Here is a 55414-nt window from a genome sequence, read left to right on the forward strand (position 1 = left end):
CCTCCAGCGGGTCCTCGCCCCGGTCCCGGGCCAGCGCGCCGCGGAGCACCCGGACACGGTCCTCGGTATCCTGGAGCCCGGCGACGGTCGCCTGGAGGTCGAACCGGTCGCGGAACTGCGGGCGCAGGTCCCCCTCCTCCGGGTTCATCGTCCCGACCAGCGTGAACGAGGCCGGGTGCCGAACCGAGACGCCGTCGCGCTCGACGCGGTTGACGCCGCTCGCCGCCGCGTCCAGCAGCGCGTCCACGAGGTGGTCGTCCAGCAGGTTCACCTCGTCCACGTACAGCACCCCGCGGTTCGCCCGGGCCAGTAGCCCCGGATCGAACGTCGCCTCGCCGTCCAGCGCGTCCGCGACCGACAGCGTCCCGACGAGTCGGTCACGAGTCGCGCCGAGCGGGAGCGTCACAAGTGGTGTCGGCCGCGTCTCGACGGGCGGGTCCGCCCGCTCTCGGCAGTCCGGGCACTGTGGCGGTGCGGCCACCGCGCCGGGCCCCTCGCCGTCCGGGTCTGGGTGGCAGCCGAACGGGCAGTCTGCGACGATCCGCTGGTCGGGCAGCAGGTCGGCCAGTGCCCGCACGGCGGTCGATTTCGCGGTCCCCTTCTCCCCCCGGACGAGCAGGCCCGAGAGCGCGTCACTGGCGCCGACTGCGAGTAAAGCTCGCTTGAGCTCCGACTGGCCGACCACCTCGTCGAACCTCGGTCCATCGCGCTCCTGGGGCGGTCCGGGCCCCGATAGGCTTTTGCCCCGTGCGAATTCAACCATACTTGTCCGATTGCAACGGAGGTTTAACAAGATTATGCCTACCATCGGCCTGTACACGGCGACGGAGAACGAACTGGGGGCGGTCGGCCGGGCCGCCGGCGAGGTGGACGCGGACCTCGTGGTGCGCTCGGAGAGCGACCTCGACGGTCCGGAGGACGCCGACGCGTTCGTCGACGAACTGACCGACGCGACCGCGGTGGTGCTGTGGCTCCACGGCGCCGAGGACTCGATGCCCGGCTACGGGCACGTCGTCGAGCGGCTACGCGAGGCGGGCGTCCCGCTCGTGGTGAAGGCGACCGGTGACGCCTTCGCTATCGAGGACACGACCGTCGACACGGCGACCCGCGACCAGGTCTGCGACTACCTCGACCGCGGCGGCACCGCGAACGTCGCCAGCTGCGTCCGCTACCTGATGGACCAGTTCAGCGACGCGTCACGCGAGTTCGATGACCCCGTGGCGCTCCCGACGGAGGGCGTCTACCACCCGGACCATCCGGGCGCGAACTACGAGGACCTCGCCGCGACCCTCGACCCCGACACGCCCACCGTCGGCGTCTGGTTCTACGAGTCCCACTGGACCCACGAGAACCTGCGCTACGTCGACGCACAGGTCCGTGCCATCGAGGCCGAGGGCGCCGACGCGTTCCCGGTCTTCTGTAACCCTGCGGAGGATGCCCCCGACCAACGAGACGCGGAGTGGGTCGTCGACAACTGGCTCACGGACGACGCGGGCGACCCCATCGTGGACGCGATGCTCTCCTCGTTCATGTTCTCGCTCTCGATGGACGAGCGCGGTCGGAGCGCCGACGACGAGGGCAGTGGCGACGTGTTCCTGGACCGACTGGGCGTGCCGGTCGTCCAGACCGTGACGACGATGCGCTCGCGGTCGCGCTACGAGTCCAGCGACACGGGCGTGATGGGCTTCGAACTTGCGCTCTCCGTGGCGCTCCCGGAGTTCGACGGCAACGTCATCACCCACCCCATCAGCGGGAAGGAACGCACGGGCGACGAGGCCGGCATCGGTACCGCGCCGAAGCAGCACTTCCCCATCGAGGACCGGGTGAGCCACGCCGCGAGTCTCGCAGTCAACTGGGCCCAACTCCGGCACACACCGAACGCCGAGAAGAATGTCGCCGTCGTCCTCCACAACTACCCGCCCAGCGACGACGGCATCGGCACCGCGTTCGGCCTGGACTCGCCGGCTAGCACGGTCAATCTGCTCGAGGAACTGGACGGGCGAGGGTACGACCTCGGCGCGGGGGCGGGAGGTGCCGGGGCCGACCCGCTGCCCGAGAGCGGCCAGGCGCTCGTCGACCAGCTCACCGCCCAGCTCACGCTCGACGACCGCTGGGTCGCGCCCGAGGACGTGCGGGACCTGTCGGTCGACACGGTCGCGCCGGACATGTACGCCGAGTGGTTCGCGAAGATGGACGACGGATTCTGCCAGAACGTCGTCGAGGAGTGGGGCGACCCGCCCGAGCGCCCGTTCGCCATCCCCGGCGTCGAGTTCGGCAACGTGCTCGTCACGGTCCAGCCCCCGCGTGGCTTCGGGATGGACCCCTCGAAGGTGTACCACGACTCGGACCTCCAGCCCCCCCACGACTACGCGGCGTTCTACGGCTGGCTCCGCCACGACTTCGACGCCGACGCCGTCGTCCACCTCGGCACCCACGGCTCGCTGGAGTGGCTCCCCGGGAAGACCGTCGGCCTCGACGGCGAGAGCGCCCCCGACGCGCTGGTCGGCGACCTCCCGAACGTCTACCCGTACATCGTCAACAACCCCGGCGAGGGGACGCAGGCGAAACGGCGCTCCTACGCCGCCGTCGTCGACTACCTCACGCCGCCGATGGCGAACGCGGGGACGTACGACGAACTCGCCGAACTGGAGGAACTCGCGAGCGAGTACCGCGAGGCCGGGACGACCGGCGCCCGCCCGGACGAGGGGCAGGCACTCGAGGAGCGGATTCGCGCAGCTGTCGACGAGGCCGACCTCGCCGTCGAACTCGGCATCGAAGGCGACATCGAGGAGCGGGCGGACGTGCGCGGACCGGAGGAGGCCGGCACCACGCTCGCCGAGGGCACAGTCGACGGCGACGACGTCTCCGTCGACGAACTCGTCGAGCGGGTCCACGACTACCTGACCGACGTGAAGACGACCCAGATTCGGATGGGGCTCCACACGATGAGCGAGCCGCCCGCCGGTGACCGCCTGGTCGAGTACCTCGTCGCGCTGACGCGCCTGGAGAACCCGGGTGCCCCGAGCCTCCGGGACAGCGTCGCCGGCGTGCTGGGCGTCGACCCCGACCGGATGCTCGAATCGCCGGGCGCGTACGACGACGCCCTCGGGATGACCTACGCCGAGGCCGCCGACGAGGTGTACGAGACGTGCTGTGAGCTGGTGCGGACGCTCGCAGCGCACGAGTTCGACCTGCCGGCCTCCGAACGCGAGGCCGGGGCCGGGGACGAACTCAACCTGAACCTGCTGGTCGTCGACATCGACCCGCTCGGAGATGCCCGTGCCCAACCGGGCGCCCACGACGACCTGCGGGAGGCGCTGCAGTTCATCTGCGAGGAGGCCGCACCGCGGGTCGGTGGCGCGCGTCAGGAGGTCCCCCGGACGGCCGACGCGCTCGCGGGCGAGTACGTCCCGCCGGGCGGGAGCGGTGCGCCCACGCGCGGCGGCGTGGACCTGCTCCCGACGGGGCGGAACTTCTACACGCTCGACCCGCGCAAGGTGCCGGCGAAACACGCGTACGACGCGGGCAGGGAGGTCGCCGAGGGCGTGGCTGCTCGGCACCACGACGAGGAAGGTGAGTATCCCGAGGAGATCGGCGTCGTCGCCTGGGGGACCCCGACCGTCCGCACGCGCGGCGAGACCATCGGCCAGGTGCTCGCGCTGATGGGCGTCCGTCCGGTCTGGACCGACGCCGGCCGCGTCGACGACGTGGAGGCCATCCCGCTCGACGAACTGGGTCGGCCCCGTATCGACGTGACCACGCGCGTCTCCGGGCTGTTCCGGGACGCCTTCCCCGCGGCGGCGGGCGTCGTCCACGACGCGGTCGACCTCGTGGCGGGGCTGGACGAGTCCCACGAGGAGAACTTCGTGAAGAAGCACGTCGACGAGGAGGCCGACACACTCGAAGCCGATGGGTGTGCCCGCGACGCCGCCAAACAGCGCGTGTTCACCACGCGCCCGGGCGGCTACGGCGCGGGGACGAACAAGGCCGTCGACGAGGGGAACTGGGAGTCCCGTGCGGACCTCGCCGAGGTGTACGTCCAGTGGGGCGGCTACGCGATGGGGTCGCGCGGGACGGTCAGCGAGGCCCACGACGCCTTCGAGCGCCGCCTCGGGAGCGTCGAGGCGACCGTGAAGATCGAGGACACCGCCGAACAGGACGAGTTCGACTCTTCGGACTGGTACGCCTTCCACGGCGGCTTCATCACCGCCGTCGCGGAGACCGCGGGCGAGGAGCCGGCCTCCTACGTCGGCGACACCTCCGACCCCTCGCGGGTCGACGTCTACACCAACGAGGAGAAGGTCCGCAAGGCGATGCGGGCCCGCGTCCTCAATCCCTCGTGGCTGGAGTCGATGGAGGAGCACGGCTACAAGGGCGCCGGCGACCTCTCGACGACGGTCGATGTCGTTCTCGGGTGGGACGCCACGACTGGCGTCATCAGTGACGGGTTGTGGAACGACGTGGCCGAGAGGTTCGCGCTCGACGAGGACCGCCAGGAGTGGCTCCGGGAGGTGAACCCGTGGGCACTGGAATCCATCACGGACACCCTCCTCGAAGCGAGCGAACGCGGCCTCTGGGATGCCGACGAGGAGATGCTGGACGACCTGCGCGACGCCAACCTGCGGGCCGACGGCGATATCGAGGCGCGTGATGCTGGCGGTGCGACGCAGGGGGTGACCAGCGATGACGACTGAGGGCCAGCAGAGCGATGCCGAGGCGGACGAGTTCGACGACTACGCCGACCTCGGCGCGACGACGGAGAACGCGATGGAGATCGCCGAGACGAGCATGGACCGAGTCCACGAACTCGTCCCGCAGGAGACTCTGGCCGACCGGTTCCGCGCGAAGGCGGTCCACGCGACCGGCGACCCCGAGTTCCAGTACCTCGTCCGGTTCACGGGCGCCGACGAGTCCGAACCCGCCCGTGCCGGCGCCCGTGCCGTGCTCGACGAGGCACCCATCGTGACCGACATCACGATGGTGAAATCCGGAATCACGGGACGCGGTCACGCCTGCGAGGTGCGGAAGGCCATCGGCAACGGCGCCGAGCTGGCGGCCGAGACGGGGATGACCCGGACCGCCGCCTCCGTGCTGGAGCTGGACCGTGAGGGCGTCTACGACGGCGCGGTCGCGGTCGTCGGCAACGCGCCGACGGCTGCGCTGGCGCTCGCGGACTGCATCGAGGACGGCACCCGGCCCGCCGTCGTGGTCGCCACGCCCGTCGGCTTCGTGAAGGCCGCCGAATCCCGGAAGCGGCTCCGCGAGGTCGCAGGCGAGCACGGCGTGCCCGCTATCACCAACGTCGGGCGGCGCGGCGGGAGCGGCCTCGCCGCCGGCCTGACGAACGAACTGGTGCACGTCGCGAGCGATGCCCACGAGGGAGACGTGGAACTGGAGGGGTCGCCGTGAGCGACGCCGAGTGGGGGAGCGACGAGGACCTCGGCGACTCGTTCGACGACCCGACCGCGTACGCGGCGCGGGCGCCCGAGCCGGCGAGTATCGTCGAGGACGGCGACGACCCACCCGTGTTCGCGGTCGGCGTCGGCCCCGGCAACTCGGAGTACCTGGTCCCGCGTGCCGAGCGTGCCGTCCGCGAGGCCGACGTGCTGGTGGGCTTCGAGACCGTCGTCGACGTGGTCCGCGAACACGCCACCGGCGAGGTGCTCGAATGCGGCTACCGCGACCAGGCCGCCACCCTCGAAACGTTCGCCGACCGCGTCCACGAGGGCGCGCGCGGGACGGCCGTCCTGATGGGCGACCCGAACCACTCGGGCTACCAGCTGGTCGGGCGCGTCGAGCGCCACGTCGACCGACCGGTGCGCGTGATTCCGGGCATCTCGTCGCTCCAGCTCGCAGCCTCGCGGGCCCGCACCCCGATGGAGGAGAGCACGTTCGTCACACTCCACCGCCGCGGCGACCTGACCGAGGCGCGCGAGCGGCTCCGCCGGGACGTGGGTGACCGACACCTGCTCGTGCTGCCCCGGCCGTTCGACCTGATGCCCGGCGACATCGCCGCGGACCTGCTCGACGCAGGGGCTGGCCCGTCCCTGCCGGCACTGGTTCTGGAGCGGCTGACCCACGACGACGAGGCGGCGACGCGGTCGACGCTCGGCGAGCTGGCCGAGTACGCGGGCGGTGATGGGGTCGAGGACACGCCGTTCTCGGACCTGTCGGTGCTGGTCGTCCGACGAACGTAATCGGAACTGCGTTGCCGTCGTGGCGGCGTCGGTGCCGCCGTCCGTCACGCTACAGCGGCCGGCCGTCACCGTCCGCCGCGAGTCGCTGGGCGTCGCGGGCGAGCTGGTCCTCGAACGAGGTCCCCGGCGTATCGGTGCCCGTCCGTCGCTCGGCCACGCGGGCGGCGATGGCGTCGGTGACAGCGTGATGCTCGCCGAGCGGGTCGGCGTAGGAGAGCCCACCCCGGTCGACCTCCAGCTTGCGCGGTATCTCCTCGGTCGTGGCCGTCGACGGGACCAGCGGTAGCGGCACCGCAACCACGCGGTCGTTGGAGACGGTGTAGCGGGCACATTCGACCGCCGGGTTCTGGAGCAGGAACGCGCTCGTCACCTCACCGTAGGTGCTCGTCTCGCGGAGTCGCGAGGCGTGGTAGTCAGCAGCCTGTCGTTCGAAGGGCTGGTCACCACTTCCCAGCCCGACCAGCAGGAGCGATGCATCCGGTGTCGGCGTGACGTGCTCGGCCGCGCGTGTGGCGAGCGCGTTGGTCACGGCCGGCGAGGGGCCGACGGGCTCGCAGTACACTACCGCGCCATCGACGGCGTCGAAGGCGGCCGGAACGCCGTCGGTCGTGGCGCGGGCGTGTGCAGCCCGGACCGGGACGACGAAGACCCGGTCGGCAGCGATGTCGGCGAACGATGCCCGGAGTTCGCGGCCGGGTTCCTCGCGCCAGGTCGCGACGTGGACGGCATCGGTTGCACCTCGGTCGCGAAGTCGACCAGCGTGCGTCTCGAGAACGTCCGTCGTGGCGGGTGACGCTCGGGCGACCAGAACGAGGGCGTCGGTAGCCCGTGTCTCGTTTACAATCTTCATTGTATTAGTAAAAGTCCAGTTGTTACTCGGCGTGCGAGGGCATCCCACATATAGCTGATGATGGTCTCGTAATCGCCATCGACTGCGGCCGGTCAGCCGGGGCTCCCACGAAACGGCGCGAGTAGCGTGTGAGGCGCCAGGAGAGAGCGGGCGGCTCCGGAGCCGTTTCTGTATAGCGACATAGAGTTTACGAGTTGGAAACGGGACGCCACGATAGCCACGGTCTGGGTAAGAATATGACACTTCTGGTGCTGGCGATCCGAGAGAGGCTACCGGAAGCGCTCCTCGAGCGAGACCTTCAGGATGGACTTGAGTATCTCGGCGCCGCCCTGGATCGGGTCGAGCTTCGTCTCCCCCGCCCGCTCGGCGTACGTGATGGGCTCCTCGCGGACCTCGTACCCGCGCATCAGCGGTCGGATGAGGAGTTCCGCAGACAGTCCGGTGTTCTCCGTCCACTCGATCTTCTCGATGACCTCCCGGCGGTACGCACGCATCCCCGTGGTCGTATCGTGGACCCGCTCACCCATCAGGATGGATGCGAGCGCGGCGAACGAGGCGTTCCCGAAGCGGTTGAACGCCGGCATGGCGTCGGCCCCGTAGTAGAGGCGGTCGCCGGAGACGACGTCGTAGCCCTCGTTGACGAAGTCGAGGAACTCCGGAAGCGCGTCCATCGGATAGGTGTCGTCGCAGTCCGTCGTCACCACGACCGGTCTCGAGGCTGTCAGCAGTGCCTCACGGACGGCTACGCCGTACCCCTGTGGCTCCTGCTCGACGACCGTCGCGCCGTGCTCACGGGCGATCTCGGGCGTCCTGTCGCTGGAGCCGTCCACGCAGACGACCTCGGCGCGCCCATCAGTCACACGGCCGATATCGTCCAGCACCGTGCCGATGGCTGCCTCCTCGTTGTACGTCCCCATCACGACGCTGAGGTCGTCGAAGGTGAATTGCTCCGTCTCGTCCGCCGCGGCCACGGACTCGTCTGCCGACCTGTCGGCCTGCTGCTGGCTCATACGTCCGCCTTCGTGAGCGCCCACTTGAGAGTTTAGGTTTGCCAAAAACGACGGCCGGTCGAGATTCGCTCCAGAACTCGGCCGTTTCCGAGTGTAGCAGCCGCTACCATACGAACGGAGCTGAAGAACCAGAAATCAGGAGATTTCGTAGCTTACCGCAGGTCGGCCGCGCCGGGTTCGATCTCCTCGCGGTGTCGGTCGGCCTCACTGCAGGCTGTCTCGGGTGGGCGCTCGAATCGCTGTCGCTGTCGCTCTCCCCCGTCCGTTCGGGTCGTGTGGGTCGTCGGGTTGTTCATGTACGGGACCATCGGAGCCGTGTCGTTGGAGTCGTCCATCGGTATCTGGTGAGTTCGTGAGTGCGTTCGCGCGTCGATGCCGCTGTCGTGGCCTCGCGCGGAGCGCGAGGAGGCCGGGGGAGAATCAGTTGCGTACGTGTACAGCGAGCATCGGTCTTCACTCTCCCATCGGGGGCATCCATCATAAACGTTCATGTCGTAACAACGGTTGCCATCGATGTCGGTCGCTACGCTTACGAGCGTCCGCTCCCCTCGTTCGCCCGTGGCGACCGGACTGACGCTCGCGTTCGACCTGGAGGCGCTCAGAGCGTTCTCTGAGCCCGCTGTGGCGTTCGAGGACGCGCGGCGCTGGAGTGAGAACCTCGGTATCGTCTCGGACCAGCCGCCGTACGTTCTGACCAAGTTCACCCGCGAACACGCCCTCCGGAACGATTTCCCACCCGAGCCTGCCCCCGCCGTGGAGACGCTCGACCACATGCGCACGCACCACGACACCGACCGGTACGTGTACGTCGTGCCCGACGACGTGACAACGACGCCGGACGGATGGGAACGCCTCCCGGTCTCCGAGGCCGCGGAGCGAGCCGACTGGGAACTGGCACCCGACGACTCGGTGGATGTGGCGGAACCAGCCATCGAGGACGAGGACTCGGACTGGCCCTGACGGCCCGGGTGTGGGACTGGCGGTCCGGAGTGTCTCTTTCCGCTGGTGGACTTCGAGCAATTCGGCTCCACAGGCCGCCCCATTACACCACCACGACCAGGGGCCGCCCGTCGCCCCGAACAATCCTGAGTTCGCCCACCGATATCGGAGCTAGATGAGGCACCCACCTCTCGCGGAGTCTCATCGGGACCGATTTGTTATCGTCTAATGTGATATGTGGAAAGGCGCACCTGTGGGCTGGGCAGTCAGTTATCGTCGAATAAGTGGGCAGACCACCCCGATTCACACCATCATGTTCGGTGATAACTGCCCTTATCGTCGTGTCTGACGCAGATTGAAGTAGCGCCCGTTCGAGGGGGAGACCATGAGTACGGACGGGTCGGAGACCGAACGCGTCTCGGTCAGCACCTACATCCCGGCCTACCAGCGCGCCACCTGGGAGGCCGAGGCCGAGTCGATGGGCGTGAGCCGGAGCGAGTACGTTCGACTGATGGTGCAGGCGGGCCGTCGGAGCTTCGAACTGGGAGATACCGACGATAGCAGTCCTCCCCCTGACACTGACGACCGTTCGAGCGAACACACCGCCGGCGGCTCCGATGCGGTTACCAGACACAACTCCGAGAAGACCCGTTCCTCCCCCTCCGACCCCGGGGATGACGGCCTCGAAGACCGTGTCCTCGACCTCCTCGATTCGGACTCGTATCTCGGCTGGGACGAACTGGTCGCCGGGTTGACCGACGACCTGGAGGACCGACTCGAGGAGTCCCTCGACTCGCTCCAGTCCGCGGGCCGGGTCCGACACAGTGGCCGGCACGGTGGGTACACGGTGGTCGCCGATGAGTGAGGCCCGCGCCGGGGAGACCGGTGCGGTCGAGGACCCGGTCGCGTACTTCCTGGAGGACCTCACCTACCACGGCAAGACCGAACGGACCCGGGACGCCTACGAGCGCGTGCTGCGCTCGGCCGAGACGTTCATGGAGGGCCGCCGGACCACCCTCGCCGACGCCACGCGCCGGGACTGCATGGCCTGGGTCCACCGGCTCCGCGGGGAGTACGCCGACAGCACGGTCGCCTCCTACGCCTCCTACCTCCACCGGTTCTACGGGTACATGGTCGAGGTCGGCACGTTCGACCGGAACCCGATGGCGCTGGTCACCGACGAGATGGACGAGACCATCGATACGGACCCTGCACGCCGGGAGATCGACCTGCCCCGGATGCGCGCGTTCGTCGCGGACCTCGACCACCCACTCGAACAGGCCGTCGTCGTCACGCTCCTGAAGACCGGGATGCGCGTCGGTGAGCTCTGCAACCTCGACATCCGGGACTGCTCGCTCACCGACGAGGAGGTCCGGGAGGCGTACGATATCGCTCCACGCGGAGGGCTCGACGGCCGCCCGGACTCCATCTACGTGGCCAGTGACCCGGCTCGCGGGGAGCCGTACAACGGCGAGGAGCGGACCGCCTCGAACAAGCGCAAACGCGACACCGTCGTCCCTGTCGATGACGAACTGGCCGCTGCCCTGAAACGCTGGCTCGCCGTCCGCCCGGACGCGAGGTCGGACGCGGAACCCCTGTTCTGCAGCACGAAGGACGAGTGGGGCGCCCGCCTCACGCCGAAGATGGCCCGGTCGTTCGTCACCAACCACGCCCGCGAGGCGGGCTGGTACCGCTCGGGTGGCGGCGCCGAGGAGAACGTCACGCCCCACTACTTCCGGCACTTCTTCACCACGCATCTCCGGGACCGAACCGGTGACAGGGGCGTCGTGAAGTACCTCCGCGGCGACGTGGCCCAGGACGTCATCGACACCTACACCCACAACTGGGGCGACCGCGTCCGGGAGGTCTACGAGGCGAACATCTACTCGCTCGGGACGAAATAGTGCGGTACTTCGATAGCTCTCGGCAGGTGGACTGTCGTCGACACGACCCGTAAACTGCATATCGCTATATACAATCTCCGGTGGCTCGCATCCGATTCCCGTGTCGCGAACACGACGGAATACGGGCCTGAGGGCCCCTGTGAGTCGGATTCGGGTATCGGGCGGAGCGACTGGCGCGGCCGCGAGCGGACTACCTGACAACTTGTTCACCGTGCGTGATTGGTTGAATCAGGTCCCAGTCCACCGGGAAAAGGTTAAAGCGCGAGCATTGCGACGGTGCGCCACGACCCATGCGGTTCGTGGAACTGGTGGTGAACCCGGACGAGGGCTGGTCCCGGTTCGGCCGGGCGGCCGCCGCCGACCAGCGGGTCACGCGCGAGGCCATCCACCAGCTGGAGCCGATGGACGACGGCAGCGTCGTGATGCTGTACGAGCTGTCGGGCGACCACGACACCATCCACGACCTGCTGGCCGAGCATTTCGATGCCAAGGGGTCGGAACTCTCCGAGGTGGCGGGGAACGTCCTCGTCTACGCGCACCACGACCCGAGCCCGACCGTCGACGGCCTGTTGCGGATCCCACGCGAGCTCGGCGTCGTGGTCGATACACCGCTCGAGTTCACCCGTGACGGCGGCATCAGGCTCACCCTCGTCGGCGACGAGGCGGACATCCGGCAGGCTATCGCGGCGATTCCCGAGTCAGTGCAGCACACCGTCGAACGCACCGGTGAGTACCGGCCCGAGCAGCAGCGTCTGTTCGCGGAGCTCACCGACCGACAGCAGGAGATCCTCCTCACAGCACTCGAGATGGGCTACTACGAACAGCCGCGGCGAGCGACCTACGAGGACCTGGCCGGGGAGCTGGGCTGCACGAAGACGACCGTCGGGGAGCATCTCCGGAAGGCGGAGGAGAAGGTCCTGACCGGTATCGCCCCCGACTGAAGGACAGCTCAGGTCGCCGGGGCGACCAGTTCCGTCTCGGACTCGTCGATGAGCAGGTCCGCCAGTGCCTGGGCCCCGTCGTCCAGCTCGGCGACGTTCTCCAGCAGGACCGTCTCCGAAGGGAACAGCTGCTCGCCCAGCAACAATCCGTGTTCCCGGGCTGTCGAGCCCGTCACGGTGAGATAGACCCCCAGCCCGGTGTCGGCGATGGCGGCCTCCTCCTCCCGCTCGGGGTCCGTATAGGTGAACTCGATGCCGTCCAGCGCGTCGCTCCCGAGCACGGCCTCGACGAGGCGCTCGTACCGCGGCGAGATGCAGAGGTCGCCCTCGTAGTCGGCGACGAACGAGCGGTCCAGCGGGGTCCCGCCGTCGCCCCGGACCTCGGGCGAGGCCAGCAGCGTGTGATAGACCGTATCGCCGAGGCCCCCGGTGACGCGGACGTCCGTGTCCCTCGGGTCGATGCGCTGGTTCACGTCCGCCAGCGAGGTCAGCGGGTCCGGGCGCAGCCCGACGACCTCCTCCAGCACGAGGTCGGCCGAGTCGAAGCCCAGTGCGAACTCGTGCTTCCGGAGGGCGCGAAACGGCTCCTCGCGCCCGACGAGCTGTACCTCACCGGCCGGTGTCGGCACCAGTAGCGAATCGAACACGATGCGGCGAGGAAATCCGTCGCGGGCGTCACGGAGCAGGGTGTACTCGGGGGCGTATCGGTCGTCGGGGTCGGAGTAGTCCGCAAGCCGCTCGTACACGGACCGGTCGAGTGTTCGCTCTCCCTTCGTGACGGCCTTCTCCAGCCGGAGGGTGGAGATGACCTCGTCGACACGGTCGGTCACGTCCACGGAGCCTGTCGACTCCCCATGGTCGGCCACCCGTTCCAGCACTGCCTCCAGCGGGCGACCCTTCCGTGGCACGGCGACCTGGACGGTCGTCATTAGCGGGCAATCGGAACTGCAGGAGAAAAGCCGTCCGGTTCAGTTCCCGGCCAGCGCCTGTCGAAGGTTGTCCAGCGTCTCGATGTCGTCCTCCATCTCCTCCAGCTCGGCCTCGACGTCGGCGACGCGGTCGGAGAGGTCCTCGCCGAGTTCGTCCTGCATCGTCTCGAGGTCGGTCCGGAGGGACGCGAGGTCGTCCTCGATGGTCCCGATGCGTCCGTCCAGCGACTCCGTGGTCTCGGCCATCGACCCGACGCGGTCGTCGATGCTGTCGACCCGCTCGTCGACCGCTGTCACGTCGCTCTCGACGGCCGACACCGTGCCTTCGAGCCGTTCGAGGCTCCCCTCCACGTCGTCGAACCGCTCGCGCATGGCCAGGAGGTCGTCGGCCGTGCCGGTGTCGTCGAGGAACTCCTCGAGAGCGCCCGTGTACGCGACGACCTCGTCGACATCGGACTGCAGTTTGTCGAGTTTCGCCTCGACGTGCCCCGGGAGTTCGGCCTCGGCACTCATCGCCTCGATGTCGGTACCGAGGGCCTCGCTGAGCGTCTCGAGGTCCTCCTCGGCCACGTCTCCCGACCGAATCTCGGCTGCGAGCGTCGCGGCGACATCGTCGACGGCGACGGCCTCGGCGGTGCCGTTCCCGTGTTCGGCCTCGGCAGTCCGGGCCGCTGTGGACTCGTCGACGGCGGCCTCGCTCTCCCCCTCCGTCTCCTCGTCCTCGGCTTCGGTGTCGGCTTCGTCGACGTTGGCGATGGCGGATTCGAGGTCGTCGGCCGACGCCTCGGCCGGCGACGGCGCGTCAGTGTCCGCCTCGTCGGTGTCGCCCTCGGCTTCGGCTCCCTCGGTATCGGCATCGAGCGGGTCGTCCAGGTCTATCGAGGTATCGGGCTCCTCGTCCGCCGCCTCCTCGCCGATGTCGTCCTCGGCCTCGGAGTCGGTTTCATCCTCCTCCTCGCCGCCGATGATGTCGCTGACGCTCTCCTCCCCCTCGACACCCTCGATGGCGGGCTCCGTGAGGAACCGCTCGATATCGTCCGTGTCCTTCGCACGGAGGCCGTAGACGGTCGTGTACTCCTCGCCAGCCTCGAACTCGCGCTCGAAGACGATCTGCTCGTCCTCGACGCGCCAGAAGTCGGCCCCGTACTTGGGGTGGAACCCGATGTCCTGTGCCGGAACGTCGTCCGGTACGTCGTCCACGATCCGGACGTCCGTGGCCTCCTCGCGGTCGGAGTGGATGACGAAGGCGATGGCGGGGACGGGGAAGTCGTCGGGTTCGAAGGACTTCTCGACGGTGATCCCTCCTCGTTCGACGACTACGCTCACCTCCTCTGAATCGGCGTTGCTCATGCTGTGCTATGAACCTGCAACCTCAGTCCCATAAAGGTACCCTGAAACCCGAGGTCGCTCACCTGACCAGCGTGTCCGGGCCGTGCCGGCTCAGAGCGACACCCGGTCGCCGATTTCGACGACCTCGACGGTCCGCGGGTGGGTGAACGACCGCGTGTGGTCGCGGACGCTCCGCGGGTCCGCTGTCAGTCCCTTCCATATATCCCAGTGCGACGGAAGCAGCCGGTCGAGTTCGAGCTGGGCGGCCGCCTCGGCCACCTCGTTGGGCGAGGAGTACCACCGTTTGTAGACGGGCTCACGGGTCTCCTTGTCCAGCAGCATCCCCGAGGAGCCGAACGCCAGCACCCCCAGGTCGATGTCGTAGCGCTCCCCCACGTCGACGAACGCGTCGCTCGGGCGGGCGTCGCCGCCGTGGAAGAACGTCCCCGACTCGTGCTCGACGACGTAGGAGACCGGGTGGGTCGCGTCCGGGTCGTGAGCCGGTTCGACGTGGATACGCAGCGAGCCGACCGACAGCGTGTCGCCCTCCACGACCTCGTCGATATCGGCCGTTTCGACACCCTCACGGTCGGTCCAGCTCTCCTCCTCGACGACCGCGACGGAGTCGTCCGGGGCGACGTAGTCGGCGCCGCTCGCCACCAGCGGGGCCTGTGTCTCCTCGTGGACGTGGTCGGAGTGCTCGTGCGTGGCGAGAACCGCGTCCGGTTCGACGAGGTCACCGAACGTCTCCGGGTCGAACGGTACCGGCACCATCCGCACGGTACGTGGCGGGTCGCCCAGCCCGCAGTACGGGTCGACAAGTACCGTGGCGCCACAGGAGGCCTTCAGGACGAACCCGTTGCAGCCCAGATACCAGATGTCGACGCCTTCGGGTTCGGCATCGGCCACCTCGCGTGGGAGCCAGTCGCTCCAGTCGGAGGTGCCGAGTTCGTGTGCGCACATGCGTGTACGGGGCTGGATGCGCACGCGGGTTGAACGTTCCTCCTCGGGGCAAGGCCTACCCGGGAGCCGGCACCAGCGCCCGTATGGACCCGCGCCACCGCGACGGCCTGCTGGCGCTCCTTGCTCTGGTCGGGCTGGCGCTCCCGCTCGAGCACGACCGCCGCCGGCGGCTGCGCGACCCCGGCGCGGCCTTGGCCGGTGTCGGGACCGCGCTCGCCGTGGAGTGGGCCTTCCTCCGGTGTCCGCACCGGTTGCTGTCTGTGTGGGAACGCCCGGCCGTCAATCTGGGGAGCGCCCTCGCGGTGGTCATGGGTGGGATGCTGGCCCGTCGTCGTCCCCGACTCCTGGTCGCCGGGGTATGGGGAATCCTGACCTACCTGGGGCTGCTCGCACGGCTCCTCCGGAGGGGCGAAGCGGCTGATAATCGATAATGGGGCCCACGGAACGCCCAGATGACGTATCTATGGGACGTTCTCGTCTCGAAGGGGACTCGTCATCCGGGAATTTGCGGCTGCCGCATCGACCCGTGAATCCGAGGCCCGACACGTAAACCGTATGGCCCGATATCGAAGTCCGGGCCGGGACGGGTCGGCGTTACTCTCCGGACCGGTGTCCGGGGTTCCACTCGCCGTCGAAGTCCTCGTGGCGGAAGGGTTTCGCATCGTCGCCGGCGTACGTGCCGACGAGTTGGCCGTCGCCTTCCAGATACCACTTGTAGGTGGTCAGGCCCTCCAGGCCGACGGGACCGCGGGCGTGGGTTTTGCCGGTGCTGATGCCGACCTCTGCGCCGAGTCCGTAGCGGAAGCCGTCGGCGAAGCGGGTGGAGGCGTTGTGGAAGACGCTCGAGGAGTCGACCCCGCGCATGAACCGGGCGGCGCGGTCGGCGTCCTCGGTCAGGACCGACTCGGTGTGCTTCGAGCCGTATTCGGTGACGTGCCCGACGGCCGCGGTCAGGGAATCGACCACCCTGATGTCGAGTTCGAGGTCGCCGTACTCCTGGCCCCAGTGCTCCTCCGTGGCCTCTCCGACATCGACGTGTTCGCGCGTGCGCTCGCAGCCGCGCAGGGTCACGTCGTGGTCGCGGTACGTCTCGACCATGTCCGGCAGGAACTCCGCGGCCACGTCCTGATGGACCAGCAGCGTCTCGACGGCGTTGCAGACCGCGGGGTACTGCACCTTCGCGTCGAGCGCGACCTCTTCGGCCATGGCGAGGTCGGCCTCGCAGTCGACGAAGACGTGACAGACACCCTCCGTGTGCCCGAGGACGGGGATGGAGGTGTTATCCTGGATGTACTGGACGAACGCCGAGGAGCCTCGCGGCATCAGGAGGTCGACGGACTCGTCCATCCCGAGCACCTCGTCGACGTCCTCGCGGGCCTCGATGTTGGCCGCCCAGCCGTCGGGCACGTCGCTGGTCGCCTCGACGATGCACTCGTAGAGGACGCGGTTGGAGTGGAGCGCCTCGCTCCCGCCCTTCAGGATGACCGCGTTGCCTGACTTCAGGCCGAGCGAGGCGATCTGGACCAGGGCGTCCGGGCGCGACTCGAAGACGGCCGCGACCACGCCGATGGGGACGCTCACCTTGTAGAGGTCGAGGTCGTCGTCGAGGTGGCGGGCGCTGAGCGTCCGGCCGAGGGGGTCCTCCTGCCCGGCGACGCTGCGCACCATCTCGATGATGCTGTCGAGCTTGCTGTCCGAGAGCTTCAGCCGGTCGACCAGGGCCTGCGTGTACTCGCCCTGTTCGAGCAGCGTCTCTGCCTCGGCCACGTCGCGCTCGTTGGCCTCGAGGATGCGGTCCCGGTTCGCGTCGATGGCGTCTGCGATGTCCTGCAGCGCCTCGCTGCGGGCCTCGTCCGACAGCGTGGCCAGTTCGAGCGCTGCGCGCTCGGCCCGTGCGACCTTCTCGGCCGTCGTCCGGTCGTCGGTGGTCTCGGCGGTGGTGTTCTCAGTCATCGGTGACCCTGTTCACGGGGACGAATATCGTTCCGACGGGTTTGGCGTTAGCGATTCTGTCGAGGACCGCGGGCTCCGCGGAGCCGGCGATGATGGCGGGGATGCCGTGCTCGCTCACGTCGCGGGCGCCCTCGACCTTGGTGCGGATGCCGCCGAACTCCGCGTCGGCGGTTCCGGAGACGAGCCCCTCGACGGCGGCGTAGTTGCGCCCGACCGCCACGATGCGCTCGGCCCCTGGGTCGTGCTTCGGATTCCCGGTGTAGACCCCGTCCACGTCGGTCAGGGTCACCAGCAGGTCGACGTCGACGCCGATGGCGATGGAGGCCGAGATCATGTCGTTGTCGCCGATCTGCAGTTCCTCGGTCGCGACGGCGTCGTTCTCGTTGATGATGGGCACGACGCCCCAGGAAAGCAGCGTCTCGATGGTGTTGTGGAAGTTGGTGAACCGCTCGGGGTTCTCGAGGTCGTGCTCGGTGAGGAGAATCTGTGCGATCTTCCGGTCGTGGCGCGCAAAGCTCGCCGTGTACCGGTGCATCAGGTGACTCTGCCCGACTGTCGAGAGGGCCTGTGCCTCCTCGACCGTGCGGTCCGAGTGATCGAGACCGACCCGGCCGATGCCGGCGCCGACGGCGCCCGACGAGACGAGGATGACCTCCTTCCCGTGCGAGAGGAGGTCCTCGATGTCGTCGACGAGCTTGTCCAGCTTCGTGTTGTCGAGGTTCGACGACTCGTCGGTGAGCGAGTTCGTCCCGGCCTTCACGAGGACGCGCTCGGCGTCGGCCGCCAGCTGCCGGGTCCGGTCGACCTCCTCGGCGGTCACCTCGCCGTCGGCCTCGTACTCGCCCGGCTGCCCCCGCTCACTCATCGCCGACCTCCGCCGAGAGCTCACGTGAGCGCCGGGCCGCTGCCTCGACCGCCGCGCCGACCTCGTCGTAGACGTCGCTGTCGCGGAGGACATCCATCCCCTCGATGGTAGTCCCGTTCGGCGAGCAGACGGCGTCGATGAGCTCCTCGATGCTCCGGTCCGAGCGCAGGACGGTCTCGGCGGCGCCCTTGAATGTCTGGGCCGCAAGCGTCTCCGCGGCCTCCTCGTCCATGCCCTCCTCGACGGCCGCATCGCGCATCGCGCCGATGAGATAGAAGACGAATGCCGGGCTGGAGCCGTTCAGTGCCGTGGCGGTGTCCATCAACGACTCGTCGATGACCGCGTAGTCCCCGAGGTCGTGCAGCAGCTCGAAGACGACCGACGGGACCTCCCCGTCAGCGCCCACCACCGCGGCAGCCATCGTACCCGTCTCGGCCGCCAGGTTCGGCATCAGCCGGACCACCCTCGCGTCCGTGCGCGCCGCGACGTAGTCGGTGGAGACGCCCGCGGCGATGCTGACCAGCGTCTGGTCGGCCGAGAGGTCGAGGTCCTCGAGGACCGCCCCCACGATGTCGGGCTTGACGACGACGAACACGACCTCCGAGTCCGTCGCTTCGGACGGGTCCGTGGTCGTCTTCTCGCAGTACTGCTCGACAGCAGCGAGTGCAGCCGTATCCAGGTCGGCAGCGACGATGTCGTAGCCGCCGGCTCGCGAGAGTCCTTTGATCAGGGCGCTTCCCATGTTCCCACAGCCGATGACGCTGACGGAGACCATTGTTACCCGCTGAATACGTGGACACCGGTATACGGGCTTTGGTTTCCGCGTGCGCGGGACGCTGGCTCCCTCGGGCCGGCACCGCCCGGTCGGATGCCGCCGGTCGGACGCCGCGACGGCCACTCACTCGCTCGATAGCGTCTCCCGGGCCGCCCCGACCGCCTCCGCGACGCCGTCGAGCAACATCGCGGTGTCCACCCCGGCGATGAGGAACCCGAACCCGAGCGAACCGAGCGTTCGAATCTCGTCCGGGCTCGATCCGAGCGTCCCCACCGGCGTTCCAGCCGTCTCGCCGGCCTCGAGGACCGTGCCGATGGCCTCCCGCAGTTCGGGACTCGACCACTCGGCGAAGACGCCGAGGTTGGCCGACAGGTCGGCTGGCCCGACGAACAGCGCGTCGACCCCCTCGACCGCGGCGATATCGGCGGCGTTCTCGACGCCCGCCTCGGTCTCGATCTGCAGGATGGTGAGGACCTCCTGGTTGGCCGTCTCGACGTACGCCTCGAAGTTCCGGCCGTAGTCGGAGGCCCGCGCGGCCGCGATGCCCCGCATCCCGCCCGGGGGATAGCGACAGGCCTCAACCGCGGCCGCGGCCTCGTCGGCGGACTCGACCATCGGCACCATCACGCCCGCGACGCCGGTGTCGAGGACGCGCTTGATGCGAACGGGGTCGTTCCAGGGGACCCGCGCGAGCGGGAGCGCATCGCCCGGCGCGGCGTCGACAGCACGGGCACAGTCGGTCACCGTCTCCAGCGAGTTCGGCGTGTGTTCCGTATCGAGCATCACGAAGTCGGCATCGGGAGCGAGCAGTTCGGCGACGGCAGGGTCGGCGAGCGAGGCCCAGGTCCCGACGACGGGGTCGCCACTGCGGAGTGCGTCACGCATGGCTCGGAGGTAGTGCGGTCCACGCAAAAAGACCGGTGCGGCGCCGGGGGTTGTCAGTCCTCGCAGCAGCCGCCGGCCTTGCCGCCGAAGTCGACCGCGAGCGGGTCGGAGATGAGCTCGTTCAGCTCCTGCAGCGAGAGTTCGAGTCGGTTCTGTGCGGCCTGGAACTCGGCCATCTCCGGGATGTCGTTGAGCTCCTGCTGGGCCTCCTGCAGTTCGCGGAGGTCCTCGTTGGTCGCGTCGCCGGTCTGCCGGGCGAGCATGAACTCCTCGCGGAGCTGCTCGAACTCCCGGACCTGCGCCTGGATCTCCTCGTCGGACTCGACGGCCTCCTTCGCCTCCATGAACTCCTGGTAGGCTGGCAGTTCGGTGATGACCTCGCCGAGTTCCGAGGCGAGTTCCGTCGCCTGTGCCGCCGGGTGTTCCGCCTCCGTGTCGACCTCGCTCGAGTCGATGCTCATTGGCCGCGCTTGGGACTGACACGATTTAGGTCTGCCGAACGCACGCGCCGAGGGACGCCGGGACGTGGCGGGTCCCGGCACCCTCAGTCGGGACCCTCGACCCCGTAGTCCTCCTCGGCGACGACGACGTTGAGGATGGTCCCCACAGGGAGTGCCATCCCGACGACGTACATCCAGGTCAGCAGGAGCAACACGCCCCCAGCGACGCCGTAGAGCTGGACGCTCTGCGAGGTGGAGGCGTAGAGGCTGTCCCCGATACCCGATACCCGATACCACCCCGACGACTGCCACGAACGTTGCGACGGTCCGTGCGGTGGGGACGTGCGACCCGCCACGACGTCGTTCGACACGGACAGCTCAGAGGACCAGCGAGACCACGAGCAGGACGAGGAAGATGACGACCATGATGCGGGCGATCTCCATACTGATACCCGCGACACCGCGCGCGCCGACGAGCCCAGCGACGATGGCCAGCACGAAGAAGACGAGCGCGTACTGGAGGAAATCACCCGAGAACAGCAGCGGCATCATCGGAAGCGACGAAGCGAGTCCAGACGCAAGTGATACTGGGAGGCTCACTGACATCAGCTGTGGTCGCCACGTGGATACTTATCCTGGACCTAAGCACTGACAGTCCGGTTCCTCGCCGGAATCCGATGGCGACAGCGCCGGCGGCTCGGGACCCGCGGAAACACCGACGTTATACGCGCCGAGGCGTACCCTCGGACAATGAGTCAGGACGCCGACGCCCCCGAGCGGACGGAGGGTGACCTCACGCGGACCGGGATGGCGCTCAAGCACGAGCGCACGTGGGACTACGAACTCGACCGCATCGTGGAGGCCGTCGAGGAACGGGACGCCGAGAAGGTCGGCCTGCAGTTCCCCGAGGGCCTGAAACGCCGGGGGCCGAACGTCGCCGACGACCTGCGCGAACTGCTCCCCGACGGCGTGCGGGTGATGATATCTGGGCAGCCCTGCTACGGCGCCTGCGACCTCGACACCTACCTGATGCGCCGTACCGACGTGTTCGTCCACTTCGGTCACTCTCCGATGAAGGAATCCGACTCCATCATCTACGTCCCGCTGTTCTCGAACGTCGACGTGGCGCCCATCATGGAGGAGTCGCTCGACGAACTCGCGGACCCCGATGTCGACCCGGACGTGGGCCTCGTGACGACGGCCCAGCATATGAACAAGTTCGACGAGATGCGCGCGTGGCTGGAGGAGCGCGGCTTCACGGTCCACACGCGCCGGGGCGACGACCGCCTCACCCACGAGGGACAGGTCCTGGGCTGCAACTACGCCTCCGCCGATATCGACGCCGAACAGGTCCTCTACGTCGGCGGTGGGAAGTTCCATCCCCTGGGCCTCGCGATGGAGCACCCCGAGAAGAAGGTCGTCATCGGGGACCCCGTCAACAACGTCGTGACGGTCGCGGACACGGAGAAGTTCCTCAAGCAGCGCTACGGTGCCGTCCACCGCGCGATGGACGCCGAGACGTTCGGCGTCCTCTTCTGCACGAAGATCGGACAGGGTCGCTGGGACGTGGCCAACGAGATCGTCGAGGCCAACGACGACGCCTACCTCATCACGATGGACGAGATCACGCCGGACCGGCTGGTCAACTTCGACATGGACGCCTTCGTCAACACGGGCTGTCCGCGCATCACCACCGACGACGGCCCGCAGTTCAAGAAGCCGATGCTCACCCCCGGCGAGTACGAGATCGCCATCGGCGAGAAGCCGCTCGACGAGCTGTCGTTCGATACGTTCCACGGCACCTGGTAGAGCGTTTTTCGGGTCCGGATTCCGCGCGCTCCGGCCGGTGAAGCGCGCTCGCTTCGCTCGCGCGCATGCTCTCCGCAATCGTCAACCAGATGCCGTATGCCGTAGATGGCTTCGTCGGGATTCTCCGAGAGTTACGGGGTGAGCAGCAGTGATACTTGATACAGGCTCCCGAAGTCACGGGAACTCCGGTTCATCGGGCGTATTAGGTCAGGAGGCGAACGAAGTCGGCGATTCAGTCGCTGAGAATTACACTTGTTCTCGATTCTCACGGTTTGGGCAAGCGCCCGAGCACCTTTTTCTATCGTAGGAGGAGGTAGGATATGACACTGCTCGTTCCGTTCGATGGGTCTGACCTCGCTGAAGCAGCGCTTGTGCGCGCAACCGAGTTCGGGAACGTATTCGACGAGGATGTGCTGGCTGTAAGTGTAATCCCGAAAGGGAACACCGACTATGCCAGAGAACGTGGCTGGGTCAAGCGGGATGAAGAATTCGCTATGGAATCTGTTGTGGCAACATTACACGAGCAAGTGACCGACCTATGTCCGAGTGCCGATTTCCGTCATAAAGTCGTGGACCGCTATGCTCCATCCGGCTCTATTGCGAAGCGCCTGCGAAAAGTGGCACGAGAAGAGGACGCCTCGATGGTCTTCCTCGGTAGTGAGAATGCCGGTCATCTCGTTTCGACCCTGAGTAGCGTGGGGTCAACTGTTGCGACAGATGGGGCCTACGATGTCGTCATCGTTCGTGACCGGACCCCCGCCAAAATCGCCAAACTGAAAAACGTCTCACCGTACAAAAATCCGAAATCGGATTTCTATCTCCACGAGTGAACGCCGAGGAGGATGGCAACTGGTCAGCTAACTCAGTCCGCCGCCTGCGCCTGCCCCCCGGAGCTCTCCTCGCCCATCCCACTCTCGCGGTGGAGCCAGTAGAGGAAGACGAACAGGCCCGTGGCGAACACGTTCAGCACGAGCTTGTAGTTCAGTTCGATGCCGACCTCTGCAATCTTGACGCTCGACGCCGGCGGGATGAGGCCGGCGCCCAGGAAGAGGAAGTGGACGACGACCCCGACGATGACCGCCGAGACGAATATCATCCCGGAGAGGACGGCGGCGAAGGTGGTGCCGTAGTAGTCGCGGTAGGCGTCCATGATGGGCGGGACGATGAGGTCGGCGTAGATGTACGAGAGGACAGCCCCGAACGGGAGCCCGTTGCTGAACAGGACTGCCGCGAAGGGGACGTTGCCGACCGAGCAGACGAACGTGGCCACGCCGATGAACGCACCAACGACCGCCGTCCAGAACACGTACACCGGGAGGCCGAACGTCGGGCCGGAGAAGATGGTCGTCCAGACCGACTCGGGGATGAAGCCGGCGATGAGACCGGCGAAGAGGAAGCCGATGGCGATCTCGTCCCAGAGCATCCCCCACTCCTTCCACTGCTTGTCGGCGAGGGCCTTCCAGCCGGCCGGCGAGGTGGCCTGCGCGCGGATGCTCGAGTTCGTCTCCTCCGGGTCGAAGCTCTCCCTGCACGACTCCGAGCAGAAGTAGTAGGTCCGGCCGTCGTGCTCCGTCGAGTAGTCGGTCTCCTCGGGGTCGACCTCCATCCCGCAGACGGGGTCCTGGGCCGTCTCGCCCGCGTCGTCGGTGACGTTCGTGCGCGCCTGCTCGATGAGGTCGTCAGGGACGAGGTAGACGAACCCGAACGCCAGCAGACCGATGAGCATGAACCCGCCGACGACGTCGGCGACGAGGAACTGCCAGCCCAGCAGGAGGACGATGACGACGCCGATCTCGATGACGAGGTTCGTCGACGCGAACATGAACGCGCCGATGGTTGCGGCCGCGGAGCCACCCTTCTTGAACAGGTTCTTCGCGGTGGCGATGGCGCTGTACGAGCACGACGAGGAGACGAACCCGAACAGCGAGCCGTATCCCAGTTCCCGAGCGCCGTGGCCGTTCAGCAGGTCCGCGACCTGCTCGTCGGAGGTCCACGCCTCGACGCCGCCGGCGATGGCGAACCCGACCACGAGCGCCCACCAGGTTATCCACGCCATCGCCGCCGTGGTAGTGGCGAACTGGCGGAGGCTCTCGGTGAAGAACGTCCCCAGCGGCTGGTTCGTCGTGAATACCCCGATTCCAACCGTCAGAAGCGCGATAACGGCAAGGATGGCGTACTCCCTGCGTTCCATGGCCGGATGTACCGGCGTCTCACTTACCCTGATTTCGCTTGTTGCAGCAGCACTCGCCACGGGGAGAACGTTTCGGGAATCGGGGCTCCGGACGACGGCTCACCTGTGGAACCAAACCGGGGCGGCGTCTGTCCCGATTTGCTCGGAGCGGCAGCGTACGACTGGGCCGACACCGAGGGGTCGCTCACGGAGGTTCAAATACCAGGGCCCGGCCAGCGTTCCCGTGACCTGACGAGTCGTCGCCGGACCGCCGACCCGAGCGGGTGGGACGCCACCGCGCGCTCGGTTCCGCCAGCGCGGTACCACGGTCCGGCGGTCGGGAGCGGTACCGCCTGTTCGCAAGCAGGCACGGGGGTCGATAACCGCCAGGGGACGTCGACACCGACTCCCGCGCGTGGCGGCATTTTAAATATCGGGTCCGTCTACTCTCGGGATATGACTGACGCCGGCGACACGGACGATTCGCAGTCGGCCGTTGCCGACGAGGACGACCCGCGTGAGGCGGTCGTGCTGGACTACCTCCCGACGGGGTTGCCGGACGAGCAGCGGAGCAACACCCCCGTCGCGTACGCACTGGGTGTCGACGAGTTCGACCTCTATCTCGTTCGCTTCGAGGGCGACACCGACCTGAACGTGGGTGACAGGGTTGCCACCGACCCTCGGGGCGAGGAGGTGAGTCGCGTGGGACACGTCGGTTTCGACGAACTCTCGGGGGCCGCGGAGTCGGAGCTGGAGTACGCTGTCGCGGCGATCGTCGACGAGGAGGAGCGACGGTTCGTCGACTTCTTCAACGAGGCCCAGGCCATCACAACACGTCTCCACGCGCTCAACCTGCTCCCGGGCATCGGGAAGAAGCTCCGCAACAACGTCCTCGACCTGCGCAAGCGCCAGCCCTTCGAGTCGTTCGACGACCTCGAGGAGCGGGTGTCCGGCCTTCACGACCCCCGGCAGGTTCTCATCGACCGCATCGTCGAGGAGATCCGAGAGGACGACATGAAGTACCGCATCTTCGCCACCCGGGACCGGGGCGAGTGAGGCCGAGTCACGCGGCCGGTCGGTGACGCCAACCCTTTATCGCCCCGGCGACGAACTGGCGATAGCGCGTATGACACGACGGGACCCGGATGCTCTGCGGCGCCGTGCCGGCGTCCGCGGGGACCCGGACCAGGACCAGCACTTCCTCATCGACGACCGTGTGTTGGACCGCCTTCCGGACTATCTGCCGGCCGACGCCGCGGACCACGTTCTCGAGATCGGCGGGGGCACCGGCGGGCTGACCGACCGGCTCCTCGCCGCCAGCGACGGCCACGTCACCGTGGTCGAACGGGACCCGGACCTCGCGGCTTTCCTCCGGGAGGAGTTCGCAGACGCCGTCGACGCGGGACGACTCGATGTCATCGAGGGGGATGCCCTCGAGTGCGACCTGCCAGCGTTCACCGGCTCCGTGTCGAACCTCCCGTACGGGGCGTCCAGCGAGTTCTGTTTCCGGTTGCTTCCCGAGGGGAGACCCCTCGTGCTGATGCTCCAGCGCGAGTTCGCCGAGCGGATGGCCGCCGAGCCCGGGACAGACAACTACGGCCGGCTCTCGGTGACCGCGGGCCACTACGCCGACGTGGAGGTCGTCGAGACCGTTCCACCGACGGCGTTCGACCCCGAGCCCGCGGTCGAGAGCGCCGTCGTCAGATGTCTCCCCCGCGACCCGGACTACGACGTGGACGAGGCCGCGTTCATGGCACTCGTTCGGGGTGTCTTCACGCAGCGGCGCAAGACGATGCGGAACGCCGTCCGGAACACGGTTCACATCAGCGGCATCGCGGACGCCGATGCCGTCGTCGACGCGGCCGGCGAGGAGCTGATGAGCCGGCGTGCGGGCGACGTGACACCGTCCGAGTTCGCCGAGTTGGTGAGACTCGCGACCGAGGTGACGGAGGTCGACCCACCGTGATGGAGGTGGTCGACGCGGCCGGGATACTGCTTCAGACCGAACCGCAGCTCGACCCCTGGACGTGGACGCTCTCCCGCACGGAGCAGTACCTCGTCAGTGCGGGGCTCCTGGCACTGTTCCTCCTCACGGCCGCGTTCGTCTACGCGCTGGGGCAGCCACTGAAGCGACGCATCCGGGACGACGAGGTCGTCGAGGCACTCCAGTCTCTCTCCATCAGTCTTACCGGGCTGGGCGTAGCGTTCGCGCTGGTTGTGGTCTGGCGGCTGCGCGACGAGGTGACGACCGCCTTCACCTTCGTCCGACTCGGCCCGACCGACGGGGTTCGGTTCCTCGTGACCGCTGCCGCATTCGGGGCGGCGTTCACCGTCACCCGTATCACGAAACGGGCCATCCGGCGGGGGTCGGAGGCCGACGCCATCACAGCCCACCAGAAGGAGGTTGCTCACCACGTCGTCCAGATTCTCGTCTTCGCGCCCGCGGCGCTGTTCGTCCTCGCGCTGTACGGGGTGAACCCGCAGAACCTCCTCATCGGCGCCGGCGCGGCGGGCCTCGTCATCGGGCTGGCGGCTCGCCAGACTCTGGGGGCCATCGTCGCCGGGTTCGTCCTCCTCGTCTCGCGCCCGTTCGAGGTGAACGACTGGGTCGTCATCGACCAGGAGGAGGGCGTCGTCACCGACATCTCCATCTTCAACACGGAGATACGCACGTTCGACAACGAGGTCGTCGTCATCCCGAACGACGAGGTCACGAAGAACAACATCATCAATCGCTCTCGGAACGGGAAGCTCCGTATCCAGGTCGACGTGGGCGTCGACTACGACATGGAGATAGCGCGGGCGATGGAACTGGCCCGCGATACGATGCACGTCCTCGACGAGGTGCTGGACGAACCGTCACCGGACGTCGTCATCGACGAACTCGGGGCGTCCTCGGTGGTGCTGACGCTGCGGTTCTGGATTCCGGACCCGACCATCGAGCGCAAGTGGGCCGCACAGAACGCCGTCATCGACGGGGTCAAGAACGCTTTCGAGGAGGATGGTGTGAAGATACCCTACCCGCAGCGCGAGCTGATGGCCCGCGAGGAAACCGGGGGCTTCCGGCTCACCGACGACCGTCGTGAGGTCCGGGCAGGGGAGACCGGCGAGACCGAGGCAGTGGTTCGGGAGGTCGAGTCCGGTGGTGACGAAGACGGTCCGGGCACGCATATGAGCGCCGTGACCGACCCGACCGTCGAGATCGACGACGGGGACAGCACCCTCCAGCCTCGCACTACGGAGGGGGAGTACATCGCCGCCATCGAGCGCGTGGAGGGCGGCTCGGAGCTGTCCGACCCCGTCGAACCGATGGACCGTGACCATGACTGACGGCGACCGCCCGCGGCTGGCGAGCCTCCGGGGCGAACCGGATGTCTACCGCGCGGCCGAGGACTCGCACCTGCTCGCGAAGACGGCGGTCGCCCGCATCGAGAGCGACGACCTCGTGCTCGACCTCGGGACGGGCTCGGGCTACGTCGGGCGCACGGTCGCCGAGGCGTGCAGCGCCCGGGTCGTCGCCTCCGACCTCAACCCGCATGCGTGCCAGCAGGCTGGCGACGCCGGGCTCGCGGTGGTCAGAACGGATATGGTCTCGGCGTTCCGCGACGACACCTTCGACTGGGTCCTGTTCAACCCGCCCTATCTCCCGACCCCCGAGGACCGCGAGTGGGGGGACTGGATGGAGCAGGCGCTCTCCGGGGGCGAGGACGGCCGTGCGGTGGTGAACCCGTTCCTGGCGTCCGTCCGGCGCGTCCTCGCTCCGGGTGGCCGCGCGCTACTGCTCGTCTCCTCGCTCACCGGACTCGACGCGGTGCGGAACACGGCCCGCAACGAGGGGCTGATGACGGACGAAGCGGCCGAGGAGCAGTTCCCGTCCGAGCGGCTGGTGGTACTCGAACTCACGCCGACCGGCACGTGAGCGGCGCCTCCCCCGCGGCAGATTACTCCTGAGCATCAATCTGATTAGCAAATATTATTCGGGGTGGTACCGTATCCGTCTCCGATGACCGAACTCGTCGCGACGACACCGGGGCTTCTCCCGCTGCCCGACTGGGCGAAGGGGGAGCTCTCGGACCTGAAAGGGCACCAGAAGTCCGACCTCATCGACGGAACCGAGGGCGAGGACGTGACCGAGGCGTACGACCGCGTCCGCACCGAGGAGCTCGAGTGGCAGACCGAGGCCGGGCTCGACCGCGTGGTCGAGGGGCAGGGTCGCTGGGACGACAACATCGCGCACCCGCTCGCCGTGTCCGACGCCGTCGACACACGCGGCATCGTCCGCTACTACGACAACAACAACTTCTACCGCGAGCCGGTTGTCACCGACGAACTCGCCGCGAGCGGCGACGTGGCGGCCGAGCTCGACGCGGCGGCCGAGCTGCTGGAGGCTGACGCTGGTGGGCTGCAGGCGGTTCTCCCGGGACCGTACTCGCTGGCCGACCTCGCCACGGACGAACACTACGGCGACGAGGCAGCGTTCCTTGACGCCGTCGCCGACTTCCTCGTCGACGAGGTCGACGGGTTCCCCGGCGTGGAGACGCTGTTCCTGCTGGAGCCCTCGCTCGTCGAGAACCCGCCCGAAGAGGGGGCTGACGAGCGCGCCAGCGCGGCCATCGACCGCGTGGCCGGCGCGACCGATGCCGAGGTCGTCTGTCACACCTACTGGGGTGCCGTGCCCGAGAAGGCGTACGCCCACCTGATGGACGCCGACCTCGACGCCATCGGCTTCGACTTCGTCAGCGACCACGAGGCGAACCTCTACAACATCACGGAGTACGGAACCACCGACGACATCGCGCTGGGCCTGGTCGACGGCCAGAACACGCGCGTCGAGTCCGTCGAAACCGTCCGCGACCGCGTGGAGTGGGTGAACGAACAGGTCCCCGCGCAGTCGTTCGAGACGACGTACCTCACCGCGAACACGGAGCTGTTCTACCTGCCCGTGAACCGCGCCCGCGAGAAACTGGACGTGCTCGCGCGTGCCGCCGCGGGCGAGACGGAGGTGGAAGCATGAGCGACTGGCCCGAGGTCGGCGACGATGACCGTGACGGACGTGACGCTCGCGAGGCGGTGCCCGCGACCGCGCCCGACGGTGGGGTCGACGTGCGCGAGCAGTTCCGCCCCGACGACCACCCGACCGACCACTTCCTCCTGACGACCGTGGTCGGCTCGTACCCGAAGCCCAAGTGGCTCAACCGGTCGGAGGACCTGGTCGACGACGAGGAGTACGACTTCGACGAGGACCACCTCCACGAGGCCCACGACGACGCGGCGCGCCTCATCACGGAGGAGCACGAGCGCGCCGGCCTCGACGTCGTCTGCGACGGCGAGATGCGCCGCAACGAGATGGTCGAGTACTTCGCCCACCGCATCGACGGCTACGAGTTCAACGGCCCCGTCAAGGTGTGGGGTCACAACTACTTCGACAAGCCCTCGGTCGTGGACGAGGTCGCCTACGGCGAGCAGTGGCTGGTCGAGGAGTTCGAGTTCACCAGCGGCGTCGCCCAGCGACCCGTCAAGGTCCCCATCACGGGGCCGTACACGCTCGCGAACTGGTCGTTCAACGAGCACTACGAGGACGAGGAGACACTGGCCTACGAGCTGGCCGACCTCGTCAACGAGGAGATCGAGGCGCTCGTCGACGCGGGCGCACGCTACATCCAGATCGACGAGCCGGCACTCGCGACGACGCCGGACGACCACGCCATCGTCGGCGAGTGTCTCGAGCGCATCGTCGACGACGTGCCCGCGGACGTGCGGCTGGGGCTGCACGTCTGCTACGGCGACTACTCGCGCATCTATCCCGAGATACTCGAGTTCCCGGTCCACGAGTTCGACCTCGAACTCGCCAACGGCGACTACGAGCAGGTCCCCGTCTTCCAGGACCCCGAGTTCACGAAGGACCTCGCGCTCGGCGTCGTCGACGCCCACACCGCCGAGGTCGAACCGGTCGAGGTCATCAAGGAGAACATCAAGAAGGGCTTCGAGATCGTCCCGCCGGAGCGCCTGACCATCTCCCCGGACTGCGGCCTGAAGCTCCTCCCCCGTGACATCGCGTACGGCAAGATGGAGAACATGGTGCAGGCCGCCCGCGAGGTCGAGCAGGAACTCGACGACGGCGAAATCGACGTCGGGTTCGCCGCGCCGGCCGCAGACGACTGAGCCGCACACCGCCCGTCCTTCCTGGCCGCGCTCAGCCCCCTTCCGGTCTGGCGGTGGTGCCCGCCGGTGCGAGTTCCTCCCGCCGCGTTCCCGCACGCAGTCCCATCTCGGCGATGTTCCCGCCGCTCTCGACGGTCCGGCGGAGCGCGTCGAGCACCCGGCCGGGCCGGTAGCTCCCTGCGGCGTCTGCCAGTCGGCGGTCCATCGACTCCACCGACGCCCGGATCTCCTCGCGCCGCTCGAGGGCGTCGTTCGCCGTCTCGACTGCCGCGTCGCCGACGACGACGGCGGTCGCCTCCTCGACCACGGCCCGTGCCTCCCGGGCCAGGCTGTGGAACTCGCTCGCCGGAACGGACTCGGGGAAGGACTCGACCGCACCGGCGACCTCGGCGATGGTTTCGGCGTCGTCGGCGACCCGCTCCAGTTCGCGGGCGACGGTGCGGAGCTCGAACAGTTCCAGCCGGCTCAGTCCGAGCGCGTCCACCTCGTCGAGCCGGGCGAGCCCGCGCCCGAGATGCCGGTCGATCATCGCGTACAGCCGGTCGGCTTCGGCCTCGCGGTCGGCCACGTACGGGGCCTCATCCGCGGTGAGCGCGTCGGTCGCGTCGCGGTGCATCGAGAGCGCCGTGAACCGGAGCTGACGAACCGACTGGTGGACCGACACCTCGCCGGGGTCGAGCAGCGCCCGCACGACGAGTTCCGTTCCCGTCTCCGCTGCGAGCGTGACGCCGACGAACGTGTTGGCGACCCGCTCGACGGCCGCGCGCTGCTCGGCCGAGAAGCCATCGGGCGCCCGGAGCGTCAGGTGCTCGAACCCCGCCGCGTAGGCGGCCCGTACCGCGCGTTCGAGTCGGACCGGCGACTCCCCGGCGACCGGGAGCTGGACCCGGGCGGTCGCGTCCTCCTCGGGCGCTTCCGGCTCGAGAACCAGCTGGTCCTCGCTGCGGGGGTCGATGTGGACGGTCGTCCCGGCGGTGATACCGGCTCGCCTGGCCCACTCCTTCGGGAGCGAGACCGTGTACGTGCCGCCGCCGACCCGCTGGACCTTGCGCCGCTCCATCAGTAGATCAGCTCCGGGTCGCTCTCGACCATATAGAGGGTGCGGGCGGCGATGTTGACGGCGTGGTCAGCGACCCGTTCGAGGTCCCGAACCGTGAGCAGCAGTTGAGACACGTCGTCGAGCAGACGCTCCAGCTCCCACGCGTCGGTCGCGGCCTCGCGCTCGACCAGGTCGCGCGCGACCGCCTCCGATGCGCGCCCACACAGCGCGTCGACCGTGTCGTCGTCCTCGTGGATAGCCCGACAGGCCGCCGCGTCCCGGTCGGCGTACGCGTCGAGGCTGCGGGCGACGAGGTCACGGGCCGCCGTGCCGATATCCCCGACGGAGACCTCCGGCACCAGGCTCTCGTCCCCGGCGAGGGCGTAGCGGCCGAGGTTCGCGGCGAGGTCGGCGATCCGCTCCAGGTCGGTGAGGATCTTGAACGAGGCGGCCACGAACCGGAGGTCACCGGCGACCGGCTGCTGGAGCGCGAACAGGTCGATACACCGGCTCTCAAGCTCGAGATAGCGCTCGTTGACCGTCGCGTCACCTTCGGCGACCTCGCGGGCGAGCGACTCGTCGCCGGTCCGCAAAGCCTCCAGCCCGTCGTCGAGTCGCCCGAGGACGAGCTGTCCCATCGCGAGCACGTCCCCGCGGAGGTCGTCGAGGTCGTCCTGGTAACCCGTTCGGGGCATCGTGGTCACCCGAACTTGCCGGTGATGTAGTCCTCGACCCGCTCGCTGTGGGGGTTCTCGAACACCTGGTCGGTGTCACCGTACTCGACGAGCTCGCCGCCGGTGAGGAAGACAGCCGTCTGGTCGGAGATACGGGCCGCCTGCTGCATGTTGTGGGTGACGATGACGACCGTGTACTCCTCGCTCAGCTGGTCGATGAGGTCCTCTATCTTGGCGGTCGCGATGGGGTCCAGGGCCGAGGCGGGCTCGTCCATCAGGATGACATCCGGGTCGACCGACAGGCAGCGGGCGATGCAGAGCCGCTGTTGCTGGCCGCCCGACAGTCCGAGGGCGTTGTCGTCGAGCCGGTCGTTCACCTCGTCCCAGAGCGCCGCGTCGCGGAGACACCGCTCGACGAGCTGCTCGCGCTCGTCCTCGTCGCTCCGGTCGAGCAGCCGCGCGAGCAGCCCCGTCTGCAGGTCGCCATGCTTCTCGGGACCGTACGAGATGTTCTCTCGGATCGACTTCGGGAAGGGGTTCGGCGACTGGAACACCATCCCGACACGCTTGCGGAGTTCGACGAGGTTCACCCCGTCCTGGTAGATCTCCTCCCCGTCGATACGGACGGAGCCGTCGACCCGGGCACTCCCGATGCGGTCGTTCATCCGGTTGAGACACCGGAGGAACGTCGACTTCCCGCAACCCGAGGGGCCGATGAGCGCGGTGACGCTGTTCTCCGGAATCTCGATGGAGACGCCCTTCAGGGCGTGGTCGTCGCCGTAGTGAACATCGAGGTCCTCGGCTGCGAGCTTGGTCCGGCCGTCGAACGCGTACTCGCGCCACTCCTCGCGGACCTGTTCTTCGGTCTCGCCGCTCGTCGTCTCGAGGGGCTGGTCCGGTGCTGTCTCCGCTTCCGTCCGCTCTGCCTCCGCCTGTGTGGTTTCACTCATGGTTGAGTCGCCTCCGGAAGTAGTACCGCGCGCCGATGCCGATCGCGTAGAACGACAGCACCACCACCAGCAACATCAGTGCCGTCGCCCACTGGAACTGCTCGGGGCTGGCGACGTTGTCGCCGAGGCCGACGCCCGCCTTGATCAGCGCGAACAGCTGGAACGGGAGCGCCGTCGTCGCATCCAGCAGCTCGGGGTTGGCGACGAACGGCGGCGTGCTCGTGAACTGGAAGCCGCCAATCACGTCGACGGTCTGCCCCCCCGAGACGAACGTCCCGCCGGTCATCGTCAGCAGGATGGGGGCGGTCTCGCCCGCGATCCGGCCGACGCCGAGGATGACGCCCGTGACGACGCCTGGAAGCGCAGCCGGGATGACCACGCTCTTGACCGTCTGCCACTTCGTGACCCCCAGCGCGGCGCTCGCGTCGCGGTACTCGTCGGGCACCGCGATGATCGCCTCCCGGCTCGTGATGAGCACCAACGGGAGAAGCATGAACCCGAGCGTGAGCATCCCCGATATCAGCGACTTGTTCCCCCCGAACCGTGGGACGAGGAAGGCGAAGCCGAACAGGCCGAACACGATGCTGGGCGTGCTCCAGAGCCCGTTGGTCGCCACCTCGACGGCCTGGGTGAGTCGACCCCGCTCGGCGTACTCCGTGAGGAAGATCGCCGCACCGACGCCCAGCGGCACCGCGAACAGCACCGCGCCGACCACCAGCCAGACCGTCCCGACGATCGCCGGCAGCACGCCCTTCACCTCGGCGAACAGTCCGGCTCCGTTCATCACGAACGGCACCGAGACCGGGAGCGCGACCGGTCCCACTGCCGGGCCGACACCCTGGCCGACCCGGGCCCCGTTCAACAGCCCAGGAATCCCCTTCACCGCCGTGAACGCGACCAGAACGAACAGCACGCCCACGATGGAACTCGCGTTCAGGTAGATGAGTACGTACGCGCCCATATGCCGGCCACGGGCGCCGAAGCCGCCGTACGCCTTCGCCGCGGCCCAGCCCGAGAGGAGCGCGGCGAACAGCGTCGCCGTGGGGACGACGAACTCGGCGGTGAGCGAGGCCTGCTGCTCGAAGGCCAGCTCCCACACCCAGGCCGGCCCGATGGTCCCGGTGACGAAGACCAGTCCCGTCAGGAGGGTGAGGGCGCCGGCTGGGAGCGTCGAGCCGATGTCCTCCCGGGGGAGCGCGGTCAGGGCGAACGCGCCGCCGCCCACGAGGAGGGCGACGGGCAGCCAGGTGAGCCCACCCAGCCCGAGTGTCTGGGAGGCGACCAGCCCACCGACCGTGAACCAGATGCCCGAGAGGACCGCCGTCGCGACCAGGCCGGCGCTCGGGCTCGGCTGGGTCTCGACGTAACCCAGGAACGAGCCGACGCCGAAGGTGATGACCGCCCCGCCCAGGCCCGCGAGGATCAGCCCGAGCAGCGTGACGACCGGCACGCCGCCGACCGGGTCGCTGATGGTGACGAGTTCGAACAGCGCCGCCAGCGAGAGGGCAAAGAGGAGTGCCGCGAGCGCGATCGCGCCCGCCGCGACCGCGTTCGTCTCCGAGGTGTCGCCCTTGACGAGGTTCGTCCGCGTCGTGCCCGCCATCAGACATCACCTCCCAGCTTCCGGCGCATCCGCCACTCGATGTACTGTGCCCCGATGGAGATGACGAGTACCGTGATGAACAGGATGACGCCCGCGACGAACAGGGCGTCCATCTGGAGCCCGTCGGCCTCGCCGTAGTTGTTGGCGATGAGCGAGGTGAGCGTCGCCTGGCCGTAGAAGGCGTTGTACAGCGGCTCCGTCAACTGCGGCACGCCCCGCAACATGACCGTCGCGGCCATCGTCTCGCCGATGGCCCGCCCGACTCCCAGCAGGACCGCCGCCGAGACGCCCGAGAACGCCGCCGGCAGGGTGATGGAGGTCATCGTCTGCCAGTCGGTCGTTCCCATCGCGAGCGAGCCGCTCTTCATCGACTCGGGGACGCTCGAGAGGGCGTCCTCGGCCACCGAGACGACCGTCGGCAGCGCCATCAGCCCGACGACGATGCCGACGAACAGGTACGACCCCTGGCCGACGGTCTGGAACTGGTCGGCCGCCCACGGGCTCAGGATGGTGAACCCGATGAACCCGTAGACGATGGAGGGGATACCGGCGAGGATCTCCACGCCCGGCTTGACGACCTCGCGGACGGTCGGTGGTGCGATCTCCGAGAGGAACAGCGCTGCGGCCACGCCCAGCGGCGCCGCGACCGCCGTCGCGATGGCCGTCACCATCACCGTCCCGTGGATCATCGGGACCATCGAGTACCGGATCGGCGGGGAGACCGCGTCCCACTGCGTCTGCGTGAACAGCCGCAGCCCGGGGATGGAGACGCCGAACACGGTCGCGCTCTCGTACTGGATGACGGGAATCGACTCGACGAAGATGAAGACGATGATCAACAGCAGTATCAGGACGGTCGAGACCATCATCGAGAAGGTCAGCACCCGGGCGGTCAGGCCCTGGTGCCGGAGCCAGCCGTACCCCGTACTGACGAGGAACACGGCGAAGGGGATGATAGTCAGGGGCGACACCGCGAGGAACCCGGCGAGTGCCGACAGGAGCGCGACGGTCATCACGCTGACCGTGGCCAGCGCCGCCGGCTCCGTCTCCTCGACGAAGTCCCGGAGCTGCCGGCGCCGTCGCGCGAACATGCCCGCACTCGCGGCCGGTTCGTTCGTTGTGTTCGACATGGTATGTGACGTATCGTATGAAACGGTGAGGACGGGAACGGCAACGGCCTCGTCGACAGGAACCCCCGCGTTACGCCTGCTCGGGCAGCTTGTCGGCCTCTGACTGGATATCGCTCGTCGGAAGCGGGATGTAGTTGTTCTGTTCGACGAAGACGATCTGACCGAAGTTCGTCAGGAACATGTTCAGGAAGGCCCCCTCCCGCTTGTCCGTCCCGCTCGGGGTGTCCTCGGTGATCTTCGTGTACATGTGGAGGTCGCGGTTCAGCGGGTAGGAACTGTCGAAGATGGTGTTCTCGGCGTCCTTGTCCGGCTGGTACAGGGTCCCCTCGAACTCGATGCCGATCGGCTGGACCGTCTCGCTGGTGAACGCCAGCGCCATGTACGCGATGGCACCGTCGTTGTTGGAGACGGCCTCGGCGACCTGCTGGTTCTGTCCGAACCGGGAGTTGACGCCCGGCATCGGTGCGTCGGCGCTGCCGAGCATGTTGAGCCGGAACGCCGTGTCCGTGCCCGAGCCCTCCGCACGGCCGATGACGAAGATCTCCTGGTCGGGGCCGCCGACCTCGGACCAGTTGGTTATCTCGTCCTGGTAGATCTTCCGGACCTGCTCACCGGTGAGCTGCTGGACGCCGTTGTCGTAGATATCGCTGCTCACGACGACCGGCTGGCCGTCGCGGCCGACGACGTGGTCGACGACCTCCTCGTTGGCCTTCTCCTCGCTCCAGCCGAGTTCGGCCGTGATGGGGCCGGAGGAGTTTCCGATGTCGACCAGCTCGTCGCGGACCGCCTTGCAGCCGGTGCCGGAGTGGCTCAGGCTGACCGTCGTGTTGTACGGCGGGTTCGACCGCTGACCCGTCTTCTCGAAGCCGTACTTGGCCGCGAAGTAGTCCGCAAGGTTGTCGTCCGTCTGGATCTCGTTCCAGCCGGGCACCTGCCCCTCGTCATTGGAGCCCCAGTACTCGCCGTCGCTCGGCGGCGCGTTCGCGTTCCAGTAGGAACTGCCCTTGTTCGAGATGGGGTAGACGGTCGAGGAGCCCTCGGCGGTGAGCAGCGCCGGGCCGCCGCTGCCGCCGTCGCCACCGTCGCCACCGTCGCCGCCGCCGCCGCTGTTGTTCTGGCCGTTGCTGGTGCAGCCAGCCAGCCCCGCTGCCCCGATGGCGCCCGAACTGACGAGGAACTTCCGCCGTGATACGCCGGTACCGGACGTTGTGCCGTCTGACATCAACTGAGAGGACCCGGGATTCGATTAAAGCGGTTTATAATACCGCTATGCGCCGATACAGGCCGATTCGGAGCCGAGGGGTCCGCCCCGTTCGGGTGGGTTCATCCACGTTCGAGGGGGTTCGCCCACGTTCGACCCATGACGGATATATATCCGACCCGACCGCTACCGAGGGGTGCTGTCCCGAACGAACGGCTCTGACGGAAGGTATACGGGCTGTGACCGGTGACCCCGGAACATGAACGAGAGCGGGCTCGTTGGACTGCCAGTGGGGAGCGCGGTCGATGCGATTGTCGACCGCGGGGACGGCGACCGCGACCCCGACACCGTACGCGAGGCGCTCGACCCGGTCACCGAGGACGGCGTCGTCACCCGCGAGGCCGTCGACGACACCGTCTCCGATACGTCGAAGCTGGTCGCCACCGCGGAGACGCGGGTCGAACTCGCCGGTATCGCCCACGAGGACGCGACCGCGGCAGCCGACCCCGTCGCCGACATCGACGTCGTCGCGGCCCGGCTGGGGACGTACGACGACCGGCTGGCAGCGGTCGAGGCGCGTGCCGCCGACCTCTCGGATGGGCTCCGTCCCCCCGTCGAGCAGCTGGGCGACCCGGGCGCGGTGTACGAACTGGCGGTCGAACTCCGCGAGGTCGCGGCGACCGCGCAGAACGTCGCCCGGGAGGCCGACGAGCTCTCGTTCGACCTGGAGGCGTTCGAGTCGTGGCTCGCCAGTCCGGACCGCCGGTACGACGAACTGGCCGAGGACATCGACCTGGTTTCGGGGTCGCTCGAGGAGCTGTCGGCCGCGGCCGACGCGCTTTCCGCGAGCGAGACGCCCGCGGCGGACTGGGCGGATGCCACGATGCGGGCGCACGTGATGGCGCTGCTCGCCACCGACCTCTGCGCCGAGGCCGCCGACCTCCGGACCTGGGCGGACCGCGAGGGCGACCCGTTCCGGGCGGAGCTCGCAGACCGGGTCGCGGCGACGGAGCGGGAGGCACGAGCTCTCGTCGAGACGCTGTCGGAGCACGGCGAGCCGGCCTGGCACGACCGGTTCGGTTCGGACCTCGCAGCGTTCGAGCGCGCCCTGTCCGCGTTCGCACCGCCCGTGGACTGGGACCGGGTCCAGGAGACCCTGGAGGAGCGCCGCGCGGCAGCGTTCGACTAGCCGACCCAGTCCGGCCGGTCGATGGTCGTGTTCCCGACCGCCGTGAGTCGGTGGGTTATCTCGACCCGGACCGTCTCGCCCCGGACGGTCGTGTCGTAGCGCAGCCGGAGCGACCGGACCAGCCCCGATTCCTCGACAGTCAGTCGCGCGGTCACGTTCCGTGGTTCGCCCAGCGAGATGGGGATGACTCCCTCCTCCAGCGGCGGGGGCTCCGCGGTGCGCAGGACGACCCCTTCGGTGGTCTGCTCCACCCGGTACTCGCCGCCGGCCGCGAGCTGCTCCCGGAGCATCACCCATCGGCGGAAGTGCCCCGGAACGGACGGGAACGGGCCCCGTTCGATCCGGGTGCCGTCCTGGTCGTACGTCCGGACGAACACCGCCGAACCGTCCTTCCACAGTTCGCTCCGGGCGACCGCCGGCGTCAGCCCGGGAGACCCCTCTGTCTCGACACGCTCGTAGATGGTACCGTTCGCAGCGACCCGCCGGTCGCGGTCGATGCGGGTGGTCCAGTTCCGGCCACGGATCTCGACCGTCCGCGTCAGGCGATAGCTCGTGGCCTCGCGCCGCCGCGCGTCCGCCGCGAGCAGCCGGTCGGCGTCCAGCGCCGTCACCCCCTCGGCAGCCGGGACGCCCGGGGCGGCCGTCGGTACCCCCTCCGGCACCGCCGCCGGCGTCAGCGTCTCCGTGCCCGACGACGGTGCGGACAGCGCGTTGCACCCCGCAAGCAGGATGAGAGCGAGGAGGGCGACGACGAGCCGGCGTCGATGCATCACACGGGGATAGGTGGAAGCCGAGTTTAGCTCTTGTGTCGGTCCTACCTCAGTTGTATCGACACGTACTACACAATACCCCAATCATATCAATATATTCGCCAGTATGAAATATACTCGGCGAGCCTCCGTCGGTCCCGGGAGGGGCCCCGAGCCGACTGGCGTTCAGGAACCGGGTAGCAGGTCCCCCAGCGCCGCCCCGATGACCATCGGCACCAGCGTGACCGACACCTGGCAGAACGAGAGCCACGGCTGTGACCAGTCCAGCCGACCCCACGCGGTCATCGCGACCAGCGCCGTGACGAACGAGATGATGAGGATACCGGCGAGCCGCCGGGGGATGAACCCCAGCAACGGTCGGTAGACGCGTACGTCCTGGAAGTCGGCGACGTAGAGGATACCGACCGTGAGCAGGACGGACGCGCCGAGGGTCCCGGCGAGGTAGAGGGGGTTGGTGGCGACGAACGCGCCGACCTCCAGGGTGCCTCCCTCCACGAACATGGGGATACCGAACAGGAGCGCCCCCAGCAGCGCCTCGGCGGCGTCCGCGCGGTCGAAGCCGTAGACGACGTTGCCGAACGGCCCCGACTGCATCTCGCCGAGGACGAGTTTCGCGCGCTCGACAGCCTCGCGCTCCTCGGGGTCGTCGACAGTCCGGGAGAGGGCCTCCAGTTCGTCGAGCACGTCGCTCGTCGTCGGTGGCGGCTCCCCGAGCGGGCGCGGTGGGTGGTCCTCGCTGGCGGTCGAGCCCTCGTCGTGGGCCGCGCCGTCCTCGGTCATCCTACGCCTCGTCGACCGGGCGGACGGCCTCGCCGTCCTCCCAGACGTAGAACCCGCGGCCGGACTTCTGTCCGAGGTGGCCGGCGCGGACCTTGCGACGCAGCACCTCCGGCGGGCGGAAGCGCTCGCCCAGTTCCTCGCGCAGGTGTTCGAGGATGTCGAGTCGGACGTCCAGCCCGACCACGTCGGAGAGCTTCAGCGGTCCCATCGGATGGCGGTACCCCAGCTCCATCGCGGCGTCGATATCGGCGGTCTTCGCGGTGCCCGTCTCCAGCATCCGCATCGCCTCGGCGCCGAGCGTGACGCCGAGCCGCGAGGATGCGAACCCTGGCGCGTCACGGACGACGACGGCCTCCTTCTCCAGCGACTCGACGAAGTCGATGGCGTGCTGACGGGCGTCGTCGCCCGTCTGCTCGGCGGTCACCACCTCGACCAGCCCCATCACGTACGCGGGGTTGAAGAAGTGGAGCCCACAGAACCGCGACGGGTCCTCGAGCGACGCGGCGAGTTCGGTCACCGGAAGCGAGGAGGTGTTGGAGGTGACGAGTGCGTCGTCGTCGACGACGGCCACGGCTTCATCGAGCACGCTGGTCTTCAGGTCGAGTTGCTCGGGAACGGCCTCGATGACGACGGTCGCGTCCGCGCAGGCGTCGATGTCCTCCGTCGTCCGCACGCGCTGGCGCGCGGCCTCGGCCGCGGCGGCGTCGAGTTTGCCACGGTCGGCGGCGCCGGAGATGCTCTCGTCGACCGCGTCGGCGGCCTCCTCGAGAACCGACTCGTCCACGTCCCGAAGCGTCACCTCGTGTCCCACGACGGCGGCGGCGTGGGCGATGCCCCGCCCCATCGTTCCGGCACCGAGGATGGCCACGTGTTCTGTCGTATCTGCCATGTCCACGAACGCGAGCGGGACCCCGTTAAGGGTTCGGCGCTGGAGTCGCACCCGGGCGACTCGACGGCGGATTCGACCGCAACCTTCATAACTCGCCGATTCGACTCCTCAAGCGGCGATAATTAAAAAATAACTTCGTTATATTTATTATTCTGCACCTATTCGACTAATTCCTGACTCTGGTCTCCGGATACCCACGATGAAACGAAACTCCGACGACAGCGACTGGAATCGTGCTTCCAGTACCCTCTCCATCGAAGTCCCGTCCCGCTCACCGAACGACGAGGCAGTCGATCTCCGTGTCACCGGCGCGGCACCCGGCTCGACCGTCGAGTTCCGTGCCACGCTCGTCGACGACGAGGGCAGGGAGTGGATATCGCGGGCGGCGTACACGGCCGACGGGGAGGGCATCGTCGACTGCCGCGACCGTGCCCCCGAGCGAGGGACGTACGAGGGCGTCGAACCGATGGGGTGGCTGTGGTCGATGCGGACCGACGCCGATGCCCGGTTCGTGAGCCTCGGCGACCGTGCCGAGGTGCCGGTCGCCCTGCAGGCCAGTACCGACGCTGCGGCGAGCGAGCGGGAGGTGACACGGATGCTGTACGACCCGGCCATCGAGACACGAGCCGTCGACCACGAGGGCCTCGTCGGCGACCTGTTCCTCCCGCCGGACGGCGGGCCGCATCCGGTCGTCCTCGACCTGCACGGGTCGGCCGGCCGGACCTCCCACCGGCTCGCGCGGACGCTCGCGACCCACGGGTTCGCCGTGTGCTCGCTCCAGTACTTCGGCGAGCCCGACCCGATTCCGGACGAACTCGCTCGCGTGCCGCTCTCGTACTTCGACGAGGCGGCAGCCTGGCTCCGCGACCAGCCCGACCTCCGGGGAGGGCGGCTGGGCGTCGTCGGAACATCCCGCGGGGCCGAACTCGCGCTCCTGCTCGGCGCGAGGGCCGACTGGGTGGGCGCCGTCGTCTCCTACGCCGGGAGCGGTGTCGTCTGGGATACGCCCGACGGCACGCCGGCCTGGGTGGTCGACGGGGAGCCGATTCCACATCTCTCGGGGGAGGGACCGCCGGAGCGGACGGACGACGGTCGGGTCCGCACGCGGCCGGTTCTGGAGCGGGGCTTCGAGAACGCCTCGGAGGCCGCCCGCCGCGCCGCGACCATCCCGGTCGAGCGGATCGAGGGGCCCGTCCTCCTGCTCTCTGGCGATGCGGACCCGGTGTGGCCGGCCCGACGGCTCTCGGCCGTCACGGCCGAGCGGCTGTCGCGACACGACTTCCCCCATCCGTTCGAGCACCTGACCTACGACGGCTGTGGCCACCTTATCGGCGTGCCGCACGTTCCGTTCGGGGGTGTCGAAGCGGGCGATGTGACCGCCCGCGCGACCGCACACGCCGCGGCGGACTCCTGGCCGGTCGTGCTGGAGTTCCTCGACCGTGGGCTGAACGAGCACTGACGGCGGGAACCCTTTTGTCGAATCCCGGCGAACACCCGCCCGATGGAGTTAGAAGACCATGCCGAGGAACTCGCCTCCGACCTCGGCGTCGACAAAGAGGAGGTCTTAGAGGACCTGGAACGGCTGGTACAGTACAGCGTGCCGGTGGACGAGGCGAAGGGTTCGCTCCGCCGGAAGTACGGCGGTGGCGACGGTGGCGGCGGTTCCGAGCCGACCAAGGCCGACATCGCCGACATCGAACCCGACTCCGGCAACGTCACCGTCACGGCCCGCGTCCTCACCGTCGGCAAGCGGTCCATCCGCTACAACGGCGAGGACCAGGTCATCCACGAGGGCGAACTGGCCGACGAGACGGGCGTCATCGATTTCACCGCGTGGAACGACTTCGGCCTCTCGGAAGGCGACACCATCACCGCGGGCAATGCCGGCGTGCGCGAGTGGGAGGGCGAGGCCGAGTTGAACCTCGGCGACTCGACGACCCTCGCGTTCGAGGACGAGTCGCTCGACGTGCCGTACGAGGTCGGCGGCGACCGCAACCTCGCCGACCTCGAACCCGGCGACCGCGGGCGGAACCTGGAGGTCCGCGTGATGGAGGTCGAGTCGAAGGTCATCGACGGCCGCGACGGCGAGACCGAGATCCTGAGCGGTGTCCTCGCCGACGAGTCGACCCGGCTCCCGTTCACCGACTGGGACCCGCATCCCGAACTCGTCGAGGGCGCGTCCGTCCGAATCGAGGATGTCTACGTCCGGGAGTTCCGGGGCGTCCCCTCGGTGAACGTCTCCGCGTTCTCGCTGGTCGCAGCCATCGACCGCGAGGTCGCGGCCAACGACGAGGCCCAGCAGCTCCCCATCGGCGAGGCCGTCGACGGCGGTGGCGCGTACGACGTGGAGCTCGTCGGTAACGTCATCGAGGTCCGGGACGGCTCGGGGCTCATCCAGCGCTGTCCGGAGTGTGGCCGTGTGGTCCAGAACGGCCAGTGCCGCTCGCACGGACAGGTCGACGCGGAGGACGACCTCCGCGTGAAGGCCATCCTCGACGACGGGACCGGCACCGCGACGGCGGTTCTCGACCGCGAGATGACCGAGGCCATCTACGGCGGGACGCTCGAGGACGCCCTCGACGCCGCTCGCGACGCGATGGACCGCGAGGTCGTGGCCGAGGACATCGCCGCCGACCTCGTCGGCAAGGAGTTCCGCGTCCGCGGGACGCTCTCGGTCGACGAGTACGGCGCCAATCTCGACGCCACCGAGTTCGCGTCCGTCGACGACGACCCGGCCGCGCGTGCGACCGCCCTCCTCGAATCGCGGGGTGACGCATGAGCGCGAACGGCGACGAGAACGGCGACGGCAGCGACGACGGCGACAGCGGCCCGGGGACCCGGGAGGTGGCCTACCGGCTGTTCGCCGCCGAGTTCGAGGACTGCGACTTCCAGTTCTCCGAGAGCGACGAGGAGCGCGCCCCCAACTTCGTCATCACGCCGACCGGCGGGCGCGTCAACCGGATGTTCCTCGTCGGCGTCCTCACCGAGCTCGAGCAGGTGAACCAGTCCATGCTCCGGGCACGCATCGTCGACCCGACGGGCGCGTTCGTGGTCTACGCCGGACAGTACCAGCCCGAGGCGCTCTCGTTCCTGGAGCGGACCGACCCGCCGGCGTTCCTCGCGGTGACGGGGAAGGCCCGGACCTACCAGCCCGAGGATACGGATGTCGTCTACTCATCCGTGCGCCCGGAGAGCATCAGCGAGGTCGACGCCGCGACCCGGGACCGCTGGGTGGTCTCGACCGCCGAGCAGACGCTGGACCGTATCGGCGTGATGGCCGCGGCCATCGAGTCCGGGCACTCCGGCGACGTGCTCCGGCAGCAACTCGAGGACGCAGGCGTCGACGCCGCACTCGCGCAGGGCGTCTCCCTCGCCCGGGAGCACTACGGCACGACGCCGGCCTATCTCGATGCACTCCGGGACCTCTCGCTGGACGCGACGCGCGTCGTCGCGAACGAGCGCGACGAGGCCGGGTCGCTCGATATCGCTCCCGACGAGGGCGGCGAGGCCGACCTCGCGATGCTGCAGCCGCCGGACGCACCATCCATCTCGGGAGGGGCAGCCGACACCTCGACCGGAGCGAGCCCGACAGAGGGGGCTGACGACGCGACGGTTACGACCGCATCGGAGTCGCCGAGCAAGGGCGAGGCGGCGGCTGCCTCCGGCGGTGACGCGACGGCGACCGGCACGCCGGAGTCGCCCGACACGGCCGAGGCGTCGGAGCCATCGGATACCACGGCGGCCGAGACCACGGCGGAACCTGCCTCGGCGGAGGCCACCGCTACCGAGGCGACTGCTACCGACTCCCGGGGGACCGACTCACCCGAGACGACCGGGACCGACGAGGGAACGTCTACGACGGCCGAGACCACGGAACCGGGCGAGACGATGGACTCGACCGAGACCGCGGAACCGGCGGCTACTCCCGAGCCGGACACGGGCGAGGCGGACGACGACATCGGCGAGTTCGAACCTGGTGAGTTCGACGCCGAGGAGCCCGAGGAGGACCCGCTCGGTGACGAGGTCCGCGAGCAGGTCGAGGAGGAGTACGGGACGGAGTTCTCCACCGGGACCGAAGTCGAATCCGAGCCGGACCTGGAGCCCGAAGCCGAACCGGAGTCGACCCCCGAACCCGAAGCCGAGGCAGAGCCGGAGGCCGAACCGGAACCGGAATCCGAATCCACCGACACCGACGCCGGTGACGCGGAGCCAGCCGAGGATGTCGACCTCTCCGAGGCCGTGATGGACGCGATGCAGGCCCTCGACGACGGCGACGGCGCGCCGACCGACGCGGTGATAGAGCGTGTCGTCGACCGGACCGGCGCGTCCCCCGACGAGGTCGACGACGCCGTACAGGACGCGCTGATGGGCGGGCAGTGTTACGAACCCGAGGACGGCCTGCTGAAGCCCATCTGAGCGGTGGCCCCCGAGACTCCACGCGTCGAACCGCTTCCCGGCGAACCGGCGGCCGTCGCCGAGACGGATGAGGGACGTGTACTCGTGCTGGCGGACTACCACGCCGGGCTGGAGGTGGCGCTCCGCCACGACGGCGTGGAACTCGGCAACCGTGCCGACGAGCGCCGCGAGTCCGCTCTCCGGCTGCTGGCCGAGAGCGGCGCCGACCGCGTCGTCCTGCTCGGCGACGTGGGCAACGCCATCGGCGACCCGAACGAGACCGAACAGCGCGAGCTGGACGAACTGTTCGCCGCGCTGACCGAGCGCGTCCCCGTCACCGTGACGCCGGGGAACCACGACGGCGGCCTCGCGGAGGTGGTGGCCGACCTCGGCTACGCCCCGGGCGACGCGCCGGACGGGCACGCCGTGACGGTCACCGACGCCGCGGGCACCCGCGTCGGTGGGGTCGGGTTCGCGCACGGGCACACGTGGCCCGGGCGCGGGGTCGTCGAGGCGCCCGTGGTCTGTACCGCTCACGAGCACCCGGTCGTCCGGCTGGAGGACGAGGTCGGCGGCCGACGGGTCGAGCGCGCGTGGCTCAGGGGTCGACTCGCACCCGACCCCTTCGTGGCTCACGCCGCGGACGCCGGTGATGAGTCACCCGAGGTGGTCGGTGACCTCGTCGTGTGCCCGGCGTTCAACGACCTCACCGGCGGAACCTGGGTGAACGAGGGCCAGGACTTCCTCTCCCCGTTCCTGCCCGAGGGCCTCGTCGATGGGGAGGCGTACCTGCTGGACGGGACGCGACTCGGGGAGTACCAGTCCGTCTGACTGTGGTGCAGTTCAGCCAACAAATCGGGCCGATAACTGGGTCTGATGGCCGATACAGATAGAGATGATTCACCTGGAGCGTAATCGATTGCAGTAGCCGAACACGGCCGCCCCGGAGAGTTAACCCGGCGGGCTTCGTCCAGGGGGACGTGCTCGGGCAGATACCCGTCCAGGCCTCGATAGTTCGTAGCGCACTCGACGAGTTCGTCGCCGGGCTGGCCGCCGCCCTGCCGGACCTGCTGACTGGGCTGCTCTTCCTGGTACTCGCCGCGGTGGTCATCAAGCTCGTCATGACCGTCGTCAGGCTCGTTCTTCGGCGGAGCGTGCCGCAGTCACAGGCAGTCTACCGGCAGTTCGTCTCGACCATCGTGTTCGTCTTCCTCTGTTTCGGGGCGGGGCTCAGTTTCCTCTCTATCGTCGGGCTCACCGCCATCGCCGCCTCGCTCGGGACGGCCACCGGCTTCCTCGCACTGGGCGTCTCGTACGCGCTGTCTGGGATGCTGGCCGACGCCGTCGCCGGGGTCTACCTGCTCCGCGACCCGGATTTCATGCCCGGTGACCGGATAGATGTCGGCGGCACCGTCGGCGAGGTGAAGAGTATCGAACTCCGGAAGACCCGCTTCCGGGTCGAGGGGGACACGATGGTCCGCGGGAACGCCGAGATCGAGAAGAAGTGGACGAAGCTGGACGACAACGACTAGTCAGGCGATGCCGAACAGCAACAGTTCGGCGCCGAACCCGAGCAGGACGACGCCCGACACCGCCTGGAGGCCCACCGCGACCCGCGGACGGGCGGCCAGGACGCCCCGGACGCGGTGGGCCGACAGTGCAACGGCCCCGAGGTAGGTCATCGTGAGGACGGCGTACCACCCCCCGTGCGCGGCCAGGTCGACCACGTCGGGACCGGCGAACTGCGGCAGGAACGCCAGGAAGAACACCAGGACCTTCGGGTTGAGGACGTTCACCGCGACACCCTGGAGGTACGCCCCGGGGATACCGTCGCTCGGCCACCGCCGGCTGCTCCCGCTCTCGTCGCGGCTTTTCCGGTCGCCGATGGTGGCACCCGAGCCGTGGGCGAGCCGGCGGAGTGTCGACCCGCCAAGGAAGAGCAGGTACGCCGCGCCGACGAGCCGCAGTCCCCCGTAGGCCGCCGGCGACGCGCGCAACAGCGCGGACAGGCCGAGCGTCACGCCGGCCGTGTGGCCGAGGATGCCCGTCGCGACGCCGGCCGCAGCGGCCAGGCCGACGCGCTGGCTGTCACCGAGCCCCCTATCGAGGACGTAGAACGTGTCCGGGCCCGGAGCGAGGACGAGCGCCCCGGCGGCGAGCAGGAAGGCGACGGGGAGGTCGACCGGCATCCGATGGGGGTGCGAGAGCAACGCGCGAATAGCTGTCGCCTGGCTCGCCCGCAGGCATTTATCCGAGCCGGGAGTGGCCCTGCTCATGACGTCCGAACACGTCGACGTGACCCACGCCGCCGACGGTGCTGTCGGCCGCATCACCTTCGACCGACCGGAGCGGAACAACTCGATGGACCAGCAGGCGGCCGACGAACTCCAGCGGGCCGCCATCGACCTCGTCGAGGACGATGCGGTCCGGTGTATCGTTCTGACGGGGACGGGCGGCGCGTTCAACACGGGGGCCGACCTCACCGCGCTCTCCGGCGACGGGAGCGACGGGGCCACGGTCCGGCGCATCGCTGGCGCGCTGCACGGGATGGTGAGCCAGCTCGCTCGCGCCCCCAAGCCCGTTGTCTGTGGCGTCAACGGCGTCGCGGCTGGCGGCGGTGTCGGCCCGGCCATCTGCGGGGACGTGGTGCTTGCCGCCGAGTCGGCCCGATTCGAGTTCGCCTACCCCCGAATCGGGCTCTCGGCCGACGGCGGCTCGTCGTACTTCCTGCCACGCCTGGTCGGGCTCCGCGAGGCACAGCGCATCGCCTTCCGCGACGAACCGGTCGGCGCCGGGGAGGCCGCCGACATCGGTCTCGCAACCGAGGCGGTCCCCGACGACGAGTTCGAGGAGCGGCTCGCAGCGGAGGCCGCACGGCTCGCCGAGGGTCCGACGCTGGCCCACGCCGCGACGAAGGGCCTCCTGCGCTCGTCGCTGGACCGCTCGCTGGACGAGCAGCTCGCGACGGAGGCCGAGACCATCGCCGGACTCACCGCCACCGAGGATTTCTCGCGGGGACTGGACGCCTTCCTCGGCGAGGGCGGGGCCGACTTCCAGGGCGAGTAGAGCCAGACTCGACGGCGGCCCCCTCAGTCATCGGCGGGAACCGTCCGGCCGCCTGTGGGCCGACTCTCGACCAGCGCGAGCCCCGCCAGCCCGGCGGCCGCGAACGCGAGCGTGCTGGCGACCGCGAACGCGGCCGGGTAGCCCGCGAGTGTCGCCATGCCACCCACCAGCGTCGGGCCGACGACGCCGCCCAGCCCCTTCGCGGTCGAGCGCAGGCCCATCAGCTCGGACTCCCGGCCCGCCGGAGCCACATCGCCGATGAAGGCGACGGCGCCGGTGGTCATCGCCGAGAAGGAGACGCCGAGGACGAACAGCGCGCCGCCCGCGACCGCCACCCGGGCCAGCCCGGTCCCGAGCCACGTCGGGCCGGCGACGCCGAGGAGGCCAGCGCCGGTGGTGGGAACGGTCGCGGTCGCCGCCAGAACCGCGAATCCACCGCTTCCGGCCATCCCGGCCACGATGAGTGGTTTGCGGCCGATGCGGTCCGCCGCGACGCCCAGCAGGTACATGGCCCCGACCTGGGTCCCGTGGTTGACCGCGAGCAGGGCGCCCATCACGGGCTCGGCGACGCCGACCACGTCGACGAGGTACGGGGCCATCAGTGCCATCACGCCCAGGACGGTCACGTTGCGCACGGCGAGAGCGACGTACAGCCAGCGCAGGCCCTTCACGCGGAAGTGGCCGCGCTCGCCCGCCGCGGGGAACAGGCGGTGCCGGACCTCTCGGAGGAGTTCGGTGCGGGTCTGTTGGGGCGCGTCGTCGCCCGAGTCCACGTCGGTCTCCGTACCTGCGTCGGTCGGGTCGACGAGGAACGCCGCGGCGACCGTCGACAGTGCCGAGAGGCCGGCGACGACGAGGTAGAGTTCGGGGCGTGCGACGGCGCCCAGCAGGAGCCCGGCGACGAACTGGCCGCCGGCGAACCCCCCCGACCGCGCCGAGTTGAACGTTCCGAGCGACCGGCCACGTCCGTCCGCGCCGCCGCGCTCGCTGGCGATGGTGAGCGCGACCGGCGCGAACCCGGCCGCGAAGACCGCGTACAGCCCCCGGAGGCCGACCGGGACCCAGACACCGTCGGCGGCGGCCAGCGGTGCGGCGGCGAGGGTCGCGAGGGTCCCCGTGACCACCAGCACCGTGCGACGACGGCCCGTCACGTCCGCGAGCGCGCCCCAGACCGGCGAGGCGAGCATCAGCCCCGCGAAGTAGGCCGTGGCAACGGCGCTCACGGCGAGCGGCGACCCCTCGCGCCCAACGTAGACGGCCATCGCCGTCCCCATCAGGACGCCGCCGCCGAAGCGCGTGGCTGCCGCCGTGGCGAGCAGTACCCACTGGGTCCGGACCGACCGGAACACGCCACCGTCTCGGCGAGGGCCGGTCTTGAGCGCCGTGGTTCGACCGCGCCCCCCGGCGAGTCCCGACCGTCGGTTTCAGGCCTCCGGCGGGGGAAGCCGACCCATGCACTACCTCGTCGCGACCGACTCGGTCCACACCACTGCGGTGGCCTGTGACTACCTCGACAGCCGGCTCGACGGCCCCGGCGCCGACACCGTGACGCTTCTGACGGTTTCGGCCGGCGACGCGCGCGATGCCGGTGACGCGGCGAACGTCGCCCGGGCCCGCCTCGCCGGGCGGGCGACGCTGGCGACGCGGACGCGCGATGGCGACCCCGCCGAGGCGATGCTGGCGGCCACGGACGAACTGGGTGCGGACGTCCTCGTCCTCGGCCCGCGCTCCGGTGCTCCCGGCAGCGATACCGAACTCGGGTCGACGGCCCGGACGGTGCTGGCCCGGGCCTCCATCCCGGCGGTCGTCGTCCCGCTGGAGCGACTCGACCCCGACGGAGTCGAGTAAGCGACGCCCCGCACGGAAATCGCCACGTGGCCGGCCGCTCCGGGGGTGACAGGCTTAAGCACCCTCCGGCGTAGAGTCCGACAGGAGATGACACGGTATCTCGTGGCCACGGCCACCTCGGCGACGACCGAGGCCGCGAGTGACTACCTCATCCCGAAACTCGACGACGAGGACGAGGTGTACGTCCTGACCGTCGAGGAGGCGGGCGTCGAGATGGACCGGGACGCACTCTCGACCGCACAGGTCAAACTGACGGAGGAAACGACCGTCCGTACCGTCCGCCGTGAGGGCGACCCGGCCGCAGAGATCGTCGCGTTCGTCCGCGAGAAGGACATCGACGAGGTGATTCTCGGCCCGCGCCGCGAGGGCGGCGAGGGGTTCAGTACCATCGGCACGACCACGCGGACCGTGCTCAACAAGGTCGAGGGGCCGGTGTTCGTGGTACCGAAGTAGACACGGGGTCGTTCTGGTGGTGACTCAGTCCTCCAGCGGCTCGATGAGTTCCACGACGTGCCCGTCCGGGTCCTTCACGAACGCCGTCCGGGCGCCGGCGGCGGGCTGGTCGCCCGGTTCCTTCACGACGCCGTGGTGGTCGATGGCCTCGAACGCCGCGTCCACGTCCTCGACGCCGACGGCGAGGTGGTCCCAGAGGTCACCGGCCTCGCCGGGCTCCTGGCCCTCGGTCTCCGAGAGCTGGAGTTCGGTGCCGTTCTCGTCGGCGACGTACAGGTTGGTGGTGTCGCCGCTCTCGAAACCCCAGCTGTGCTCGAAAGAGAGGTTCTGCTCGTACCACTCGACCGACCGCTCGGCGTCGGCCACGTTCAGACAGGTGTGGAGTATCGCCATCGTCGGAATCGGCGGCCGCCGGCGGCAAGTCCGTGTCGGTCCCGGAGCCGACGCGGGCGCTGGGGGTGAGAGCAACCGGGCGTGTCGGAGGAGCCAAACCGCCCGGGGACCAACGCCGCCCATGCACTGGCGGGCGGTTCTGGTCGGCGTCGCCTGGGGTGTGGGGTATCTCGCGGTCTGCTATCTCTACCCTGCACTGGAGCGGGTCGGACTGGTCGCGGGCCTGTTGCTCCTGGGTTCCGGGGCGCTCGCGGGCGCGGCAGCGGGATGGCTCGCGCGAGGGGGGCCCGCAGAGAGTGCCCGGCACGGCCTCTTCGCGGGCGCCGTCACGGGCGTCGTGTTCGCCGCGGCGTTCTGGCACGTGCTCTCGGTCAGCCGGTTCAACAGCTTCACCCCGTTCGGGCACGGTGGCGCGTTCTTCGCCGTCAAGCTGAGCTTCGTCTACAGTGCCGGGGACTTCCCGGTCATCGCCCGGAACCCGGGTCGCGTCGGGGGCGCCATCGCCATCGCCGGGGGCGCCGTCATCACCCTCGTCGCGGCCTACGCTGGCTACGTGGCGTCCGTCCGTGAGACGGTCGACTTCATCGGATAGCTTCTCGTTCCAGCTGTCGCGACCGTGTGTGCCGAGTCAGCGGGACAGCAGCGACTGTGCACGGCCTCGACGCGGAGGTGGCAAGACACTTGCCGGCGGAGGCGACACCAACCGGGGATGCCCTCCAGACGAGCACTGTTGGCGGCCCTCGGCGCAGCCGGTGCAGCGGGTGCGGTCGGTGCTGCCAGGGTGGCCGGTGTCCGCCGTCCGGTCGGCCTCTCCGACGCCGAGTGGCACCGCGGTGCGTACGACCGCCAGCGGACGGGGAACGGCCGTGAGCGCGACGCCCCCGGCCCGGGGCTGACACGCCGCTGGGCCACCGACGTTCCGGACGACGCACACTCGTCCTCTCCGATACTGGTCGACGGGAGCGTCCACGTCGTCGCCGCCGTTCCCTCCACACGGGCAGGAGACCGACCCCGCCCGGTCCGGTTCCTCCGACTGGACGCCGCGAGCGGGGCCGTCGAGCTGGACAGCCTGGTAACCCGCCACGAGAGCCCCGGGACGAGCGACGCGGTCGCCTGGGACTCGCTGGTGTACGCCGACGGGACGTTCTACCTGCTGGCGTTCGACGGCGTCCACGCGCTCGCGCCCGACGGGACCGAGCGCTGGCACCGCCCGCTCGGCGGCGCCCCGAGCAACAGCAACCTCGCCACCGCGCATCCCGTCGTCGTCGACGGCTCGGTGTACGCACCGACCGCGAGCACGACCTGGCACACCGACGCCAGCGAGGGACTCTACGCCCTGGACGCGGCCACCGGCGACGTCCGGTGGCGCTACGAGGTGCCGAACGACGTACGGGGCTGGACCTTCGCGCCGTCGTACGCGGACGGGACCCTCTACTGCTCCGTGCTGGACCTCGGCGTCGTCGCGCTGGACACCGCGGACGGAACGGTACAGTGGGAGCGTCGCGTGCCCGTCACCGGCCCGCCGACCGTGGGCGAGGGCCGGGTCTTCGCCTCCGTCGAACCGTCGGACAGCGACCGGTCCGGGGTCGTGGGCCTCGATATGGGGACCGGGAAGCCGGACTGGCGCACGGAGGCCGACGGGACCTGGCTCGGGCGGTCGGTCGCCACTGCGGGTGGCCTCGTCTTCCACCGCGAGCGCCTCTCGGACATCGTCTGCCGGGAGGCGGCCACCGGCGAGGAGCGATGGCGGCACGGACTGGCCTTCAGCGGGCTGGGGACACCAGCCATCGCCGACGGCCGGGTGTACGCCCTGGCTCGCCCGGAAGAGAAGGGACCCAGCGGCCTCCTCGCCATCGATGCGGAGAGCGGCGACCGCGTGGGGTTCGCGCGGACCCGGTACGAGACGGGCGGGGACACCAGCGTCGCGCTCGGCGGCGGACTGGCGTTCGCCACGTCGTCGTACGGCGTGGTGCAGTGCTTCGAGTCCTGCCTCGCCGGTGCCGAGGGGCACTGTCTGCACTGAGAACGGGGCGACCGGTAGCCGAGTAGCCGACTCACCGGTCCCTGGCCGCCCGGCCGGCGGCACGGGTCACGGCCAGCCCTACCATCCCGCCGGCGGCGCCGAATGCCCCGACCAGCACGGCGTCCTGAACTGGCTCCGGAGCGAGTCCGAGGCCGAACCGGAACCCGATGATGGTGAGCAGGAGCGCGAGGAAGGCGACCCGGCCGCGCCGGGTGCTGCCGAACCACTCCTCCAGCCCAGCGAGGCGGTCACGTACCCGACAGACGGTCGCCGCGACGGCGAACGGGACGAGGAGCCCGACGGCGAGCGCGGGACGGACGATAGTGGTTCCGGCACTGGAGAGCACGGCTCCAGTGAATATCAGGTACACGACGCCCAGAACAGTCAGCAGCACGTCGACACCGGTCGCCGAGCGGAGCATCCCGCAGCCTCCCGGGCTACAGGTAGCCTTCCGCCAGCAGCAGCTCGCCGTTCAGCACGCTCGCGCCGGCGGCGCCACGCATCGTGTTGTGCGCGAGACAGTTGAACTGGATGCCGGTCGTCGTGCTGCGGATGCCGCCCGCGGAGACGGCCATCCCGTCGTCGAGCATCCGGTCGAGGCGGGGCTGGGGGCGGTCGGGCTCCTCGAACACCTTTATCATCCGCTCGGGCGAGGAGGGGAGGTCAGCACCCGGCAGTTCGGCCATCGCGTCGGCGGCCTGGTCGGGGGTCAGGTCCTCGGCGGTGTCGGCCCAGACGTTCTCGAGGTGGCCGTCGAGGGTCGCGATGCGGTTGCAGGAGGCCGCCACGTCCACGTCGTGGAGGTGGACCTCGCTGCCATCGAACGTGCCCAGCAGCTTCGTCGTCTCGGTCTCCATCTTCTGCTCCTCGCCGCCGATGTGCGGGATGGCGTTGTCGATGATCTCCATCGAGGTGACGCCGGAGTAGCCGGCGCCGGAGACGGCCTGCAGCGTCGAGACGCGCACCGATTCGAGGCCGAACTGGTCGAGCGCGGCCAGCGTCGGGACCATCGTGATGGTCGAGCAGTTGGGGTTCTTCAGGAGCGCGCCGTCCCAGCCGCGCTCGTCTCGCTGGACCTCGAGGAGGCCGACGTGGTCGCCGTTGACCTCGGGGATGACGAGGGGCACGTCGTCGGCCATCCGCGCGTTCGAGGAGTTCGAGGAGACCACGTAGCCGGCCTCGCAGAACTCGGGTTCGACCTGTTCGCCGACACTGGACGGGAGCGAGGAGAAGATGAGGCTCACGTCGTCGGGGACCTCGCTCGGGTCGGTGGCGGAGACGGTCAGGTCTGCGACGGATGCCGGAATGGGCGAGTTGACGCGCCACTTCGCGGCGTCGCGGTACGTCTCGCCGGCGGAGTCGGCCGACGCGGTGAGCGCGGCGATCTCGAAGTCAGGGTGCGGTTCGAGCAGCTGGATGAGGCGCTGGCCCACGGCGCCCGTCGCACCGAGGATGCCAACCTTCGTCGTCATTACCCCTTCGTGTGCTACGGGTACGCAAAACGGTTCTGAATCGGGACGGCACCCGGGGACCGAACCGAGGTCGACGAGACGCGAGGGGATGTGATGGGACGGGTCAGGCCGAGAACACGCGCACGCCATCGTCCATCCGGTCGGTCGCGCGGCCCCGCTCGACCAGTTCCGCGCACGCGCCGATGGTCTCGAACAGGACGTAGGGCTCCTCCGCGATGTCGGCGCGGGTGTTCGCCACCTCGAAGGCCGGCGCCGGGCCGACCTCCGCGAGCGTCGACTCGACATCGTCGAGCAGGTCGTCGAGGCTCTCGAGGGAGCGCTCGACGGCGCCCGAGTAGTCCGTGAAGACGGGACCGTGCCCCGGGTAGACGCGGTCGAACGAGTACGACTGGAGCGAGCCGTAACACCGGTAGGAGGCGCTGATGGAGTCGAAGGTACCGCCATCGAGCCCGGCGTGGAGGGCGGCCGCACGGAACGGCTCGATGACCGCGTCGGCCGAGAAGAGGACGCGCTCGCCCGCGTCGGCATCGGCGCCGTCGGCGTCCGGCCCGAGTGTGGCGGCGAAGGCGAACTGGTCGGCCTGGTGACCGGGACAGTGGATGCTCTCGAAGGTGACGCCGCCGGCATCGAACGCGTCACCCGCCGCGAGGCGCACATCGACGGCCTCGGGCGGGCAGTAGCGGGCGTTGCGCTTGAGCGACTCGACGGCCTGCGAGACGACGTACTCGCGGAGCCCCTCGGGAACACCGACCACGCGGGCGTTCTCCGTGACGACCTCGTGGAGGTCGTCCGGGTCGCGTTCCAGGCGCTCGACGGCCGCAGCAGGCGCGTACACCGTCGGGTCGCCCGCGTCGAGGAGGTTCGACACCTGCCCATCGTGGTCCGTATGTGGATGGGTGACGAGGACGTGCGCGATGTCCGCGGGCTCGAAGCCGTGCGCGTCGAGCCCCTCGCGGAGCTCCTCGGCGCCGCGGTCCTCGGGGGCACCGGCGTCCACGAGAACCGGCTCCTCGGCGTCGACGAGGTAGCAGGCGGCGTGGCCCGGCGGCCAGTCGACGGTCGTCTCGATGCGGTGAACGGGGGGCGCCGTCGAGGTGCTCTGCGTGTCGGTGCGTGCGTCGGCGTCTGTCGGTGGGGTAGCGTCAGTCATCGTAGGTGTCGGGGTCGAGCGTGTCGGGGTCGAGCGTGTCGGGGTCCGACGCGACGTTTCCAGCGGATTCCTCGTCGGGAACCGAGTCGCTGTCGGTTTCCGTGCCGAGCAGTGTCGCGTTCACGAGCAGGAGACAACCCACCGCCAGCCCCGCACACGCGAGGTAGGTGAGGTCGTACCCGACCGCCGTGACGGCGGGGAACGCGACGAGCGGGCCGAGCGAGAGGCCGATGTCGCCGAACACGTTGTAGAGGCCGCCGAACTTGCC

The 55414-nt window shown here is 69.1% G+C and carries 58 protein-coding genes (2 of these 58 only partly in view); 27 read left to right on the plus strand and 31 right to left on the minus strand.

All coding sequences use genetic code 11. The annotated features are described in order from the left end of the window. On the minus strand, positions 1-763 hold the 5' end (the start) of the coding sequence (locus NL115_RS17805; protein WP_254830666.1) for a VWA domain-containing protein. It extends 1475 nt beyond the left edge of the window; only the first 763 of its 2238 coding nucleotides appear in the window; its start codon is at positions 761-763; its stop codon lies beyond the left edge, outside the window. Between the two features lie 34 nt (positions 764-797). Between NL115_RS17805 and cobN the strand changes: the two genes are divergently transcribed. Genes cobN through NL115_RS17820 form a run of 3 tightly spaced genes read left to right on the plus strand, consistent with a single transcriptional unit; the run spans position 798 to position 6197 of the window. Next, positions 798-4694 (plus strand): cobaltochelatase subunit CobN, encoded by a 3897-nt coding sequence (gene cobN / locus NL115_RS17810; RefSeq protein ID WP_254830667.1) that lies wholly within the window; start codon positions 798-800, stop codon positions 4692-4694. Then, the gene (locus tag NL115_RS17815; RefSeq protein ID WP_254830668.1) at positions 4684-5409 is read left to right on the plus strand and encodes a precorrin-8X methylmutase; all 726 of its coding nucleotides are present in this window, start codon (positions 4684-4686) and stop codon (positions 5407-5409) included. Before cobN ends, NL115_RS17815 begins: the two co-directional genes overlap by 11 nt. Continuing rightward, complete coding sequence (locus tag NL115_RS17820) at positions 5406-6197, plus strand: cobalt-precorrin-7 (C(5))-methyltransferase (protein ID WP_254830669.1); 792 nt, start codon at positions 5406-5408, stop codon at positions 6195-6197. Before NL115_RS17815 ends, NL115_RS17820 begins: the two co-directional genes overlap by 4 nt. Positions 6198-6246: 49 nt before the next feature. Here the strand turns inward: NL115_RS17820 and NL115_RS17825 are convergent, their stop codons facing one another. The 3 genes from NL115_RS17825 to NL115_RS17835 form a co-directional block, all read right to left on the minus strand. Further along, positions 6247-7047: a CbiX/SirB N-terminal domain-containing protein gene (locus NL115_RS17825; protein ID WP_254830670.1), complete on the minus strand. Its 801-nt coding sequence runs from the start codon at positions 7045-7047 to the stop codon at positions 6247-6249. A gap of 269 nt (positions 7048-7316) precedes the next feature. Next, positions 7317-8057 carry a dolichyl-phosphate hexose transferase gene (locus NL115_RS17830; RefSeq protein ID WP_286667157.1) on the minus strand — a complete coding sequence of 247 codons (741 nt, stop codon included), beginning with the start codon at positions 8055-8057 and terminating at the stop codon, positions 7317-7319. A 152-nt stretch (positions 8058-8209) separates the two neighbouring features. Next, positions 8210-8392 (minus strand): hypothetical protein, encoded by a 183-nt coding sequence (locus NL115_RS17835; protein WP_254822276.1) that lies wholly within the window; start codon positions 8390-8392, stop codon positions 8210-8212. A gap of 223 nt (positions 8393-8615) precedes the next feature. Between NL115_RS17835 and NL115_RS17840 the strand changes: the two genes are divergently transcribed. From NL115_RS17840 to NL115_RS17855, 4 genes are all read left to right on the plus strand, one after another. Further along, positions 8616-9017: a DUF7124 domain-containing protein gene (locus NL115_RS17840; RefSeq protein ID WP_254830671.1), complete on the plus strand. Its 402-nt coding sequence runs from the start codon at positions 8616-8618 to the stop codon at positions 9015-9017. Between the two features lie 364 nt (positions 9018-9381). Further along, positions 9382-9861, plus strand: a complete 480-nt coding sequence (locus NL115_RS17845; RefSeq protein WP_254830672.1) for a DUF5805 domain-containing protein — start codon at positions 9382-9384, stop codon at positions 9859-9861. After that, positions 9854-10900 (plus strand): tyrosine-type recombinase/integrase, encoded by a 1047-nt coding sequence (locus tag NL115_RS17850; protein ID WP_254830673.1) that lies wholly within the window; start codon positions 9854-9856, stop codon positions 10898-10900. Before NL115_RS17845 ends, NL115_RS17850 begins: the two co-directional genes overlap by 8 nt. Before the next feature lie 290 nt (positions 10901-11190). Next, positions 11191-11841: a helix-turn-helix domain-containing protein gene (locus NL115_RS17855; RefSeq protein WP_254830674.1), complete on the plus strand. Its 651-nt coding sequence runs from the start codon at positions 11191-11193 to the stop codon at positions 11839-11841. Between the two features lie 8 nt (positions 11842-11849). On the opposite strand, the gene NL115_RS17860 is transcribed toward NL115_RS17855, so the two are convergent. The 3 genes from NL115_RS17860 to NL115_RS17870 form a co-directional block, all read right to left on the minus strand. Next, complete coding sequence (locus tag NL115_RS17860) at positions 11850-12770, minus strand: phosphoribosyltransferase HisG-related protein (protein WP_254830675.1); 921 nt, start codon at positions 12768-12770, stop codon at positions 11850-11852. Positions 12771-12809: 39 nt separating this feature from the next. Continuing rightward, positions 12810-14120, minus strand: coding sequence for a hypothetical protein (locus tag NL115_RS17865; RefSeq protein WP_254830676.1), 1311 nt, complete (start codon positions 14118-14120; stop codon positions 12810-12812). A 90-nt stretch (positions 14121-14210) separates the two neighbouring features. Beyond that, positions 14211-15062, minus strand: a complete 852-nt coding sequence (locus NL115_RS17870) for an MBL fold metallo-hydrolase (RefSeq protein ID WP_254830677.1) — start codon at positions 15060-15062, stop codon at positions 14211-14213. Positions 15063-15145: 83 nt separating this feature from the next. On the opposite strand from NL115_RS17870, the gene NL115_RS17875 reads away from it, so the two are divergent. Next, positions 15146-15493 (plus strand): hypothetical protein, encoded by a 348-nt coding sequence (locus NL115_RS17875; protein WP_254830678.1) that lies wholly within the window; start codon positions 15146-15148, stop codon positions 15491-15493. Between the two features lie 163 nt (positions 15494-15656). Here the strand turns inward: NL115_RS17875 and NL115_RS17880 are convergent, their stop codons facing one another. From NL115_RS17880 to NL115_RS17910, 7 genes are all read right to left on the minus strand, one after another. Then, a complete protein-coding gene (locus NL115_RS17880) occupies positions 15657-17015 on the minus strand; it encodes a glutamate-5-semialdehyde dehydrogenase (RefSeq protein ID WP_254830679.1) in 1359 nt (452 codons plus the stop codon). Further along, positions 17008-17880 (minus strand): glutamate 5-kinase, encoded by an 873-nt coding sequence (gene proB, locus NL115_RS17885; protein ID WP_254830680.1) that lies wholly within the window; start codon positions 17878-17880, stop codon positions 17008-17010. Before proB ends, NL115_RS17880 begins: the two co-directional genes overlap by 8 nt. Then, positions 17873-18655, minus strand: a complete 783-nt coding sequence (proC, locus tag NL115_RS17890; RefSeq protein ID WP_254830681.1) for a pyrroline-5-carboxylate reductase — start codon at positions 18653-18655, stop codon at positions 17873-17875. The genes proB and proC overlap by 8 nt, the downstream gene beginning before the upstream one ends. 123 nt (positions 18656-18778) lie before the next feature. Further along, entirely contained in the window at positions 18779-19540 is a 762-nt protein-coding gene (locus tag NL115_RS17895) for an HpcH/HpaI aldolase family protein (RefSeq protein WP_254830682.1), read from the minus strand. Between the two features lie 53 nt (positions 19541-19593). After that, positions 19594-20001, minus strand: a complete 408-nt coding sequence (locus NL115_RS17900) for a YlbF/YmcA family competence regulator (protein ID WP_254830683.1) — start codon at positions 19999-20001, stop codon at positions 19594-19596. A gap of 83 nt (positions 20002-20084) precedes the next feature. Continuing rightward, entirely contained in the window at positions 20085-20351 is a 267-nt protein-coding gene (locus NL115_RS17905) for a YihY/virulence factor BrkB family protein (protein ID WP_254830684.1), read from the minus strand. A gap of 7 nt (positions 20352-20358) precedes the next feature. Continuing rightward, entirely contained in the window at positions 20359-20532 is a 174-nt protein-coding gene (locus NL115_RS17910) for a DUF1328 family protein (RefSeq protein ID WP_254830685.1), read from the minus strand. A gap of 198 nt (positions 20533-20730) precedes the next feature. On the opposite strand from NL115_RS17910, the gene dph2 reads away from it, so the two are divergent. Next, positions 20731-21789: a diphthamide biosynthesis enzyme Dph2 gene (gene dph2, locus NL115_RS17915; protein ID WP_254830686.1), complete on the plus strand. Its 1059-nt coding sequence runs from the start codon at positions 20731-20733 to the stop codon at positions 21787-21789. 320 nt (positions 21790-22109) lie between these two features. Further along, positions 22110-22619, plus strand: coding sequence for a universal stress protein (locus NL115_RS17920; RefSeq protein WP_254830687.1), 510 nt, complete (start codon positions 22110-22112; stop codon positions 22617-22619). A 32-nt stretch (positions 22620-22651) separates the two neighbouring features. Here NL115_RS17920 and NL115_RS17925 read toward each other — a convergent pair whose 3' ends face one another. After that, positions 22652-23980: a permease gene (locus tag NL115_RS17925; protein WP_254830688.1), complete on the minus strand. Its 1329-nt coding sequence runs from the start codon at positions 23978-23980 to the stop codon at positions 22652-22654. Between the two features lie 435 nt (positions 23981-24415). Here NL115_RS17925 and NL115_RS17930 point away from each other — a divergent pair, with 435 nt between their 5' ends. From NL115_RS17930 to NL115_RS17955, 6 genes are all read left to right on the plus strand, one after another. Then, a complete protein-coding gene (locus NL115_RS17930) occupies positions 24416-25015 on the plus strand; it encodes a DUF655 domain-containing protein (protein WP_254830689.1) in 600 nt (199 codons plus the stop codon). Positions 25016-25085: 70 nt separating this feature from the next. Beyond that, positions 25086-25925 carry a 16S ribosomal RNA methyltransferase A gene (locus tag NL115_RS17935; RefSeq protein WP_254830690.1) on the plus strand — a complete coding sequence of 280 codons (840 nt, stop codon included), beginning with the start codon at positions 25086-25088 and terminating at the stop codon, positions 25923-25925. Then, on the plus strand, positions 25925-27289 hold the full coding sequence (locus tag NL115_RS17940; RefSeq protein WP_254830691.1) for a mechanosensitive ion channel family protein: 1365 nt from the start codon (positions 25925-25927) through the stop codon (positions 27287-27289). The genes NL115_RS17935 and NL115_RS17940 overlap by 1 nt, the downstream gene beginning before the upstream one ends. Then, positions 27282-27878 (plus strand): HemK2/MTQ2 family protein methyltransferase, encoded by a 597-nt coding sequence (locus tag NL115_RS17945; RefSeq protein WP_254830692.1) that lies wholly within the window; start codon positions 27282-27284, stop codon positions 27876-27878. The genes NL115_RS17940 and NL115_RS17945 overlap by 8 nt, the downstream gene beginning before the upstream one ends. A gap of 84 nt (positions 27879-27962) precedes the next feature. After that, a complete protein-coding gene (locus NL115_RS17950) occupies positions 27963-28973 on the plus strand; it encodes a 5-methyltetrahydropteroyltriglutamate--homocysteine methyltransferase (protein WP_254830693.1) in 1011 nt (336 codons plus the stop codon). Continuing rightward, entirely contained in the window at positions 28970-30121 is a 1152-nt protein-coding gene (locus NL115_RS17955; RefSeq protein WP_254830694.1) for a methionine synthase, read from the plus strand. Before NL115_RS17950 ends, NL115_RS17955 begins: the two co-directional genes overlap by 4 nt. Before the next feature lie 31 nt (positions 30122-30152). On the opposite strand, the gene NL115_RS17960 is transcribed toward NL115_RS17955, so the two are convergent. From NL115_RS17960 to NL115_RS17985, 6 genes are all read right to left on the minus strand, one after another. Further along, a complete protein-coding gene (locus NL115_RS17960) occupies positions 30153-31181 on the minus strand; it encodes a phosphate signaling complex PhoU family protein (protein ID WP_254830695.1) in 1029 nt (342 codons plus the stop codon). Continuing rightward, complete coding sequence (gene phoU, locus NL115_RS17965) at positions 31181-31855, minus strand: phosphate signaling complex protein PhoU (RefSeq protein ID WP_254830696.1); 675 nt, start codon at positions 31853-31855, stop codon at positions 31181-31183. The genes NL115_RS17960 and phoU overlap by 1 nt, the downstream gene beginning before the upstream one ends. Positions 31856-31860: 5 nt before the next feature. Further along, positions 31861-32784, minus strand: coding sequence for a phosphate ABC transporter ATP-binding protein PstB (pstB, locus tag NL115_RS17970; RefSeq protein WP_254830697.1), 924 nt, complete (start codon positions 32782-32784; stop codon positions 31861-31863). Further along, the gene (pstA, locus tag NL115_RS17975) at positions 32777-34387 is read right to left on the minus strand and encodes a phosphate ABC transporter permease PstA (RefSeq protein WP_254830698.1); all 1611 of its coding nucleotides are present in this window, start codon (positions 34385-34387) and stop codon (positions 32777-32779) included. Before pstA ends, pstB begins: the two co-directional genes overlap by 8 nt. Beyond that, a complete protein-coding gene (gene pstC, locus NL115_RS17980) occupies positions 34387-35517 on the minus strand; it encodes a phosphate ABC transporter permease subunit PstC (RefSeq protein WP_254830699.1) in 1131 nt (376 codons plus the stop codon). The genes pstA and pstC overlap by 1 nt, the downstream gene beginning before the upstream one ends. A 70-nt stretch (positions 35518-35587) precedes the next feature. Beyond that, a complete protein-coding gene (locus NL115_RS17985) occupies positions 35588-36739 on the minus strand; it encodes a substrate-binding domain-containing protein (RefSeq protein WP_254830700.1) in 1152 nt (383 codons plus the stop codon). A gap of 238 nt (positions 36740-36977) precedes the next feature. On the opposite strand from NL115_RS17985, the gene NL115_RS17990 reads away from it, so the two are divergent. Beyond that, positions 36978-37907 (plus strand): hypothetical protein, encoded by a 930-nt coding sequence (locus tag NL115_RS17990; RefSeq protein ID WP_254830701.1) that lies wholly within the window; start codon positions 36978-36980, stop codon positions 37905-37907. Here NL115_RS17990 and NL115_RS17995 read toward each other — a convergent pair. From NL115_RS17995 to NL115_RS18005, 3 genes are all read right to left on the minus strand, one after another. Continuing rightward, positions 37904-38677, minus strand: a complete 774-nt coding sequence (locus NL115_RS17995) for a hypothetical protein (protein ID WP_254830702.1) — start codon at positions 38675-38677, stop codon at positions 37904-37906. The genes NL115_RS17990 and NL115_RS17995 overlap by 4 nt on opposite strands. Positions 38678-38842: 165 nt before the next feature. Next, positions 38843-39457 carry a DUF2391 domain-containing protein gene (locus tag NL115_RS18000; RefSeq protein ID WP_254830703.1) on the minus strand — a complete coding sequence of 205 codons (615 nt, stop codon included), beginning with the start codon at positions 39455-39457 and terminating at the stop codon, positions 38843-38845. A 1-nt stretch (position 39458) separates the two neighbouring features. Beyond that, positions 39459-40346, minus strand: coding sequence for a 3-hydroxyacyl-CoA dehydrogenase family protein (locus tag NL115_RS18005; protein ID WP_254830704.1), 888 nt, complete (start codon positions 40344-40346; stop codon positions 39459-39461). Between the two features lie 199 nt (positions 40347-40545). Between NL115_RS18005 and NL115_RS18010 the strand changes: the two genes are divergently transcribed. The 5 genes from NL115_RS18010 (at position 40546) to NL115_RS18030 (ending at position 46273) form a co-directional block, all read left to right on the plus strand. Next, complete coding sequence (locus NL115_RS18010; protein WP_254830705.1) at positions 40546-41805, plus strand: acyl-CoA thioesterase/bile acid-CoA:amino acid N-acyltransferase family protein; 1260 nt, start codon at positions 40546-40548, stop codon at positions 41803-41805. 42 nt (positions 41806-41847) lie between these two features. Then, on the plus strand, positions 41848-43125 hold the full coding sequence (locus NL115_RS18015; protein ID WP_254830706.1) for a Single-stranded DNA binding protein: 1278 nt from the start codon (positions 41848-41850) through the stop codon (positions 43123-43125). Beyond that, the gene (locus NL115_RS18020) at positions 43122-44762 is read left to right on the plus strand and encodes a hypothetical protein (protein ID WP_254830707.1); all 1641 of its coding nucleotides are present in this window, start codon (positions 43122-43124) and stop codon (positions 44760-44762) included. Before NL115_RS18015 ends, NL115_RS18020 begins: the two co-directional genes overlap by 4 nt. 3 nt (positions 44763-44765) lie before the next feature. Beyond that, the gene (locus NL115_RS18025) at positions 44766-45572 is read left to right on the plus strand and encodes a metallophosphoesterase (protein WP_254830708.1); all 807 of its coding nucleotides are present in this window, start codon (positions 44766-44768) and stop codon (positions 45570-45572) included. Between the two features lie 149 nt (positions 45573-45721). Then, positions 45722-46273, plus strand: coding sequence for a mechanosensitive ion channel domain-containing protein (locus tag NL115_RS18030; protein ID WP_254830709.1), 552 nt, complete (start codon positions 45722-45724; stop codon positions 46271-46273). Here the strand turns inward: NL115_RS18030 and NL115_RS18035 are convergent, their stop codons facing one another. Next, a complete protein-coding gene (locus NL115_RS18035; RefSeq protein WP_254830710.1) occupies positions 46274-46930 on the minus strand; it encodes a LysE family translocator in 657 nt (218 codons plus the stop codon). Positions 46931-47015: 85 nt separating this feature from the next. On the opposite strand from NL115_RS18035, the gene NL115_RS18040 reads away from it, so the two are divergent. Further along, complete coding sequence (locus tag NL115_RS18040) at positions 47016-47807, plus strand: enoyl-CoA hydratase/isomerase family protein (protein WP_254830711.1); 792 nt, start codon at positions 47016-47018, stop codon at positions 47805-47807. Between the two features lie 23 nt (positions 47808-47830). On the opposite strand, the gene NL115_RS18045 is transcribed toward NL115_RS18040, so the two are convergent. Then, a complete protein-coding gene (locus NL115_RS18045) occupies positions 47831-49156 on the minus strand; it encodes an MFS transporter (protein WP_254830712.1) in 1326 nt (441 codons plus the stop codon). 103 nt (positions 49157-49259) lie between these two features. On the opposite strand from NL115_RS18045, the gene NL115_RS18050 reads away from it, so the two are divergent. Further along, complete coding sequence (locus tag NL115_RS18050; protein ID WP_254830713.1) at positions 49260-49655, plus strand: universal stress protein; 396 nt, start codon at positions 49260-49262, stop codon at positions 49653-49655. Between the two features lie 87 nt (positions 49656-49742). Further along, a complete protein-coding gene (locus tag NL115_RS18055) occupies positions 49743-50108 on the plus strand; it encodes a universal stress protein (RefSeq protein ID WP_254830714.1) in 366 nt (121 codons plus the stop codon). A gap of 24 nt (positions 50109-50132) precedes the next feature. On the opposite strand, the gene NL115_RS18060 is transcribed toward NL115_RS18055, so the two are convergent. Beyond that, the gene (locus NL115_RS18060) at positions 50133-50501 is read right to left on the minus strand and encodes a VOC family protein (RefSeq protein ID WP_254830715.1); all 369 of its coding nucleotides are present in this window, start codon (positions 50499-50501) and stop codon (positions 50133-50135) included. A gap of 121 nt (positions 50502-50622) precedes the next feature. Between NL115_RS18060 and NL115_RS18065 the strand changes: the two genes are divergently transcribed. Both NL115_RS18065 and NL115_RS18070 read left to right on the plus strand, forming a co-directional pair. Next, a complete protein-coding gene (locus NL115_RS18065; RefSeq protein WP_254830716.1) occupies positions 50623-51093 on the plus strand; it encodes a hypothetical protein in 471 nt (156 codons plus the stop codon). A gap of 117 nt (positions 51094-51210) precedes the next feature. Then, positions 51211-52524: an outer membrane protein assembly factor BamB family protein gene (locus NL115_RS18070; protein ID WP_254830717.1), complete on the plus strand. Its 1314-nt coding sequence runs from the start codon at positions 51211-51213 to the stop codon at positions 52522-52524. Between the two features lie 31 nt (positions 52525-52555). On the opposite strand, the gene NL115_RS18075 is transcribed toward NL115_RS18070, so the two are convergent. The 4 genes from NL115_RS18075 to NL115_RS18090 all read right to left on the minus strand — a co-directional run. After that, positions 52556-52945 carry a hypothetical protein gene (locus NL115_RS18075; RefSeq protein ID WP_254830718.1) on the minus strand — a complete coding sequence of 130 codons (390 nt, stop codon included), beginning with the start codon at positions 52943-52945 and terminating at the stop codon, positions 52556-52558. A 16-nt stretch (positions 52946-52961) separates the two neighbouring features. Next, positions 52962-53996, minus strand: a complete 1035-nt coding sequence (asd, locus tag NL115_RS18080; protein ID WP_254830719.1) for an aspartate-semialdehyde dehydrogenase — start codon at positions 53994-53996, stop codon at positions 52962-52964. A gap of 103 nt (positions 53997-54099) precedes the next feature. Next, on the minus strand, positions 54100-55146 hold the full coding sequence (locus tag NL115_RS18085; protein ID WP_254830720.1) for an MBL fold metallo-hydrolase: 1047 nt from the start codon (positions 55144-55146) through the stop codon (positions 54100-54102). Further along, a protein-coding gene (locus NL115_RS18090) for an MFS transporter (protein WP_254830721.1) crosses the window boundary here: on the minus strand, positions 55139-55414 show its end. Its footprint extends 1188 nt past the window's final position; 276 of the gene's 1464 nt are visible here — the last part of the coding sequence; the start codon falls outside the window, past its right edge; it ends in the stop codon at positions 55139-55141. Before NL115_RS18090 ends, NL115_RS18085 begins: the two co-directional genes overlap by 8 nt.

This window comes from Haloglomus salinum (genome assembly GCF_024298825.1).
GTDB classification, from domain to species: domain Archaea; phylum Halobacteriota; class Halobacteria; order Halobacteriales; family Haloarculaceae; genus Haloglomus; species Haloglomus salinum.

Coding starts and splice junctions, on each gene's coding strand:
- cobN (WP_254830667.1), top strand. CDS start 798: ATGCCTACCATCGGCCTGTACACGGCGACGGAGAACGAACTGGGGGCG.
- NL115_RS17815 (WP_254830668.1), top strand. CDS start 4,684: ATGACGACTGAGGGCCAGCAGAGCGATGCCGAGGCGGACGAGTTCGAC.
- NL115_RS17825 (WP_254830670.1), bottom strand. CDS start 7,047: ATGAAGATTGTAAACGAGACACGGGCTACCGACGCCCTCGTTCTGGTC.
- NL115_RS17830 (WP_286667157.1), bottom strand. CDS start 8,057: ATGAGCCAGCAGCAGGCCGACAGGTCGGCAGACGAGTCCGTGGCCGCG.
- NL115_RS17835 (WP_254822276.1), bottom strand. CDS start 8,392: ATGGACGACTCCAACGACACGGCTCCGATGGTCCCGTACATGAACAAC.
- NL115_RS17845 (WP_254830672.1), top strand. CDS start 9,382: ATGAGTACGGACGGGTCGGAGACCGAACGCGTCTCGGTCAGCACCTAC.
- NL115_RS17850 (WP_254830673.1), top strand. CDS start 9,854: ATGAGTGAGGCCCGCGCCGGGGAGACCGGTGCGGTCGAGGACCCGGTC.
- NL115_RS17855 (WP_254830674.1), top strand. CDS start 11,191: ATGCGGTTCGTGGAACTGGTGGTGAACCCGGACGAGGGCTGGTCCCGG.
- NL115_RS17860 (WP_254830675.1), bottom strand. CDS start 12,770: ATGACGACCGTCCAGGTCGCCGTGCCACGGAAGGGTCGCCCGCTGGAG.
- NL115_RS17865 (WP_254830676.1), bottom strand. CDS start 14,120: ATGAGCAACGCCGATTCAGAGGAGGTGAGCGTAGTCGTCGAACGAGGA.
- NL115_RS17870 (WP_254830677.1), bottom strand. CDS start 15,062: ATGTGCGCACACGAACTCGGCACCTCCGACTGGAGCGACTGGCTCCCA.
- NL115_RS17875 (WP_254830678.1), top strand. CDS start 15,146: ATGGACCCGCGCCACCGCGACGGCCTGCTGGCGCTCCTTGCTCTGGTC.
- NL115_RS17880 (WP_254830679.1), bottom strand. CDS start 17,015: ATGACTGAGAACACCACCGCCGAGACCACCGACGACCGGACGACGGCC.
- proB (WP_254830680.1), bottom strand. CDS start 17,880: ATGAGTGAGCGGGGGCAGCCGGGCGAGTACGAGGCCGACGGCGAGGTG.
- proC (WP_254830681.1), bottom strand. CDS start 18,655: ATGGTCTCCGTCAGCGTCATCGGCTGTGGGAACATGGGAAGCGCCCTG.
- NL115_RS17895 (WP_254830682.1), bottom strand. CDS start 19,540: ATGCGTGACGCACTCCGCAGTGGCGACCCCGTCGTCGGGACCTGGGCC.
- NL115_RS17900 (WP_254830683.1), bottom strand. CDS start 20,001: ATGAGCATCGACTCGAGCGAGGTCGACACGGAGGCGGAACACCCGGCG.
- NL115_RS17910 (WP_254830685.1), bottom strand. CDS start 20,532: ATGATGCCGCTGCTGTTCTCGGGTGATTTCCTCCAGTACGCGCTCGTC.
- dph2 (WP_254830686.1), top strand. CDS start 20,731: ATGAGTCAGGACGCCGACGCCCCCGAGCGGACGGAGGGTGACCTCACG.
- NL115_RS17920 (WP_254830687.1), top strand. CDS start 22,110: ATGACACTGCTCGTTCCGTTCGATGGGTCTGACCTCGCTGAAGCAGCG.
- NL115_RS17925 (WP_254830688.1), bottom strand. CDS start 23,980: ATGGAACGCAGGGAGTACGCCATCCTTGCCGTTATCGCGCTTCTGACG.
- NL115_RS17930 (WP_254830689.1), top strand. CDS start 24,416: ATGACTGACGCCGGCGACACGGACGATTCGCAGTCGGCCGTTGCCGAC.
- NL115_RS17935 (WP_254830690.1), top strand. CDS start 25,086: ATGACACGACGGGACCCGGATGCTCTGCGGCGCCGTGCCGGCGTCCGC.
- NL115_RS17940 (WP_254830691.1), top strand. CDS start 25,925: ATGGAGGTGGTCGACGCGGCCGGGATACTGCTTCAGACCGAACCGCAG.
- NL115_RS17945 (WP_254830692.1), top strand. CDS start 27,282: ATGACTGACGGCGACCGCCCGCGGCTGGCGAGCCTCCGGGGCGAACCG.
- NL115_RS17950 (WP_254830693.1), top strand. CDS start 27,963: ATGACCGAACTCGTCGCGACGACACCGGGGCTTCTCCCGCTGCCCGAC.
- NL115_RS17955 (WP_254830694.1), top strand. CDS start 28,970: ATGAGCGACTGGCCCGAGGTCGGCGACGATGACCGTGACGGACGTGAC.
- NL115_RS17960 (WP_254830695.1), bottom strand. CDS start 31,181: ATGGAGCGGCGCAAGGTCCAGCGGGTCGGCGGCGGCACGTACACGGTC.
- phoU (WP_254830696.1), bottom strand. CDS start 31,855: ATGCCCCGAACGGGTTACCAGGACGACCTCGACGACCTCCGCGGGGAC.
- pstB (WP_254830697.1), bottom strand. CDS start 32,784: ATGAGTGAAACCACACAGGCGGAGGCAGAGCGGACGGAAGCGGAGACA.
- pstA (WP_254830698.1), bottom strand. CDS start 34,387: ATGGCGGGCACGACGCGGACGAACCTCGTCAAGGGCGACACCTCGGAG.
- pstC (WP_254830699.1), bottom strand. CDS start 35,517: ATGTCGAACACAACGAACGAACCGGCCGCGAGTGCGGGCATGTTCGCG.
- NL115_RS17985 (WP_254830700.1), bottom strand. CDS start 36,739: ATGTCAGACGGCACAACGTCCGGTACCGGCGTATCACGGCGGAAGTTC.
- NL115_RS17990 (WP_254830701.1), top strand. CDS start 36,978: ATGAACGAGAGCGGGCTCGTTGGACTGCCAGTGGGGAGCGCGGTCGAT.
- NL115_RS17995 (WP_254830702.1), bottom strand. CDS start 38,677: ATGCATCGACGCCGGCTCGTCGTCGCCCTCCTCGCTCTCATCCTGCTT.
- NL115_RS18000 (WP_254830703.1), bottom strand. CDS start 39,457: ATGACCGAGGACGGCGCGGCCCACGACGAGGGCTCGACCGCCAGCGAG.
- NL115_RS18005 (WP_254830704.1), bottom strand. CDS start 40,346: ATGGCAGATACGACAGAACACGTGGCCATCCTCGGTGCCGGAACGATG.
- NL115_RS18010 (WP_254830705.1), top strand. CDS start 40,546: ATGAAACGAAACTCCGACGACAGCGACTGGAATCGTGCTTCCAGTACC.
- NL115_RS18015 (WP_254830706.1), top strand. CDS start 41,848: ATGGAGTTAGAAGACCATGCCGAGGAACTCGCCTCCGACCTCGGCGTC.
- NL115_RS18020 (WP_254830707.1), top strand. CDS start 43,122: ATGAGCGCGAACGGCGACGAGAACGGCGACGGCAGCGACGACGGCGAC.
- NL115_RS18035 (WP_254830710.1), bottom strand. CDS start 46,930: ATGCCGGTCGACCTCCCCGTCGCCTTCCTGCTCGCCGCCGGGGCGCTC.
- NL115_RS18040 (WP_254830711.1), top strand. CDS start 47,016: ATGACGTCCGAACACGTCGACGTGACCCACGCCGCCGACGGTGCTGTC.
- NL115_RS18050 (WP_254830713.1), top strand. CDS start 49,260: ATGCACTACCTCGTCGCGACCGACTCGGTCCACACCACTGCGGTGGCC.
- NL115_RS18055 (WP_254830714.1), top strand. CDS start 49,743: ATGACACGGTATCTCGTGGCCACGGCCACCTCGGCGACGACCGAGGCC.
- NL115_RS18060 (WP_254830715.1), bottom strand. CDS start 50,501: ATGGCGATACTCCACACCTGTCTGAACGTGGCCGACGCCGAGCGGTCG.
- NL115_RS18065 (WP_254830716.1), top strand. CDS start 50,623: ATGCACTGGCGGGCGGTTCTGGTCGGCGTCGCCTGGGGTGTGGGGTAT.
- NL115_RS18070 (WP_254830717.1), top strand. CDS start 51,211: ATGCCCTCCAGACGAGCACTGTTGGCGGCCCTCGGCGCAGCCGGTGCA.
- NL115_RS18075 (WP_254830718.1), bottom strand. CDS start 52,945: ATGCTCCGCTCGGCGACCGGTGTCGACGTGCTGCTGACTGTTCTGGGC.
- asd (WP_254830719.1), bottom strand. CDS start 53,996: ATGACGACGAAGGTTGGCATCCTCGGTGCGACGGGCGCCGTGGGCCAG.
- NL115_RS18085 (WP_254830720.1), bottom strand. CDS start 55,146: ATGACTGACGCTACCCCACCGACAGACGCCGACGCACGCACCGACACG.